This is a genomic window from Cryobacterium adonitolivorans (assembly GCF_004402695.1).
GTDB classification, from domain to species: domain Bacteria; phylum Actinomycetota; class Actinomycetes; order Actinomycetales; family Microbacteriaceae; genus Cryobacterium; species Cryobacterium adonitolivorans.
The window spans coordinates 113,069-163,548 of record NZ_SOFL01000012.1 but is presented as its reverse complement, the minus strand read 5'-3'; the positions used below and the strand labels follow the sequence as shown (position 1 = coordinate 163,548).

The 50,480-nt window shown below is 68.5% G+C and carries 52 protein-coding genes, 1 tRNA gene and 1 riboswitch (1 of these 54 cut by a window edge); of the genes, 31 read left to right on the top strand and 22 right to left on the bottom strand.

The window, feature by feature from the left end; genetic code table 11:
* Positions 1–191 precede the first annotated feature (191 nt).
* Positions 192–1,628 carry an amino acid permease gene (locus E3O42_RS04965; protein WP_241984646.1) on the bottom strand — a complete coding sequence of 479 codons (1,437 nt, stop codon included), beginning with the start codon at positions 1,626–1,628 and terminating at the stop codon, positions 192–194.
* Positions 1,629–1,873: 245 nt separating this feature from the next.
* On the opposite strand from E3O42_RS04965, the gene E3O42_RS04960 reads away from it, so the two are divergent.
* The 8 genes from E3O42_RS04960 (at position 1,874) to E3O42_RS04925 (ending at position 10,706) form a co-directional block, all read left to right on the top strand.
* A complete protein-coding gene (locus tag E3O42_RS04960; protein ID WP_134452834.1) occupies positions 1,874–4,945 on the top strand; it encodes a Na+/H+ antiporter subunit A in 3,072 nt (1,023 codons plus the stop codon).
* A complete protein-coding gene (locus tag E3O42_RS04955; protein WP_134452832.1) occupies positions 4,942–5,445 on the top strand; it encodes a sodium:proton antiporter in 504 nt (167 codons plus the stop codon). The genes E3O42_RS04960 and E3O42_RS04955 overlap by 4 nt, the downstream gene beginning before the upstream one ends.
* Positions 5,442–7,001: a Na+/H+ antiporter subunit D gene (locus tag E3O42_RS04950; protein ID WP_134452830.1), complete on the top strand. Its 1,560-nt coding sequence runs from the start codon at positions 5,442–5,444 to the stop codon at positions 6,999–7,001. The genes E3O42_RS04955 and E3O42_RS04950 overlap by 4 nt, the downstream gene beginning before the upstream one ends.
* The gene (locus E3O42_RS04945; RefSeq protein WP_166787896.1) at positions 6,998–7,627 is read left to right on the top strand and encodes a Na+/H+ antiporter subunit E; all 630 of its coding nucleotides are present in this window, start codon (positions 6,998–7,000) and stop codon (positions 7,625–7,627) included. The genes E3O42_RS04950 and E3O42_RS04945 overlap by 4 nt, the downstream gene beginning before the upstream one ends.
* The gene (locus E3O42_RS04940; RefSeq protein ID WP_134452827.1) at positions 7,624–7,896 is read left to right on the top strand and encodes an MrpF/PhaF family protein; all 273 of its coding nucleotides are present in this window, start codon (positions 7,624–7,626) and stop codon (positions 7,894–7,896) included. Before E3O42_RS04945 ends, E3O42_RS04940 begins: the two co-directional genes overlap by 4 nt.
* A complete protein-coding gene (mnhG, locus tag E3O42_RS04935; protein WP_134452826.1) occupies positions 7,893–8,231 on the top strand; it encodes a monovalent cation/H(+) antiporter subunit G in 339 nt (112 codons plus the stop codon). The genes E3O42_RS04940 and mnhG overlap by 4 nt, the downstream gene beginning before the upstream one ends.
* A gap of 5 nt (positions 8,232–8,236) precedes the next feature.
* Positions 8,237–8,326, top strand: a riboswitch (ZMP/ZTP riboswitch).
* 30 nt (positions 8,327–8,356) lie between these two features.
* Positions 8,357–9,655, top strand: coding sequence for a serine hydroxymethyltransferase (gene glyA, locus E3O42_RS04930; protein ID WP_134452824.1), 1,299 nt, complete (start codon positions 8,357–8,359; stop codon positions 9,653–9,655).
* Positions 9,656–9,821: 166 nt separating this feature from the next.
* On the top strand, positions 9,822–10,706 hold the full coding sequence (locus E3O42_RS04925) for a bifunctional methylenetetrahydrofolate dehydrogenase/methenyltetrahydrofolate cyclohydrolase (RefSeq protein WP_134452822.1): 885 nt from the start codon (positions 9,822–9,824) through the stop codon (positions 10,704–10,706).
* 151 nt (positions 10,707–10,857) lie between these two features.
* Here E3O42_RS04925 and E3O42_RS04920 read toward each other — a convergent pair whose 3' ends face one another.
* Entirely contained in the window at positions 10,858–11,391 is a 534-nt protein-coding gene (locus E3O42_RS04920; protein WP_134452821.1) for a gamma carbonic anhydrase family protein, read from the bottom strand.
* A gap of 154 nt (positions 11,392–11,545) precedes the next feature.
* Between E3O42_RS04920 and E3O42_RS04915 the strand changes: the two genes are divergently transcribed.
* The gene (locus tag E3O42_RS04915; protein WP_134452820.1) at positions 11,546–12,028 is read left to right on the top strand and encodes a YbaK/EbsC family protein; all 483 of its coding nucleotides are present in this window, start codon (positions 11,546–11,548) and stop codon (positions 12,026–12,028) included.
* A gap of 10 nt (positions 12,029–12,038) precedes the next feature.
* On the opposite strand, the gene E3O42_RS04910 is transcribed toward E3O42_RS04915, so the two are convergent.
* The 3 genes from E3O42_RS04910 to galT form a co-directional block, all read right to left on the bottom strand.
* On the bottom strand, positions 12,039–12,644 hold the full coding sequence (locus E3O42_RS04910; RefSeq protein ID WP_134452818.1) for a hypothetical protein: 606 nt from the start codon (positions 12,642–12,644) through the stop codon (positions 12,039–12,041).
* Positions 12,645–12,778: 134 nt separating this feature from the next.
* Entirely contained in the window at positions 12,779–13,942 is a 1,164-nt protein-coding gene (gene galK / locus E3O42_RS04905; protein WP_420897864.1) for a galactokinase, read from the bottom strand.
* The gene (galT, locus tag E3O42_RS04900) at positions 13,939–15,153 is read right to left on the bottom strand and encodes a galactose-1-phosphate uridylyltransferase (protein WP_134452816.1); all 1,215 of its coding nucleotides are present in this window, start codon (positions 15,151–15,153) and stop codon (positions 13,939–13,941) included. The genes galK and galT overlap by 4 nt, the downstream gene beginning before the upstream one ends.
* An 85-nt stretch (positions 15,154–15,238) precedes the next feature.
* Between galT and E3O42_RS04895 the strand changes: the two genes are divergently transcribed.
* The 5 genes from E3O42_RS04895 to E3O42_RS04875 all read left to right on the top strand — a co-directional run bounded on the left by E3O42_RS04895 (position 15,239) and on the right by E3O42_RS04875 (position 20,201).
* Positions 15,239–16,066, top strand: a complete 828-nt coding sequence (locus E3O42_RS04895) for a DeoR/GlpR family DNA-binding transcription regulator (RefSeq protein WP_134452815.1) — start codon at positions 15,239–15,241, stop codon at positions 16,064–16,066.
* 14 nt (positions 16,067–16,080) lie between these two features.
* On the top strand, positions 16,081–17,046 hold the full coding sequence (locus E3O42_RS04890; protein WP_134452813.1) for an aldose 1-epimerase family protein: 966 nt from the start codon (positions 16,081–16,083) through the stop codon (positions 17,044–17,046).
* A gap of 70 nt (positions 17,047–17,116) precedes the next feature.
* Positions 17,117–18,433: a DUF445 domain-containing protein gene (locus E3O42_RS04885; RefSeq protein ID WP_134452811.1), complete on the top strand. Its 1,317-nt coding sequence runs from the start codon at positions 17,117–17,119 to the stop codon at positions 18,431–18,433.
* A gap of 82 nt (positions 18,434–18,515) precedes the next feature.
* Positions 18,516–19,109, top strand: coding sequence for a hypothetical protein (locus E3O42_RS04880; RefSeq protein ID WP_134452809.1), 594 nt, complete (start codon positions 18,516–18,518; stop codon positions 19,107–19,109).
* Between the two features lie 84 nt (positions 19,110–19,193).
* A complete protein-coding gene (locus tag E3O42_RS04875; protein ID WP_134452808.1) occupies positions 19,194–20,201 on the top strand; it encodes a serine hydrolase domain-containing protein in 1,008 nt (335 codons plus the stop codon).
* Between the two features lie 25 nt (positions 20,202–20,226).
* Here the strand turns inward: E3O42_RS04875 and E3O42_RS04870 are convergent, their stop codons facing one another.
* Positions 20,227–20,463, bottom strand: a complete 237-nt coding sequence (locus E3O42_RS04870) for a hypothetical protein (RefSeq protein WP_134452806.1) — start codon at positions 20,461–20,463, stop codon at positions 20,227–20,229.
* Between the two features lie 62 nt (positions 20,464–20,525).
* On the opposite strand from E3O42_RS04870, the gene E3O42_RS04865 reads away from it, so the two are divergent.
* Both E3O42_RS04865 and E3O42_RS04860 read left to right on the top strand, forming a co-directional pair.
* On the top strand, positions 20,526–21,032 hold the full coding sequence (locus tag E3O42_RS04865) for a MarR family winged helix-turn-helix transcriptional regulator (protein WP_134452805.1): 507 nt from the start codon (positions 20,526–20,528) through the stop codon (positions 21,030–21,032).
* Between the two features lie 168 nt (positions 21,033–21,200).
* Complete coding sequence (locus tag E3O42_RS04860; RefSeq protein WP_134452803.1) at positions 21,201–21,533, top strand: cupin domain-containing protein; 333 nt, start codon at positions 21,201–21,203, stop codon at positions 21,531–21,533.
* Positions 21,534–22,177: 644 nt separating this feature from the next.
* Here E3O42_RS04860 and E3O42_RS04855 read toward each other — a convergent pair.
* Both E3O42_RS04855 and E3O42_RS04850 read right to left on the bottom strand, forming a co-directional pair.
* Positions 22,178–22,453, bottom strand: coding sequence for a DUF6457 domain-containing protein (locus tag E3O42_RS04855; protein ID WP_134452802.1), 276 nt, complete (start codon positions 22,451–22,453; stop codon positions 22,178–22,180).
* Between the two features lie 4 nt (positions 22,454–22,457).
* Positions 22,458–23,303 carry a HesA/MoeB/ThiF family protein gene (locus E3O42_RS04850; RefSeq protein WP_166787895.1) on the bottom strand — a complete coding sequence of 282 codons (846 nt, stop codon included), beginning with the start codon at positions 23,301–23,303 and terminating at the stop codon, positions 22,458–22,460.
* A gap of 160 nt (positions 23,304–23,463) precedes the next feature.
* Between E3O42_RS04850 and fdhD the strand changes: the two genes are divergently transcribed.
* Positions 23,464–24,312 carry a formate dehydrogenase accessory sulfurtransferase FdhD gene (gene fdhD, locus E3O42_RS04845; RefSeq protein ID WP_134452798.1) on the top strand — a complete coding sequence of 283 codons (849 nt, stop codon included), beginning with the start codon at positions 23,464–23,466 and terminating at the stop codon, positions 24,310–24,312.
* Between the two features lie 3 nt (positions 24,313–24,315).
* On the opposite strand, the gene E3O42_RS04840 is transcribed toward fdhD, so the two are convergent.
* Together E3O42_RS04840 and E3O42_RS04835 are read right to left on the bottom strand one after the other, a co-directional pair.
* Positions 24,316–26,628 carry an FdhF/YdeP family oxidoreductase gene (locus tag E3O42_RS04840; protein WP_134452797.1) on the bottom strand — a complete coding sequence of 771 codons (2,313 nt, stop codon included), beginning with the start codon at positions 26,626–26,628 and terminating at the stop codon, positions 24,316–24,318.
* 81 nt (positions 26,629–26,709) lie between these two features.
* On the bottom strand, positions 26,710–27,132 hold the full coding sequence (locus tag E3O42_RS04835; protein WP_166787894.1) for a DapH/DapD/GlmU-related protein: 423 nt from the start codon (positions 27,130–27,132) through the stop codon (positions 26,710–26,712).
* 167 nt (positions 27,133–27,299) lie between these two features.
* Here E3O42_RS04835 and E3O42_RS04830 point away from each other — a divergent pair, with 167 nt between their 5' ends.
* Positions 27,300–27,587, top strand: a complete 288-nt coding sequence (locus E3O42_RS04830; RefSeq protein WP_194092312.1) for an NINE protein — start codon at positions 27,300–27,302, stop codon at positions 27,585–27,587.
* A gap of 102 nt (positions 27,588–27,689) precedes the next feature.
* Positions 27,690–27,977, top strand: coding sequence for a hypothetical protein (locus E3O42_RS04825; protein WP_134452791.1), 288 nt, complete (start codon positions 27,690–27,692; stop codon positions 27,975–27,977).
* Positions 27,978–27,984: 7 nt separating this feature from the next.
* Here E3O42_RS04825 and E3O42_RS04820 read toward each other — a convergent pair.
* A tRNA-Lys gene (locus E3O42_RS04820) sits at positions 27,985–28,057 on the bottom strand.
* Between the two features lie 144 nt (positions 28,058–28,201).
* On the opposite strand from E3O42_RS04820, the gene E3O42_RS04815 reads away from it, so the two are divergent.
* The 4 genes from E3O42_RS04815 to E3O42_RS04800 all read left to right on the top strand — a co-directional run bounded on the left by E3O42_RS04815 (position 28,202) and on the right by E3O42_RS04800 (position 31,932).
* Positions 28,202–28,831: a DNA-directed RNA polymerase subunit beta gene (locus E3O42_RS04815; protein WP_134452790.1), complete on the top strand. Its 630-nt coding sequence runs from the start codon at positions 28,202–28,204 to the stop codon at positions 28,829–28,831.
* Between the two features lie 282 nt (positions 28,832–29,113).
* Positions 29,114–29,695, top strand: coding sequence for a sigma-70 family RNA polymerase sigma factor (locus E3O42_RS04810; protein ID WP_241984643.1), 582 nt, complete (start codon positions 29,114–29,116; stop codon positions 29,693–29,695).
* Positions 29,692–30,654 (top strand): anti-sigma factor, encoded by a 963-nt coding sequence (locus E3O42_RS04805; protein WP_134452786.1) that lies wholly within the window; start codon positions 29,692–29,694, stop codon positions 30,652–30,654. Before E3O42_RS04810 ends, E3O42_RS04805 begins: the two co-directional genes overlap by 4 nt.
* 387 nt (positions 30,655–31,041) lie before the next feature.
* On the top strand, positions 31,042–31,932 hold the full coding sequence (locus tag E3O42_RS04800; RefSeq protein WP_134452784.1) for an aminodeoxychorismate lyase: 891 nt from the start codon (positions 31,042–31,044) through the stop codon (positions 31,930–31,932).
* A 109-nt stretch (positions 31,933–32,041) separates the two neighbouring features.
* On the opposite strand, the gene pstB is transcribed toward E3O42_RS04800, so the two are convergent.
* The 8 genes from pstB to E3O42_RS04760 all read right to left on the bottom strand — a co-directional run bounded on the left by pstB (position 32,042) and on the right by E3O42_RS04760 (position 41,430).
* Entirely contained in the window at positions 32,042–32,821 is a 780-nt protein-coding gene (gene pstB / locus E3O42_RS04795; RefSeq protein ID WP_134452782.1) for a phosphate ABC transporter ATP-binding protein PstB, read from the bottom strand.
* Positions 32,822–32,867: 46 nt separating this feature from the next.
* Positions 32,868–33,956, bottom strand: coding sequence for a phosphate ABC transporter permease PstA (pstA, locus tag E3O42_RS04790; RefSeq protein ID WP_134452780.1), 1,089 nt, complete (start codon positions 33,954–33,956; stop codon positions 32,868–32,870).
* A complete protein-coding gene (pstC, locus tag E3O42_RS04785) occupies positions 33,956–34,900 on the bottom strand; it encodes a phosphate ABC transporter permease subunit PstC (RefSeq protein WP_134452778.1) in 945 nt (314 codons plus the stop codon). The genes pstA and pstC overlap by 1 nt, the downstream gene beginning before the upstream one ends.
* Before the next feature lie 152 nt (positions 34,901–35,052).
* A complete protein-coding gene (gene pstS / locus E3O42_RS04780) occupies positions 35,053–36,147 on the bottom strand; it encodes a phosphate ABC transporter substrate-binding protein PstS (RefSeq protein ID WP_134452776.1) in 1,095 nt (364 codons plus the stop codon).
* Positions 36,148–36,673: 526 nt separating this feature from the next.
* Positions 36,674–37,615, bottom strand: coding sequence for an NUDIX hydrolase (locus E3O42_RS04775; RefSeq protein ID WP_134452774.1), 942 nt, complete (start codon positions 37,613–37,615; stop codon positions 36,674–36,676).
* A complete protein-coding gene (locus E3O42_RS04770) occupies positions 37,612–39,786 on the bottom strand; it encodes an RNA degradosome polyphosphate kinase (RefSeq protein ID WP_134452772.1) in 2,175 nt (724 codons plus the stop codon). The genes E3O42_RS04775 and E3O42_RS04770 overlap by 4 nt, the downstream gene beginning before the upstream one ends.
* A 56-nt stretch (positions 39,787–39,842) precedes the next feature.
* Positions 39,843–40,763 (bottom strand): mycothiol synthase, encoded by a 921-nt coding sequence (gene mshD, locus E3O42_RS04765; RefSeq protein ID WP_420897863.1) that lies wholly within the window; start codon positions 40,761–40,763, stop codon positions 39,843–39,845.
* Complete coding sequence (locus tag E3O42_RS04760; RefSeq protein ID WP_134452768.1) at positions 40,738–41,430, bottom strand: winged helix-turn-helix transcriptional regulator; 693 nt, start codon at positions 41,428–41,430, stop codon at positions 40,738–40,740. The genes mshD and E3O42_RS04760 overlap by 26 nt, the downstream gene beginning before the upstream one ends.
* Positions 41,431–41,530: 100 nt before the next feature.
* Between E3O42_RS04760 and E3O42_RS04755 the strand changes: the two genes are divergently transcribed.
* Both E3O42_RS04755 and E3O42_RS04750 read left to right on the top strand, forming a co-directional pair.
* A complete protein-coding gene (locus E3O42_RS04755) occupies positions 41,531–41,767 on the top strand; it encodes a hypothetical protein (RefSeq protein ID WP_134452767.1) in 237 nt (78 codons plus the stop codon).
* A gap of 171 nt (positions 41,768–41,938) precedes the next feature.
* Positions 41,939–42,577, top strand: coding sequence for a nitrobindin family protein (locus E3O42_RS04750; RefSeq protein ID WP_134452766.1), 639 nt, complete (start codon positions 41,939–41,941; stop codon positions 42,575–42,577).
* Here E3O42_RS04750 and E3O42_RS04745 read toward each other — a convergent pair.
* Complete coding sequence (locus tag E3O42_RS04745; RefSeq protein WP_134452765.1) at positions 42,561–43,223, bottom strand: Pr6Pr family membrane protein; 663 nt, start codon at positions 43,221–43,223, stop codon at positions 42,561–42,563. The two genes, E3O42_RS04750 and E3O42_RS04745, sit on opposite strands and share 17 nt — an antisense overlap.
* Before the next feature lie 157 nt (positions 43,224–43,380).
* Here E3O42_RS04745 and ygfZ point away from each other — a divergent pair, with 157 nt between their 5' ends.
* Together ygfZ and E3O42_RS04735 are read left to right on the top strand one after the other, a co-directional pair.
* The gene (ygfZ, locus tag E3O42_RS04740) at positions 43,381–44,565 is read left to right on the top strand and encodes a CAF17-like 4Fe-4S cluster assembly/insertion protein YgfZ (RefSeq protein WP_134452764.1); all 1,185 of its coding nucleotides are present in this window, start codon (positions 43,381–43,383) and stop codon (positions 44,563–44,565) included.
* Between the two features lie 76 nt (positions 44,566–44,641).
* Positions 44,642–45,391 (top strand): phosphoglyceromutase, encoded by a 750-nt coding sequence (locus E3O42_RS04735; protein ID WP_134452763.1) that lies wholly within the window; start codon positions 44,642–44,644, stop codon positions 45,389–45,391.
* A 120-nt stretch (positions 45,392–45,511) separates the two neighbouring features.
* On the opposite strand, the gene phoU is transcribed toward E3O42_RS04735, so the two are convergent.
* A complete protein-coding gene (gene phoU, locus E3O42_RS04730; protein WP_134452762.1) occupies positions 45,512–46,174 on the bottom strand; it encodes a phosphate signaling complex protein PhoU in 663 nt (220 codons plus the stop codon).
* A 183-nt stretch (positions 46,175–46,357) separates the two neighbouring features.
* Between phoU and E3O42_RS04725 the strand changes: the two genes are divergently transcribed.
* Both E3O42_RS04725 and E3O42_RS04720 read left to right on the top strand, forming a co-directional pair.
* Positions 46,358–47,512: a sensor histidine kinase gene (locus E3O42_RS04725; RefSeq protein WP_134452761.1), complete on the top strand. Its 1,155-nt coding sequence runs from the start codon at positions 46,358–46,360 to the stop codon at positions 47,510–47,512.
* Positions 47,509–48,189 carry a response regulator transcription factor gene (locus E3O42_RS04720; protein ID WP_134452760.1) on the top strand — a complete coding sequence of 227 codons (681 nt, stop codon included), beginning with the start codon at positions 47,509–47,511 and terminating at the stop codon, positions 48,187–48,189. The genes E3O42_RS04725 and E3O42_RS04720 overlap by 4 nt, the downstream gene beginning before the upstream one ends.
* 75 nt (positions 48,190–48,264) lie before the next feature.
* Here E3O42_RS04720 and E3O42_RS17915 read toward each other — a convergent pair whose 3' ends face one another.
* Positions 48,265–48,807, bottom strand: coding sequence for a hypothetical protein (locus E3O42_RS17915; protein WP_166787893.1), 543 nt, complete (start codon positions 48,805–48,807; stop codon positions 48,265–48,267).
* A 192-nt stretch (positions 48,808–48,999) separates the two neighbouring features.
* Here E3O42_RS17915 and E3O42_RS04710 point away from each other — a divergent pair, with 192 nt between their 5' ends.
* Together E3O42_RS04710 and ispD are read left to right on the top strand one after the other, a co-directional pair.
* Positions 49,000–49,482, top strand: coding sequence for a CarD family transcriptional regulator (locus tag E3O42_RS04710; RefSeq protein ID WP_088457054.1), 483 nt, complete (start codon positions 49,000–49,002; stop codon positions 49,480–49,482).
* Between the two features lie 118 nt (positions 49,483–49,600).
* Positions 49,601–50,480 carry the 5' portion of a 2-C-methyl-D-erythritol 4-phosphate cytidylyltransferase gene (gene ispD, locus E3O42_RS04705; RefSeq protein WP_134452758.1) on the top strand. The gene runs 362 nt beyond the window's last position, so only the first 880 of its 1,242 coding nucleotides appear in the window; the start codon lies at positions 49,601–49,603; its stop codon lies off the right edge, out of view.

Below are 50,480 nucleotides of genomic sequence, written 5' to 3'. Positions count from 1 at the left end.
CCGCCCCCGAAAACGACTCGACGCAGCCACGCCCCGCGAAGCCCTGAACCAGCTACTCTCAGACCAACAAGACGGCAGTGTTGCATCGACCGGTTGAATCCACCCCCGGCGTACCGGGCGCAATTGTCCGCACGGGCAACGGTTGACGCCTCGAAGCACCACAGTGCGTGCGCGGCGGGCCGCTCGCGCGTCTAGCGTTTGGCGGCGGGCAGCGGCGGCCGGGAGGCCGCGATCTCGAGGATGCGGCCGCGGCAGGCGAACCAGCCCAGGACCAGCGCCGGGATGATCAGGCCGAGCGAGCTGATGGTGAGAGTGCCGACCGGCCAGTCGAAGGCCATCAGCACGAGCACGGTCGCGAGGAACGCCAGGGTGAGGTACCCGGTAAACGGGGCGCCGGGCATCCGGAACGCCGGCCGGGTGAGGATGCCGGCCTTCGCCCAGGCCTGCAGCCGCATCTGGCAGAGCACGATCATGCCCCATGCGCTGATGATGCCGATCGCGGCCATGTTCAGCACGATCTCGAACGCCTCGTCAGGCACGAGCGCGTTGAGTCCGACACCGAGCAGGGTGACGACACCGGTGAGCAGGATGCCGCCGAACGGCACCCCGTTGCGGCTCACCTTGTCAGCGAACCGCGGCGCCGACCCGGCCAGCGACATCGACCGCAGGATGCGTCCGGTGGAATACAGGCCGGCGTTAAGCGACGAGAGCGCCGCGGTGAGCACAACGAGGTTCATGATCACGTCGACGCCTTCGACGCCGATCGAGCCGAAGAAGGTGACGAACGGGCTCACGCCGGCCTCATATGCCGTGTACGGCAACAACAGCGAGAGCAGCAGGACCGACCCGACATAGAAGACCGCGATGCGCACGATGACGGTGTTGATCGCCTTGGGCATCACCTTCTCGGGGTTCTCGGTCTCGCCCGCGGCCGTGCCGATCAGCTCGATCGAGGCGTACGCGAACACGACGCCCTGCACCACGAGCACGGAGGCGAGCAGGCCGTTGGGCAGCCAGCCGCCGTTTTCGGCGATGAGCGAGAAGCCCACTGTGGCTCCCTCCACCGGGGTGCCGAAGATGACCATCCAGGTGCCCACCAGCAGGAACGCGACGATGGCGACGACCTTGATCAGAGCGAACCAGAATTCCAGCTCACCGAACACCTTCACCGAGAGCAGGTTGAGGCCCATCACCACGGCGAGGGCGAGCAGGGCGAACAGCCACTGCGGCACGTCGCCGAAGGGTGCCCAGTACTTGCCGAAGAAGTTCATGTACAGCGCCACCGCGGTGACGTCCACGATCGCGGTCATCACCCAGTTCAGCCAGTACAGCCAGCCGGTCACGAACGCGGTCTTCTCGCCGAAGAACTCCCGGGCGTAGGACACGAAGGAGCCGGAGGTGGGCCGGTGCAGCACCAGTTCGCCGAGCGCGCGAAGGATGAGGAACGCGAAGAAACCGCAGATGGCGTACACGAACACCAGGGCGGGACCCGCGCTGGCGAGCCGGCCGCCCGCGCCGAGGAACAGGCCGGTGCCGATGGCGCCGCCGATGGCGATCATCTGCACGTGCCTGGCCTTGAGGCCCTTGTGCAGGCCCTCATCCTCGTGCACGCTCAGGGCGTCGTCGATGTGCTCGAGCGGGGTTTCCTCGTGCCCGGAGCGATGTGGGGTTGCGTTGGTGCGTGCGGGGGAGTTCTCGGGCCGGTCAGGCCCGGTGGTGCGAGTGGTCACGTGGAGCATCCGATCCGGGGGGTTGCGGTAACACTAGCCGACGGATGCTCAGCGGTAAGGGTCGAAAGACCCCCTCATATACACTGGGTAGCGACACTCTGACCGTAGAGACGACACTCGTTTACAGAGAGCCGGGAGGTCCCGTGGCGACAATCCTCCTGGCCTTCCTGCTCGTTTCCGTTCTCACTCCCGCGCTCACCCGACTGATCGGGCTGCGCGTTTTCTATGTCGTGGCCATCCTGCCCGCCGTGGCATTTTGCTACACCCTCACCCAGACCAGCGTGATCACCGCCGGCGGCGCCGTCACCGAGAGCCTGCCCTGGATCCCGCAGCTGGGGATCAGCCTGTCCTTCCGGGTGGATGCGCTCGCCTGGCTGCTCGCCCTCGTCGTCACCGGTGTCGGCGCCCTGGTGCTCATCTACTGCGCCCGCTACTTCGACGCCGACGAGCCCAGCCTGGGCCGCTTCGCCGCGCTGCTGCTCGCCTTCGCCGGCACCATGTACGGGCTCGTCACCGCCGACGACATCCTGGTGATGTTCATGTTCTGGGAGATCACCAGCGTGCTCTCCTACCTGCTGATCGGGCACTACACGACCAAACGGGAGAGCCGTGGTGCCGCCCTGCAGGCGCTGCTGGTGACCACCTTCGGCGGCCTGGTGATGCTCATCGGCGTCGTGATGATCTCCGTCGACGCGGGCACCACCTCCCTGGCCGCCATCGTCGCGAACCCCACCGGCACCCCCGTCGCGATCTGGGCGGTGCTGCTGATCCTGGTCGGTGCCCTGTCGAAGTCGGCTCTGATCCCGTTCCACTTCTGGCTGCCCGCCGCGATGGCCGCGCCGACCCCGGTGAGCGCGTACCTGCACGCTGCCGCGATGGTGAAGGCCGGCATCTACCTCACCGCCCGGTTCGCGCCCGGCTATGCCGAATCTCCGGGCTGGCTGCCGGTGCTGGTCACCATCGGTATCTGGACCATGCTCGTCGGCGCCTGGCGGGCTCTGCGCCAGCACGACATCAAGCTGATGCTGGCCTACGGCACCGTCAGCCAGCTCGGCTTCCTGATGGTCGTCGTCGGCTTCGGCACCCGCGACGCGGCACTCGCGGGGGCGACGCTGCTGCTCGCCCATGCGCTGTACAAGGCCACCCTGTTCCTCGTTGTGGGCATCATCGACCATCGCGCCGGCACCCGCGACTGGCGCAAGCTCTCTGGGATCGGCCGCCGCGAACCGGCCCTCGCCGCCATCGCCCTGGTCGCCGTCGCGTCGATGGCCGGCCTGCCGCCGCTCCTCGGTTTCGTCGCCAAGGAGTCTGTGTTCACCGCGTTCCTCGAGGCCGGCCTGGCCGGCGACGGCTGGGGCTGGATCGCCCTGGTCGGCACCGCGATCGGTTCGGTGCTCACCGTCGCGTACAGCGCCAAGTTCTTCTGGGGCGCGTTCGGCACCCGCCTGGCGGTCGGCGACATCCCCCTGCACGCCAGCCGGTGGGACTTTGCCCTGGCTCCCGGCATCCTCTCGGTCGCCACCGTGCTGCTCGGCCCGTTCGTGATGCTGCTCGACCCGATGCTGGCGGCCTACGCCGACACCGTCCCCGGTGGTGGCGACTACCACCTGGCGCTCTGGCACGGGTTCGAACCTGCCCTGTTGCTCAGCACGATCGTGGTGCTGCTGGGCATGGTCGTCTTCGCCCAGCGCAAGCGGGTAGCCCGCTGGCAGGCCGCCGTGCCCGCCTGGGTGGACGCCGGCCACGGCTACGGCCACACCGTGCGATTCATCGACAAGATCGCCGCCCGCACCACCCACCTCGCCCAGAAGGGCGGCCTGCCGCAGTACCTGGCCACCATCCTCGTGGTGTTCGTGCTGGCGCTGGGCGCGGCATCCTTCGTCAACCGCACCTGGCCCGACGCCATCGTGCTCTGGGACTACCCGGCGCAGGTGATCATCGGCGTGGTCATGATCATCGCCACCGTGATGGCCGCCAGGGTCGGACAGCGGATGACCTCGGTGCTGCTGGCCGGCATCACCGGATACGGCCTGGTCGCCCTGTTCGCCTTCCACGGAGCCCCGGACCTGGCGCTCACCCAGGCGCTCGTCGAATCGATCACCCTCGTGGTGTTCGTGCTCGTGCTGCGCCGACTGCCCAGCCGCATCGCCCAGCACAACCGGCCGATGCACCGTCGCCGCCGGGCGATCATCGGCGCCCTCGTCGCCCTCGTGATGGGCACCATCACGGTCATCTCCCTCGGCGCCCGCCAGGCGCAGACCATCGCCGCGGAATTGCCCCGGCTGGCCGTCGAGGAGGGCCACGGCAACAACATCGTCAACGTGATGCTCGTCGACATCCGTGCCTGGGACACCATGGGCGAGATCTCGGTGCTCATCGTGGTGGCCACCGGCGTCGCCAGCCTGCTGTTCGTCTCCGGCCGCAGCGCCGAGATGCCCAGGCTCCGCGAGTCCCGGAAGCGCCGCGAGCCGAAGAACCGCCGCCGCGTCGTGGCCGACCCGCACGCCAGCTCCGCCGGCCACGCCGTGACCCGCCAATCCTGGCTGCTCGGCGGCCGCACCCAGTCGGCCGAGAACCGGTCGATCATCATCGAGGTGCTGGTGCGACTGCTGTTCCACCCGGCCATCATCGTGTCGATCTACCTGCTCTTCGCCGGCCACAACCTGCCCGGCGGCGGCTTCGCCGGCGGCCTGCTGGCGGGCCTGGCCCTGGTGGCCAGGTACCTGGCCGGCGGCCGGTACGAACTGGGCGAAGCCGCCCCGATCGACCCGGGCAAGATCCTGGGGCTGGGAGTGGTGCTCGCCGTCGGCACGGCCGTTGGCTCGCTGTTCGTCACCGGGATCCCGCTGGAGTCGGCGTACTTCGAGGCCGACCTGCCGGCGCTCGGCCACCTCTCCTTCGGCACCTCCAGCATCTTCGACATCGGCGTGTACCTCGTGGTCATCGGTCTGGTCCTCGACATCCTCCGCAGCCTCGGCAGCGAGATAGACCGGCAAAGCGAACTCGTCAAACCCGGCGACGACGATGACGAAGACCATTCAGGCGTACCGCCGATCGGCAACGCCTCCAGTGACGCGGGGGATGCCATCGGCTTCGACGCGTCGTCGGAGTGGACCCCCGCCGAGGCGCCCGCGCCCGGTAACGGCCCGGACACGTCCCCGATCACCCAGCCGGCCGGCGTCTCCTCCATCGAGCCGGAAGGAGACCCGCGATGAGCGCCTCCCTGACCCTGGTGATCGTGATGGCGGTCATGTACGCCGCGGGCATCTACATCATGCTCGAGCGCAGCCTCACCCGCGTGCTGATCGGGTTCCTGCTCGTGGGCAATGCCACCAACCTGCTGATCTTCATCATGAGCGGCCGGCCAGGCAGCTCCCCGATCGTCACCGGCACGGCCCTCGACGACACCATGGCCGACCCGGTGCCGCAGGTGCTGATGCTCACCGCGATCGTGATCAACTTCGGCATCACAGCCCTGCTGCTCGCCCTGATCTACCGGTCCTGGTGGCTGGCCCAGCTCGGCGACGAGGGCGACAACCTGACCGACGAGCACGCCGCGGAGACCACCGAGGATTCCGAGGTCACCTTCCGCTCGTCCACTGACGACGAGGCCGCCGTGCAGGCGTCGCTGGACGCCAGCGAGGACGGCAGCGACGACGACAGCAGCGGAGCGGACAACACCGGCAACAGCGACCGGGAGGGCGGCACCCCATGAACATTCTCGTGCCCCTCGTGGTCGCCATCCCGCTGCTCGGTGCCGCGCTAACCCTCGCCCTCGGCCGCCGCTCGCGCTACCAGGTGATGGTGAGCGTGCTCTCGCTCACCGCGATCGTCGTGATCAGCGCCATCCTGCTGGTGCTCGTCGACCAGCACGGCCCAGCCGTGGTGCACGTGGGCGACTGGCAGGCGCCGTGGGGCATCGTGCTCGTTGTCGACAGGTTGTCGGCGATCATGCTCATCGTCTCGGCGCTGATGCTGCTGGGCGTGCTGCTCTTCGCCGTCGGGCAGGGCATCGTCGAGGGCGACCGGGAAACCCCGGTGTCGATCTTCCACCCCACCTATCTGGTCCTGGCGGCCGGGCTGTTCAACGCGTTCATCGCGGGCGACCTGTTCAACATGTACGTGGGCTTCGAAATGCTGCTCTCGGCCAGTTATGTGCTGCTCACCCTCGGCGGCACCGGTGCGCGCATCCGCGCCGGTGTGACCTACATCGTCGTCAGCTTGGTCTCCTCGATCCTGTTCCTCTCCGCCATCGCGCTGATCTACGGCGCGACCGGCACCGTCACCCTGGCGCTGCTGGCCGAACGCATCCCGGAGCTGCCCGGCGACGTACAGCTGATCCTCGGTCTGATGCTGCTCATCGCCTTCAGCGTCAAGGCGGCGGTGTTCCCGCTGTCGTTCTGGCTACCGGACTCCTACCCGACGGCGCCGGCCCCGGTCACGGCGGTGTTCGCCGGACTGCTCACCAAGGTCGGCGTCTACGCGATCCTGCGCACCCAGACGCTGCTCTTCCCCGACAACCGGCTGCAGGTGCCGCTGATGATCGTGGCGCTGCTCACCATGGTCATCGGCATACTCGGCGCGCTGGCCCAGGCCGATATCAAGCGACTGCTCTCCTTCACCCTGGTCAGCCACATCGGCTACATGATCTTCGGCATCGCGATCGGCACCGAAGCGGCGATCGCGGCCACCATCTACTACGTCGTGCACCACATCATGATCCAGACGACTCTGTTCCTGTGCGCCGGGCTCATCGAGCGCATCGGCGGCACCACCTCCCTGGCCAGGCTCGGCGGGATGCTCAAGGCCGCCCCGTTCGTCGCCATCCTGTTCTTCATCGGAGCGATGAACCTCGGCGGCATCCCGCCGTTCTCCGGCTTCCTCGGCAAGGTGGCCCTGTTCGACGCGGGGGTGCAGGTCGGCGGGGGCCTGAACTACCTGCTGCTCGCCGGCGGTGCGGCGACGTCGCTGCTGACCCTGTACGCGCTGGCCCGGGCCTGGAACATGGCGTTCTGGCGGCCGCGTCGCGACGTGGAGAACTACGACTCCGCCATGCTCAACGCCCTGCAGGACGACCCGCACGACGAGGGCACCGTCCTGACCAAGACCACATCGCCGCTGATGACCGCGGCCACCGCCACCATGCTCGCGCTCACGGTGTGCCTCACGGTCTTCGCCGGCCCCGCCTTCGACCTCGCCGCCCGCGCCGCCGCGAACATCGACGAGCCGTCGACCTACATCGACGCCGTCTTCCCCGGAGGTGCCCCGTGAGTGCGCGCCGGGAGCGCCGCGCCGCCGTCCTGAATCAATTACCGTTGTTCCTCGGCCTGGTGCTGCTCTGGGCGCTGCTGTGGGGCAAGTTCTCCTTGCTGAACCTGCTCACCGGGGTGATCTTCGCCGCGGTCGTGTCCATCGTGTTCTACCTGCCGGCGGTGCAACTGAGCGGCCGGGTCAACCTCTGGCGCAGCGCCTGGCTCTTCGGCACGCTTCTCTTCGACATCGTGCGCGCCTCCATCGACGTGTCCTGGCTCGCCCTGGGCCCCCGGTACACCCCGAGAAACGCCATCGTGGCAGTGCACCTGCGCACCCGCAGCGACCTCATCCTCACCTGGACCGCCGTGGCCACCTCCATCGTGCCGGGGTCGATCGTGGTCGACATCGAACGGGTCGACTCCACCCTGTACCTGCACGTGATCAACATGCGCGACGTGGCGGCGACCGAAAAATTCCGGTCCCGGGTGCTGGCCACCGAACGGCGTATCGTGCTGGCATTCGGCTCGGCCGAAGACGTGGAGCGGGTGTCCAGGGTGCGCGCCGAAGAAGACGCGCGCGGCGGCCTCGGCCAGGCAGCCGGGCCACACGCCCCCGCCGACCCCCAGAACGGAGCCCAGGGATGACCCCCATGGATATCGTCGCCGTCGTCGCCGGACTCATGTTCGGCGCCGGCGCCCTCGCCGCCGTCTACCGCATCATCCGCGGGCCCTCTGTGCTCGACCGGGTGATCGCCTCGGACGTCCTGGTGGCCACCATCATCTGCGCGCTCGGCGCCGAGATGGCATTCAACCGGCACTCCGACAACCTGCCGGTGCTGCTGGTGTTGGCGCTGTTCGCCGTGCTCGGCTCGCTCAGCGTCGCCCGGTTCCTGCCCGGCCGGAACCGCGCATGACCGCCGTGTGGAGCGACGTGGTCACCGCCGTCCTGGTGCTGCTCGCCGCCCTGATGTGCCTCGCGGCCGGCGTCGGCCTGCTGCGCTTCCCCGATGTGCTCACCCGGCTGCACTCCGCCACCAAGCCGCAGATCCTCGGCCTCATGGCGGTCACCCTGGACATCGCGGTAACGAATTTCAGCGTCGGCACTCTCACCCTGGTGGTCGCCATTGTGGTCTTCCAGGCGCTCACCGCGCCGATGGCGGCGCACCTCGTGGCCCGCGCCGCGTACCAGACCGACCATCTGCGCCCCGATTTGCTTGTCGTCGACGAGCTGCGGGACGCACGCGGATGATAGTATTGCCGGGTCGCGACTGGCGTAGCACGAAAGATGGGTCACCATCGGGGAGCGACTGACACGGTTAGTGACCGCACGCCTGGGCCACGACACATCCATCGATAGTCTCAAGGAGTTTCCCCGTGTCCGATACTGTGCTTACCAGTTCTGTACCCTCCACCTTCAACGAGCCCCTCGAGGTCGTCGACCCCGAGATCGCCGCGATCCTCGAGCAAGAACTCGGTCGCCAGCGCGACTACCTCGAGATGATCGCCAGCGAGAACTTCGTGCCCCGCGCCATCCTGCAGTCGCAGGGCTCGGTGCTCACCAACAAGTACGCCGAGGGCTACCCGGGCCGCCGCTACTACGGCGGTTGCGAGTACGTCGACGTGGCCGAGCAGCTCGCCATCGACCGGGCCAAGAGCCTCTTCGGCGCCGAGTACGCGAACGTGCAGCCGCACTCCGGCGCCACCGCCAACGCCGCGGTGCTCTCCGCGATCGCCACCCCCGGCGACACCATTCTGGGCCTGGAGCTGGCGCACGGCGGCCACCTCACCCACGGCATGAAGCTCAACTTCTCCGGCAAGCTCTACAACCCGGTCGCGTACGGCGTCGACCCGGAGACCTTCCGCGTCGACATGGACGTGGTGCGCGACAAGGCCCTCGAGCACAAGCCACAGGTCATCATCGCCGGCTGGTCGGCCTACCCCCGGCAGCTCGACTTCGCCGCCTTCCGCGCCATCGCCGACGAGGTGGGCGCCAAGCTCTGGGTCGACATGGCCCACTTCGCCGGCCTCGTCGCGGCCGGCTTGCACCCGTCCCCGGTGCCCTACGCCGACGTCGTCTCCAGCACCGTGCACAAGACCCTCGCCGGCCCCCGCTCGGGCTTCATCCTCTCCCGCGACACCGCGCTGGCGAAGAAGCTCAACTCCAACGTGTTCCCCGGCCAGCAGGGCGGACCGCTCATGCACGTGATCGCCGCCAAGGCCACCGCGTTCAAGCTCGCCGCGCTGCCCGAGTTCAAGGAACGCCAGGAGCGCACCCTCCGCGGCGCCCGGATCCTCGCCGACCGGCTCACCGCCGATGACTCCCGCGCCGCGGGCATCGACGTGCTCACCGGTGGCACCGACGTGCACCTGGTGCTCGCCGACCTGCGCAACTCGGAGATCAACGGTCAGCAGGCCGAAGACGCGCTGCACGAGGTGGGCATCACCGTCAACCGCAACTCGGTGCCGTTCGACCCGCGCCCGCCGATGGTCACCTCCGGCCTCCGCATCGGCACGCCCGCCCTGGCCACCCGTGGTTTCGGCGACGCCGAGTTCACCGTCGTGTCCGACGTCATCGCCCAGGCGCTCCTGCCCGGAGCCGACATCCAGGCTCTCCGCTCCCGGGTGAAGGGCCTCACCGACGCGTTCCCGCTGTACCCCGGCCTCTCTCAGTAGGCCTGTCGGGTCGTGACGGATGTGGCACTCGCGTGAGCGCATCCGTCACCGCCCGCACCCGGCACCGCTTTCGCCGCCCGCGTCTGGGCGCGGCGCGGCGGGTGCCCGATTGGCGCGGGGCTTCGTACCGAAGCGCGCGCAGCATCACCAATAGATCGGATTTCGCATGACCGCACTCACCCTCGACGGCGTCGCCACCGCGACCCAGGTCAAGCAAGAACTCACCGAGCGCGTGCGCGCGCTGGCCGCCCAGGGCATCGTGCCCGGGCTCGGCACCCTACTCGTCGGCGACGACCCGGGCTCGCGCTCCTACGTGGCCGGTAAGCACCGTGACTGCGCCGAGGTGGGCATCGAGTCGATCCGTGTCGACCTGCCCGGCTCGGCCACCTCGGCCGATGTGCGCGCAGCGATCAAGGACCTCAACGCCGCCCGTGAGGTCACCGGCTACATCATCCAGCTGCCCCTGCCGGTGGGTCACAACGAGAACGCCATGCTCGAGCTGATGGATCCGGCCAAGGACGCCGACGGCCTGCACCCCACCAACCTGGGACGCCTGGTGCTCGGCATCGAGGGTGAGCTCAGCTCGCCGCTGCCCTGCACCCCGGCGGGCATCGTGGAGCTGCTGCGCCGCTACGACGTGCCGATCGCGGGCAAAAACGTGGTCGTCATCGGCCGCGGCCTCACAGTGGGCCGCCCGCTGGGCCTGCTGTTCACCCGCAAGGGCCTGGACGCCACCGTCACCCTCACCCACTCCCGCACCGTCGACCTGGCCGCCGAGGTGCGCCGTGCCGACATCGTCGTGGCCGCCGTCGGCGTGCCCCACCTGGTGCAGGCCGACTGGATCAAGCCCGGCGCGGCCGTGCTCGACGTGGGCATCACCCGGGTCGAGAACCCCGAGACCGGCAAGGGCATCCTCACCGGAGACGTGCACCCCGACGTCGCCACGGTGGCCGGTTACCTTTCGCCCAACCCCCGCGGCGTGGGACCGATGACTCGCGCGATGCTGCTGGCCAACGTGGTCAAGGCCTCCGAGCGCCTGCTCAAGCCCTAGCCGCTCCCGCGAACCGTGAGTTAAGCCCCAGAATCCCGAGGATTCTGGGGCTTTTCTCTCAGCTCGCGAGGATGCTCTCACGGGCGCGCCCCGCCCCATCCGCGAACTGTGAGTTAAGCCCCAGGATCTCGAGGATTTAGGTGCTTTTCTCTCAGGTCGCGAGGCGATGTAGGGCCGCGTGGCCCAGGTATGCCTCGGCGTTGTGGCGGATGCCCTCGATCTCCCCGGGCGTGAGCTCACGACGTACCTTGCCCGGCACGCCCGCCACGAGGGAGCCCGGCGGCACGATGGTGCCCTCCAGCACCACGCAGCCCGCGGCCACGAGCGACCCGGCGCCGATGACGGCGCCGTTCAGCACCGTTGCGGCCATGCCGATCAGGGCACCGTCTTCCACCGTGCAGCCGTGCAGCACCGCCCCGTGGCCCACCGACACGTCACGGCCCACGATCAGCGGGTAGCCGCCGTCGACGTGGCAGGACACGTTGTCCTGCAGGTTCGAGCCGACGCCGATGCGGATGGGTTCGGCCTCGGCGCGCAGCACCGCGTTGTACCAGACGCTGGCGTGCTCGGCCAGGCTCACGTTGCCCACCAGCACGGCGCCCGCGGCGACGAACGCGCTCTCGGCCACGTGCGGCCCCGGACGGTCGGGCAGGGTGATGAGGCGGGCGGCGCGGTCGGCGGTCATGGCTCCACCCTAGTAATCCGACGCCATGTCGCGCCGGAACTGAGGCAAAAGTGAGTTTATAGGGACGGGATTGCCCACAACGTCCTTTTTCTCCGGCCTATGTCCTTCTAACCGTTAGACCACGTGGGCGCATGGTGCGGCCTAGGATTCTGAAATGGTGAACACCGCGCATCCCGCTGTCGACCGAGTCCGCCTCGCGCTCAAAGCTCAGGGCGTCGACCCCGAGATCCGCTGGTTCGACGATGCGGCCACGACCGCGGTGGCGGCCGCGGCCGCCCTCGGCATCGAGGTGGGCGCCATCGCGAATTCGCTGGTCTTCACCCTCGACGGTGCCCCGCTGCTGGTGCTCACCTCGGGAGCGCACCGGGTGGACACGGCCTGGCTGGGGGAGCGGCTCGGCGGAACCATCGGGCGGGCCGCCAAGGACCTCGTGAAGGAGGCGACCGGGCAGGTGATCGGCGGAGTCGCGCCCCTCGGTCATCCGTCGCCCATTCGCACCCTGGTTGACGAGGACCTCGCCGGCTATCCCGTGGTCTGGGCAGCGGCGGGGCACGCGCACACGGACTTCCCCACGACCTTCGCTGAGCTGCTGCGCCTCACCGGCGGCACCGCGACCCCGGTCACTCCGCCCTTGTGAGCGCCACCGGCTATTCAGTTTGGGGGTCCCGAGCCTGATAGGCGGCAGGTGTTGCCGGTAGCCCCTCCGCCGACGTGTGCCTGGATGCGATGAGCTTGTCGATTTGCCGTTCCGCGTACTCGATGGCTTCGCGTTGTACCGGAGTCATCCTCGCCACCTCCCGTGCCCACGATTGCTCGCGTCGTTCGCGCTTGAGCTCGTGCCGTGCCGTGTAGATTGCACTGCGGAGATCCCGTCGGATGCTGCTGGAGTCGTAGTTCCGAAGCACCTCATACGCGACGTACCCGGCGAGAGCATCGATCAGGTCGAGCTGCACGCGTCGGAGCAGCAGGTCGGGCGCGAGGTGCGGCGGGGTGATGAACCCCGTCAGGGCGACGAAAAGCACCTCGGCCTCAAGCGAACGGCAGGCGGCGCCGCTCGGCTCGAATTCCTGCTCCGCGGCGAGCAGCGTGCGCTCGTCATCAGTGAGGTAGCGTTCGGCCTCGGTCTCAAGAAAGGCTCGCAGGTCGTTTTCGACCTGCAGAGTGCGTCTGCGCTTGACGCCGGTGCTGAGGCCCAAGGCCTCGCCAAAGACTGTCGAGATTACTTCGTCGATTTTCGGGAGTCGCTCGTCCATGCGGAAAGTGTCTGCCGCACCACTGACATTCGTGGCTGCCCGACACTCCTTCGCAAACATCCCGCCTTCGTTGTCGAAACGAAGGCGGGAAGTCTGCAAGCGAGCGCGTCACCGCGCGCGCGGCGGGGCTGGCCTCAGGGCAGGCGGGCGGCCCCGGCCGCGGCGCGCACCACGAACATGTCCGGGGCCGTGTAGCCCGCCGACGCGAAGGCGTTTGCCACGGCCTGCTGTACCGCGGGGATGAGTGCGTGCGGGGTGAGCGCGATCGCCGAGCCGCCGAAGCCGCCGCCGGTCATGCGGGCGCCGAGGGCGCCGGCGGCCCGGGCCGACTCCACCGCGAGGTCGAGCTCGGCCACCGAGATCTCGAAGTCGTCGCGCATCGAGGTGTGCGAGGCATCCAGCAGAGAACCGATGGCAGAGGGGCCGTCTTCGCGCAACACCCGCACGGTGTCGATCACTCGCTGGTTCTCGGTGATGATGTGCCGCACCCGGCGGAAGGTCTCCTCGTCGAGCACCGAGGCGGCCCGCGGCAGGTCGTCCACGGTGAGGTCGCGCAGCGACCCGACTCCCATCAGGGCGGCGCCCTTTTCGCAGGAGGCACGCCGGTCGGCGTAACCGCCGGTGGCGTGCGCGTGGGTGACCTTCGTGTCGATCACCAGCAGTTCGAGGCCGGCGTCGTCGAAGCCGAGCGGGACGACCTCGGACTCGAAGCTGCGGCAGTCCAGGAACACCGCGGCGTCGGTCTGGCCGAGCAACGACGCGGACTGGTCGAGGATGCCGGTGGGTGCGCCCACGACCCGGTTCTCGGCGAGCTGGCCCACTCGCACGAGCACCCGCTTGTCGAAGCCGAGGTTCCAGACCTCGTCGAGCGCTACGGCGGTGGCGCACTCGATGGCCGCCGAGGAGGACAGCCCGGCGCCGATCGGCACATCGGAGTCGATGAAGGCGTCAAAACCGGTCACGGCCGACAGGTCGGCGCCGTGTTCGCCGAGGGCCCAGGCCACGCCCAGCGGATACGCCGACCATCCCGACACGGTCTCGGGGGAGAGCTCGTCGAGGGAGATCTCGACGACCTCGTCGGTGAAGGAGCTGGCGACCCGCAGAATCCGGTCGGAGCGCGGCGCGAGGGCCACCACAGCGCGGCGGTTGATCGCGAACGGGAACACGAAACCGTCGTTGTAGTCGGTGTGCTCGCCGATCAGGTTGACCCGGCCGGGGCCGAACCAGAGGCCGTCGGCGGCGCGGTCGAACCTGGCGCGGAAGCCGCTGAGAATGCTCTGCGTCTGGTGGTCGGTCACGAGTGGGCCTTTCCGGTGGTGCTTTCGGTGGATTCTGCTGCCGCGACGGCGTCTGCTGCTGCATCGGCGGCGTCCGAGCGCGCGATCGCGGCGCGGATGTTGTCGGCCGCCTGCTCGGGCGTGACGTCGCCGATCCAGGCGCCCATGGCGGCCTCCGAGCCGGCCAGGAACTTCAGTTTGTCTTCGGCGCGGCGCGGGCTGGTGAGCTGCAGCATCAGCCTGATCTCGTCGCGGTGCACGTTCACCGGCGCTTGGTGCCAGGCGCCGATGTACGGGGTGGGCGTGGTGTACAGCTGGTCGATGCCGCGCAGCAGTCGGCGGTACAGCACCGCGAGCTCGTCGCGCTCGGCCAGGGTGGTGCCGGCAAAGTCGGCCACCTGCCGGTGCGGCAGCATGTGCACCTCGACGGGCCAGCGGGCCGCGAACGGCACGAACGCGGTCCAGTGCTCGCCCTGCAGGATGACCCGGTCGCCGGCCTGCTCGCTCGCCAGGATGTCGGCGAACAGGGTGGGCCCGTAGCTCTCGATCGAGTCGATCAGTCGTTGCGTGCGCGGGGTCACGTACGGGTAGGAGTAGATCTGGCCGTGCGGGTGGTGCAGCGTGACGCCGATGGCCTCGCCGCGGTTTTCGAACGGGAACACCTGCTCGATGCCGGGCATCTGCGAGAGTGCGTGGGTGCGCTCGGCCCAGGCCTCGATCACCGTGCGGGCGCGGGTGACCGAGAGGCTGCCGAACGAGCCCTCGGTGGCGGGGCTGAAGCAGACGACCTCGCAGCGGCCGACCGAGGTGCGGATGCGCCCCAGCCCGATTGTGCGCAGGTCGTCCAGGCCGGTGGGCGCGTCGTCGTCGGTGAGCAGCGGCCCGAACGAGGGCGACTTGTTCTCGAACACGGCCACGTCGTAGTTGCTGGGCACCTCGGAGGGGTTCTCCGGGGTGGACGGCGCGAGCGGGTCCAGGTGCGCCGGCGGCAGGAACACCCGGTTCTGCCGGGCCGCGGCGATGGAGACCCACTCGCCGCTGAGCGGGTCCTGGCGCATGCTCGCGTTCGCCGGACGCGGACCGAGGTCGCGCAGGTCGGGCGCCCGGTCGGGCGACAGGGTGGTGTCGGGGTCATCGAAGTAGATGAGGTCCCGGCCGTCGGCCAGGGTGTGCGGGTGACGCGCGATGCCGGCGTCGGCGACGAAATCTGGGGCGTTGTTGAGGGGAGTCATGGCGGACTCAACGCTAGCCGATTTGCGTAACTGAAACCAGTACTTGCGTATTGAAAAGCGAGGCAAAATAAGTGAAGATTGCGATATGGCCTCAGCGGAACATCCGACCGACCGGGACGCGTTGCCCGCGCACCAGCGCCGGGAACAGATCCAACGGCTCGTCGACGAACGCGGCTTCGTGCGGGTGAGCGAGCTCAGCGACACCTTCGGCGTCTCCGGCGTCACCGCCCGCGCCGACCTCGACCAGCTGGAGAGCGCCGGCACGCTCACACGCATCCACGGCGGCGCGGTGCCGGCCGGGGTCTCCACCACCAGCCGCCCCGACCGGGAGTTCTCCTTCGAGGAGGCCCTCGCCTCCTCGGTCATCCCCAAGCAGCAGATCGGCGAGCTCGCGGCGTCGCTGGTCTCCAGCGGCCAGAGCGTGATCCTCGACGTTGGCACGACCACCCTCGCGATCGCGCGGGCGCTCGTGGCCCGCACGGAGCTCACCGACATTGTCGTGATCACCAACGGGCTGAGCATCGCCCTGGCCCTGGAGCCCGCCATCCCGCGCTTCACGGTGATCGTCACCGGCGGGTCGCTGCGCCCGATGCAGCACTCGCTCGTCGACCCCCTCGCCGCAACCGTGCTCAGCCAGGTGCACGCCGACCTTGCCTTCATCGGCTGCAACGGAGTGGACGCCGACGGCGGCGTCACCAACATCAACCTGCCGGAGGCCGGCGTGAAGACCATGATGCTGGCCGCATCGGCGCGCGCGATCATCGTGGCGGACGGTGCCAAACTGGGCCAGGTGCACCTGGGCCGGATCGGCCCGCTCGCCGCCTTCGACACCCTGGTGACGGATGCGGCCGCCGACCCGCTCACCCTGGCCCCGCTCCGCAAGGCCGGCCTCGCCGTGCTCCAACCACTCTGATTCGAAAGACCACCATGTCGCTCGCCGCCGCCACCGGAACCCAATACGCGCTCACCCTGCAGACCCTGCAAGGCCCGGCGACCGCGACCATCACCGAGGTGGCCGCGGGCATTCGCGAATATGCGGTGAACGGCATAGACCTGGTGGAGGGCTTCGCGGCGGAGTCCGTGCCGCCGCTGGGCGCCGGCACCGTGTTGGTGCCCTGGCCTAACCGCATCCGCGACGCGATCTGGACCCAGCACGGCGTGCGACACCTGCTGACCGTCACCGAGCCGGCCCAGATGAACGCCATCCACGGTCTGCTCGTCGTTACGGCCTACCGGCTGGTGGCGCAGAGCGACACCGAGGTGACCCTCGCCGCCACGGTCTTCCCGCAGGCCGGCTACCCGTACCAGCTCGACACCACCGTGACCTATGCGCTCACGGTCGACGGGCTGGCCGTCACGCACCGCATCCGCAATGTCGGCGGCGAGACCGCCCCGGTGGCGCTGGGCACCCACCCGTACCTCAAGATCGGCGACGTGCCCACCGATGAGCTCGTGTTGCGCCTGAATGCGACCAGCCACATCGACGTCGACCACCGGCTCAACCCCATCGGCGTGAGCCCCGTCGACGGCACGTCGTTCGACCTGCGCGTCGGCGCCCGGGTGGCCGACCTGCACCTCGACGACGGCTTCGGCGGCGTGGTCGTGCAAGACGGCCGCGGTGAGCACTCCCTCACCGCCCCCGACGGCCGTCGGGTCACCCTGTGGGGCGATGCCAACATGGCCTACGTTCAGGCGTTCACGCCGCGCAACTTTCCGGTACGTACCGACAACGGGCGCACCGGCGCCACCACCCAGCTCGGCCTGGCCGTCGCGATCGAACCGATGACCGCCCCGGCGGATGCCTTCAACTCCGGCCAGGGCCTGCGTTGGCTGGCCCCCGGCGAGGACTGGGTCGTTCGCTGGGGAATCACCCCGACGGGTTTCGTAGCCTGAGCATCCCGGCCTAGGGTGGCGGGAGCGCTGCGCACACCGCGCTCCCGGACCACGAGGAACGACCAGACCCATGGCAATACCCTCCCTGAGTACAACCGCCACCACCGCTCCCGGCAATCGAGCCCCGCTCAGCGCCACCGACGAGGCACGCCGGGTCGCTCTGGTGGGCATGAAGCGGCTGGCACTGGGCCTGCTCGTGGCCATGGCCGTGGTCTTCGCGGTGTCGTTCGCGCTGCAGGAGCGCTACCCCTGGCTCGAGTACGTGCGCGCCGCGGCCGAGGGCGGCATGGTGGGTGCCATCGCCGACTGGTTCGCCGTCACCGCCTTGTTCCGTTACCCGATGGGGCTGCGCATCCCGCACACCAACATCATCGCTAACCGCAAGGACGAGATCGGCGCCAGCCTCGGCGAATTCGTGGAGTCGAATTTCCTCTCCGACGCCGTGGTGCGCGGCAAGCTCGAGTCCATCGGCATCTCCCGCCGACTTGGCGCCTGGCTGGTGCATCCAGCCAACGCCGAGCGGCTCACCGACGAACTCGCTCACGCCGGCACCGGGCTGCTCGACCTTCTCAGCGACGACGACATCAAGGACCTTCTCGAGGGCGTCGCCCGAGAACACCTGCTCGAGCCGCGGTGGGCGCCGAGCCTCGGCCGGCTGGGCGAGAACCTGGTGGTCTCCGGCCGGCACCATGCCGCCGTGGACCTGCTGGTGGACAAGGCGGAGAGCTGGCTAGAGACCCACCCTGAGGCATTCGGCACCTCGGTGTCGACCCGGCTGCCCCGCTGGGTGCCCGGCTTCGTCGGCGAGATGGTCGACGACAAGGCCTATCGCGAGGTGCTCGGCTTCGTGGCGACGGTGCAGGCGGACCCCGGCCATCCCCTGCGCGAAGCCATCGACCGCTACCTGGCCGAGCTGATGGATGACCTGCAGCACGACGACACCATGATCGACCGGGTCGAGGTGCTCAAGCTCGAGCTGGTCGACAACGCCAAGCTGCGCGAGTTCGCCGGCGACGCATGGGAGTCCGTCAAGCAGTCGCTGCTGAGCGCCCTGGCCGATGCGGAGAGCGCCGTGCGCACTGGCATCACCTCGACCGTGCTGGATGTGGGCGGCCGGCTGGTGCGCGATGCGTCGCTGGGCGCCCGCATCGACCGCTGGCTGGCGGATGCGGCCGGTTACCTGCTGCAGAAATACCGGCACGAAATCGCCGGCGTGATCACCGAAACCGTGGAGCGCTGGGACCCGGCCGAGACCACCGAGAAGATCGAGTTGCAGGTGGGCAAGGACCTGCAGTTCATCCGCATAAACGGAACCGTTGTCGGTGCGCTGGCCGGGTTGCTGATCTTCGCCCTGGCGCAGGGGGCCGTGGTGCTGTTCGGTCTGTGACCACGTGGCACCGGGCGGATCCGGCCAATCCGGATGCCCCGACACCCTGACGGGGCGCACCGCGGTGAGCCATACTTAAGCGGTGGAGAACGGTTCGCACAACGCCGAGGGCACCGCCGCCCCTGGCCCGCCCACGCCCTCCACCGGCCGGATCGTCGACGAGGGCATGCTCATCGCCCTCTCCGCTGTGCGGATGGCCCTCAAGAACCGCTTCATCGTCGGCGCCCTCCGCGACCACAGGGACTACGACCCTGACCAGTACGCCGCCCTCGCCCGGCAGGAGCTGCACGAGGTGGCCCGGCAGAACGACGAGGACTCCACCCGGGTTGAACGCCTCGGCTCCTACCTCTCACGCACCACGGGCGCGGGCAAGAGTCGTGAGCTCGAAAACAAGCGCAGGGACGTCGTGCGCCTGGGCCGGCGACGCACCCTGCACGACCACGTCGCCGAACGGCTGCGCGAGATCTCCGACGACGACGAACAGGTCAGCGCGATCGTGCAGAAGGCCCGCGAGGATGCGCTCCAGGAGATCACTGAGGCGCTCGCGGCCCGGCTCCTGGCCCAGCGCGTCGACCCGCGCCAGCCCGGCTACGAGGCCGCCCGCGCCGCGCGGATGCGGGCCGTCGGGAAGGTCGACCTCGCCGCCCTCGCCAAGAAGACCCGGCACACCGACTGACCTTCTGGGCCGGGCCCGCCGCCGGGCGCCGGCGCCGGCACATCCGTCGGCGCGAAAGGCGTCGCCGTTCGCTACGCTCGAAGGGTGGATACCCAGGCAATTCAGACCTTTCTCGATGACAGCGATTTCTCCGGCGTGGTGCTGGTGCGTGACGGCGACCGCACCATCTTCGAGGCGGCCCGCGGGTTCGCCACCCCACGCTGGCAGGTGCCCAATACGCTCGACACCCGGTTCGACACCGCGTCGATCACCAAGCTCTTCACCAGCGTGGCCGTGCTGCAGCAGGTGGATGCCGGCCGGCTCGACCTCGAGGCGTCGATCCACGAGTACGTCAACCTGGCGGGCACGACCATCGGCACCGACGTCACGCTGTTGCACCTGCTCACGCACACCAGCGGCATCGCCGACGACGTCGACGAGGAGGCCGGCGAGGAGTACGACGCGTTCTGGGCACAGACACCCAGCTACTCGCTGATCCAGACCAGCGACTTCCTGCCGCTGTTCACGCAGAAGCCGCCGCTCGCGCCGCCCGGGGTGCAGTGTGAGGACTGCAACGTCGGCTACATCCTCGCCGGCCTCGCCGTGGAGAAGGCCTCCGGCCTGGGCTACCGCGAGTACGTGCACGAAGAGATCTTCGCCCGGTCGGGCATGACCGAGTCCGGCTTCTTCGACCGCCGCGACGCCGTGGAACGGGTCGCAGAGGGCTGGGACCGCCGCGACGACGGCAGCTGGATCTCGAACATCTACAGCTCCCCGGCGATCGGCTCGCCCGACAGCGGAGCGCACTCCACGGCCGGCGACCTGATGAACTTCCTCAACGCCGTGCGCGGTGGCCAGCTGCTCTCCAAGGAGTACACCGACGAGTTCTTCACCCCGCAGGTGGACTACGACGATGACGTGAAGTACGGCTTCGGCCTCGAGTTCGACCTCGACGACAACGGCAAGGTGCGCTCCTACTACAAGGACGGCGTCAACGCCGGCGCCAGCGGCATCCTGCGGCACTACCCCAAGACCGGCCTCGACGTGGTGGTGCTCAGCAACGCCGAGGAGGGCGCCTGGGACCTCGTGGTGGAGATCGACGCCCAGTTCTGACCATCTGCCGCGCGTCCGACCTGGATTACCTGACGGGTGCCGGGCAGCGCAGCTGGGTGCGCTCGCCGCTGCGGTCGATGTCGTGCTTGGTCATGGGCTCTCCGCAGAGCGGGCAGCGTGCCACCGGGCGCTCCTGCACGGGCACCTCGTCGTCGTACGGGCCTAACGGCGGTGGGCCGATGATCGGCAGCAGGCGACCGTTCAGCCACGCGGTGAAGCCGCCGGCATCCTTCATGGTCGGTTTGCGCTTTTTCGCCGTCATACTAATTAGTGTACTAACTAAACCGATTGATGGTCAGGCCACTAATGAAAAGGGACACACGGATGACGAACCAGCACGTTGCGTTGACCGAACCGAACGTGCTCGCCCTGGAGAACCAGGTCTGCTTCGCCCTCACCGTGGCGGCACGCACCACCGTGGCTCTGTACAAGCCGATCCTGGAACCGCTGGGCCTGACGCATCCGCAGTACCTGGTGATGCTGGCCCTGTGGGAGCAGCACCCGCGCACGCTCCGCAGCCTGGCCGAGGCGTTGCGGTTGGAGCCGGCCACCCTGTCGCCGCTGCTCAAGCGGCTGGAGGCGACCGGCCACATCCGCCGGGAGCGCTCGGCGTCCGACGAACGCGCGCTGCGGGTGACGCTCACCGAGCAGGGTCGTCAGTTGCGCCTCATCGCCGAGACCATCCCGGAACGGGTGGCCCGCACCCTGGAGATGTCGCCAGAGAGCCTGATCGCGCTGCGGGACACCCTCAACGAGGTCATCCGCGCCACGACCACCGCGGCGGCGACATCACCCCAGCCCGCGCTCGCGCCCGCGCCGCCATCCTCCTAGCCGAGCCCGCCCGTGGGTACTTCGTCGAGTTGCCCCGCTGCGGACGAGTTGCCCCGCTGCAGCTGGGCAACTCGTCCGCGGGGGAGCAACTCGGCGGACCTGGACGGCTGGCGAGCCGATTCGGCGAGCCCGAATGCAGGGCAGCTCTCGGAGTCGTACGCTGGCGGCATGCAGAAGATCTCGATCGACGCCCTCGCCCGGCAGCAACTCGCCGCAGCCACATCCGCTAGCAGCGGCCGGGCGGCCGACACCGTCTACGGCGGCCACGAGAAGGTGCTGCGCCAGACCGTCATCGGCATGGTCAAGGGCACCGTCCTGGCCGAGCACGAGAGCCCGGGTGACACTACCGTCTTCGTGGTGAGTGGGCGGGTGCGGCTGATTGTCGGCGCGGACTCCTGGCAGGCCCGCACCGGCGACCTGCTCATCGTGCCCGACGCCCGGCACAGCCTCGAAGCCGAAGAGGATGCCGCCATCCTGTTGACCGTCGCGAAGCGGCCCTGAGGGCTCACCGCGAAATACACCACTCTGGACGTGGTTGGTGGCTCCGGCTTCCCCCGCCAACGGAAAATGTCGAAGGACCGACCCTCGCGAAGGGCGATGAGCTGACCAGCTACTCCGACGGCGAGCTGAGCGGAGGAAACGGCCACCAATAACTGCCGAATGCGCTCAGGAAGACACTGCTCTAGCCTTCCTGGACGGGACCGGGCGTTCGTCCGAGATCGGGCGGACAGTGTATGCGGCCGCGGTGAGCGCCCCGCGGCATCCGTTGCCCCGACGTCGACCTCGGTGAGCGAAGATCGTGGACTGGTGGCTGATTGTAGGTGTGTGGCCGTCGGAGATGTCGTCAGGGCGCTCCTGGCATCGACCCCGCCCTGGGCCCAGCACACCCGTATGGCGTCTACGGCCTGGCCGCCATCACCGGATGGGTCTGCGTGGGCACCGACCACGACACCGGCGGCTACTCCCTCGGCGCGACGATCCCCGACCAGCAGGTGAAAGCGCTCGACTGGCCCGCCACGACGGGCTCGATCGGGCCGAGTTGCCCCGGTCCGGACGAGGTGCCCCGGTGCGCGGGGGCAGCTGGTCCGTACGGGGGCAACTCGCCGCGGATGCAGTGCGCGCGGAGCCGTGTCACGGCAAGCGGTTCAGACTTGCTTTGCGGGCCAACCCAGTGCGAGTTCGGTCGCGGCGGCGCTCGCCGCGGTGATGTCCTCGGCGCTGCCGCCGTTCTGCGCGGCAGCCAGCCCCACCAGGAACAGGCTCAACGGCGCGGCCGGCCGCGCCACATTGTGTGCCACGTCGCGGGCCACGTCGAGCAGCAGCCCGGTGGGCACCACCTCGGCGTCGAGGCCGAGCCGGGCCGCGAGGGCGGCCAGCCACTCGTCGAGGGCTTCGGGAGGAAGCGGGGTATTGGTGCTCATGGTCTCACTCCTCGGTGGCGGTGGCAGTGGCAGTCGCAACGGATGCGGCAACGGGCACGGGCTCCGCGCCGTCGGTCTCAATCCTGGCACCGGCAGGGGCCGGCTGGGCCACCGGCAACACGGTGGCGTCGAACCGGCCGGACTCGGCGTCGATGGTGAGCACCCGGCCGATCAGCGGCTCGCCGGTGCCGGTGATCAGGCGGATGGCCTCCGCCGCCAGGATCGCGCCGGCCTGGCCGCGCAACGCACCGAGCACGCCGGGGTCGGCGGGGACAGCGGCCGCGCCGGCCGCATCCGGGTCGGTGCCGTAGAAATCGCGCAACCGGGTGGAGCGCTGGCCGCTGCGTCGCGGCGGGCTCGACCAGAACACCGACAGCTCGGCGTTGCCGCGCGCCACGGAGCCCCAGACCAACGGCAGGCCGAGGGTGGCGCAGGTGTCGCCCACAAGGAACGGCTGTGGTGCCAGGTCGCTGCCGTCGATCACCAGGTCGTACCCGCCGAGGATGCGGGCCGCCGACTCGGCCGTGAGGTCCTCGTCGTGCGCCGTCACGGCGGTGTCGGGGGAGAGGGTCAGGATGGTGGTGGTCGCCAGCACCAGGGCGTCGACGTCCAGCGGGCCCACGTCGGCCAGCCCGATCGTGCCAACGCCGGCCGCGGCCAGCGTGCGCACGGCGGGGGCGCTGAGCCCCGAGGTGCCCAGCACCAGCGCCCGGGCGGCCGCGAGGCGGCGGTGCCCGAGCTCGTCGATCGGGGGCAGTCGAAGCTGGGGCAGGTTGCGCACCTGCTCCAGGCGCGCGGTTTCGGTGGGGCTGAGCGGGCCGGTGGGCTCGACGAGAGGGGGAAGTGCCATGACACAACGGTACGCGGCAATCGCCCCGGCCCCGCCCACGCCGCCCCGGTCATCCGCTCTCAGGCCGCCCTCCGACGCCACGCGCGGGAGGTTTAGGCTCGACGTAGGTTCTGATGGCGCCCCGCGGCGCCCGGCGGAAACACTCTCGAGGAGGGCACCCATGAGCAGAGTCACGGCACGGCGCAAGATCACCCGGCTCACGGTCGGCCAGCCGCCCATCCGCCGCGAAGACGTGCTCGCGGTCGAGGAGCCGCTCGAGATGCGGGTGAACGGCCGGTCGCTGGCCGTCACCATGCGCACCCCCGGCCATGACGTCGACCTGGCCGCCGGTTTCCTGGTCTCCGAGGGCATCATCACCGAGGCAGAGCATCTCGCCACCGCCCGCTACTGCGCCGGCGCCACCGCCGAGGGCGTGAACACCTACAACGTGCTCGACCTGCGCCTGGCCCCCGGCGTCGCCGCGCCCACCCCCAGCATGGAGCGCAACTTCCTCACCACCAGCTCCTGCGGCCTGTGCGGCAAGGAGAGCATCGACGCGGTGCGCACCAAGTCCACCTGGGACGTGCGGGCGGATGCGGTCCGCGTCGACGCCGAGATGCTCACCACCCTGCCCGAACGGCTCCGCGACGCGCAGGCGGTGTTCGAGAAGACCGGGGGTCTGCACGCGGCCGCCCTGTTCGACGGCAGCACGGGCGAGATGCTCGTGCTCCGCGAGGATGTGGGCCGGCACAACGCCGTCGACAAGGTGATCGGCTGGGCGGTCAAGGAGAACCTGCTCCCTTTGCGCGGAACAGTGCTGATGGTGTCCAGCCGGGCCAGCTTCGAACTCGCCCAGAAGGCCCTTATGGCCGGCATCCCGGTGCTCGCCGCGGTGTCGGCGCCGTCGTCGCTCTCCGCCGAGTTCGCGCACGAGGTGGGCCTGACGCTGGTCGGGTTCCTCCGCGGGGACTCGATGGTGATCTATGCCGGTGAGGACCGCATCGTTCAGTCTGCGCTCGCCGCGGTCTGAGCCTCAGCCCAGAACCGGCAGCTTCGCCTCGTGCGGGATGAACCGCACGCTCATGGCCTTGTAGCCGGGCGTGTTCGACTCCCGGGCCACGAGCTCCCGGTGCATCAGCTGGTTGGCCTCGGGGAAGTACGCCGCCGCGCAGCCGCGCGGGGTGGGGTACACCACGAGCCTGAACTTGTCAGCCCGGCGTTCCTGCCCGCCGAAGGTGCTGATCACGTCGACGAGGTCGCGGTCCGCAAAGCCCAGCTCGGTGACGTCGTCGGCGTGGATGAGGATCACCCGGCGGCCGTCCTTGATGCCGCGGTAGCGGTCATCCAGCCCGTAGAAGGTGGTGTTGTACTGGTCGTGGCTGCGCATGGTCTGCAGGATCAGGTGCCCGGGCGGCGGCGTGAGGTACTCCAGCGGGCTCACCGTGAAGCGGGCCCGGCCGATGTCGGTGGCGAAACTGCGGGAATCCCTGGGCGGGTTGGGCAGCACGAATCCGTTCTTGTCGCGCAGCCGGCGGTTGAAGTCCTCGAAGCCCGGCAGCACCCGGGCGATGTGGTCGCGGATGACGTCGTAGTCCTCCGCCATCGCCTTCCAGTCCACCGGATGGTCGTCGCCGAGCGTGGCCCTGGCCATCCGCGCCACGATCACCGGTTCGGCCAGCAGATGCTCGGACACCGGGGCGAGCCGGCCCTGGGTGGAGTGCACCATCGACATCGAGTCCTCCACCGACAGAACCTGCCGGCCCGATGGATGCTTGTCATCGGTGTCGGTGCGGCCGAGCGTGGGCAGGATCAGCGAGGTGACCCCGTGCATCACGTGCGACCGGTTGGGCTTGGTCGACACGTGCACGGTCAGGCCCACCCGCTGCATGGCGGCCTCGAGCAGGTCGGTGTCGCTGCAGGCGAGCGCGAAGTTGCCGCCCATCGACACGAACACGTCCACGTCGTCGTTCTCGAACGCCTCGACGGTGTTCACCGAGTCGAGCCCGTGCTCGCGCGGTGAGATGATGCCGAACTCGGCGTCGAGCGCGGCGAGCATGGCCTCCTTGGGCTTCTCCCACACGCCCATGGTGCGGTCGCCCTGCACGTTGGAGTGCCCGCGAACCGGGCAGGCGCCGGCGCCGGGCTTGCCGAAGTTGCCCTGCAACAGCAGCAGGTTGATGATCTCCTTGAGCGTGTTCACCGAGTGCGGCTGCTGGGTCAGGCCCAGCGCCCAGCAGATGATGGTGGCCTTCGAGGCGGCCAGCATCTTCGCGACGACGCTGATCTGAAGGCGGGAGAGCCCGGTGGCCGTCTCCGTTTCGACCCAGTCGATGTCGGCGCGCGCGGCCCGATAGGCGTCGATGCCGTCTGTGTTCGCGTCGATGAATTCCTGGTCCACGACGGAGCCGGGCACCCGGGCCTCCTCCTCGAGGAGCAGGTGGCCGAGCGCCTGAAACAGGGCCAGGTCGCCGCCGACCTTGATCTGCAGGTATTCGTCGGCCAGCGGCACCCCGTGGCCGATGAGTCCGGTGGGGGTCTGCGGGTCCTTGAAGTTGAACAGCCCGGCCTCCGGCAGCGGGTTCACGGCGACGACCTTGCCGCCGTTGGCCTTGCAGTCGGCCAGCGCCGACAGCATCCGCGGGTGGTTGGTGCCCGGGTTCTGGCCCACCACCAGGATCAGCTCGGCCACGTGGATGTCCTGGAGCGAAACGGTGCCCTTGCCAATGCCGATCGTCGGGTTCAGCGCCGACCCGGAGGATTCGTGGCACATGTTCGAGCAGTCCGGCAGGTTGTTGGTGCCGATCGACCTAGCGAACAGCTGGTACAGGAACGCGGTCTCGTTGGCGGTGCGACCGGAGGTGTAGAACACGGTGCGGTCGGGCGTGGTGGCGCGGATCTTCTCGCCGATCAGCGCGAAGGCGTCTTCCCAGGCGATGGGGGAATAGTGCGTGTCGCCGGGGCGCACCACCACGGGCTGGGAGATGCGGCCCTGGTTGCCCAGCCAGTACTCGGTCTTGTCGGCCAGGTCGGCGAGGGAGTGCTTGGCCCAGAATTCCGGCCCGACGGTGCGCAGGGTGTTTTCCTCGGCCACGGCCTTGGCGCCGTTCTCGCAGAATTCGGCGGTCTTGCGGTGCCCGGTCGACTCCGGCCAGGCGCAGCCGGGGCAGTCGGTGCCGTTTCGCTGGTTGAGCCGCAGCAGGGCCCGCGCGGTGCGGCCCACGCCGGCCTGCGCGATGCCGCGGTCCAGCGCCACCACCACCGCCTCGAGGCCGGCAGCCGCCGTCTTGGGGGTGCCGACGACGAGGTCGTCTTCGTTGATGTCCTTGACCGGTGCGCGACGTGTCATGGGTCCATCCTGCTCCTGTCGGAGTCGGATGCTTACCGGTTCGCGCGAGCGTTTTTCAGTTTTACCAGCCCAAACGGATGCTCAGGCGGCCAACCCGTGCGAGCGGCGGCCGTCCGCGCCCACGTTGCCGGTGGCCACATCCGTGCCGTCGGGCACCCGGGTGTCCCGGTCCAGGCGCACGCCGGCGGCGATGCGCACGTTGCGGCCGATGCGCACATGGCTGCCGAGGTGTGCGCCGCTTGAGACGAGACTGCCTTCGCCGATGTGCACGTTCTGGCCGATGAACACCTTGTCGCCGATGGCGACGTCATGGTCGATCCAGCTGCCCGGTCCGACCCACGACTCGCGGCCCACCTGCGCGCCGGATTCGATGTAGGCGGACTCGGAGATGAACGCGCTCGGTTGCACGCTCGACTTGCCCGACACCCATCCGTTGCCATTGGGGTGCCGGCGATACTTCTCGATCACGCCGGTCTCGACCTCCACGTCGATGTTCTTGCGCACTTGGGCTCCTTTCGTGACGCGCGGTATGTGCGCCGCCCTGGGCCGAAGCGCCGATTAGGCGCCCGCGGCGGGACTTCAGCACACCAGAATGCGCGTCTACAGCGGGAGAAACACCGCATACTCGCAGGACATTCCGGGTGCCTGCTCAGCCCCAGCAAATTAACGGCTTGACCGGTCGTACCGGTTCCCTTCGGCCCGGGCGAAACCGGGATGTCGGGACCGCATACCTGTTCGCGCTGCTGCTCGGAGGTTTCGGGGCGCACCACTTTTACTTGGGCAACATCGGGCGCGGTATCGCGTTACTGCTGCTCTGGTGGATCGGGTGGTTGAGCCTGGTCATCGTCATCGGCGGGTTCATGCTGACGGGCGCCGTGATCTGGTACATCGTGGACATGTGCACCCTACCCAGTCAGGTGCGCGCCAAGAACGCCACGCCTGCAGACCTGTACCGCTAAGGCACGACCGAACGGGCGTGCGGGCTGTGTGCAGGCGGCGCAACGGTTCTATGCTGCCGGTATCAATTGATTGGGGCTGGCATGTCGATCGAGTCAGGTGTCTTGACTGCCGAACAGCGCACCGAGCTGCTCAACCACGAGGTCGCCCGATTCGCGGCGGAGGGGTGGACGGTCAGCAGCGTGGCCGGCAACCAGGCCGTGCTGCAGCGCACCAAGCGGATCCGGTTCTGGCTGAACGTGTTCCTGACGTTCTTCACCTGGGGTCTGTGGCTGTTCGTCGTGCTGCTGAGCATCCTCAACCGCAAGGTCGAGTCGCTGATCTTGACCATCGACCACTACGGCAAGGTCGACCGGCAGTTTCCCGCCTCGCGGAAACTCTGCTGGCGATAAGAAAAAGTGGGCCCCGTCGGGCTCGAACCGACGACCCAAGGATTAAAAGTCCTTTGCTCTACCAACTGAGCTAGAGGCCCGCGGTTAATAACTTAGCGTGGATTGCGGGACGGTTTTTGTGACTAGCGTGGACGCATCCGCCAGAGAAGTCGGCCCGATACCATTCGGGACCCAAACCGGCGACGTTCCCGTCGCCGCCAGCCGAGAAAGCCAGGAGGAGAGCGATGGCCGACGATTTCCACAAGCCCACCCAGTTCTCGGGCGCCAAGTTCGAGTCGATGATGGGAGGCGAAGACCCGGCGCAGATCAGTCGGATCGCCCACGAGACCGCGCAGGCGCTGATCGCCCGGGTGCGCGACAGCCCCGACCCCGAGGTGGTGGACCGCCTGGTGGCGTACACCGACGAGCACGGTATCGACGCCGTGGCGGAGCTGTGGTCGCGGGCCACGCCGCGCAGCCTGCCGGGCGCGCTCTGGCGGATCTACCTGGTGCGGCTGCTGATCCGGCAGGATGCCGATGGCACGGCGTTCCTGTATCAGCGCGGCATCGACGTGGCCGTCACCATCGACCCCCTTGTCGCGGGCGCGGCGGTGCCGACGGGTCCGGCCGAGATTATCCTGCTCGCCGACGAGATCCTCCGGGGCGTGTTCATGGGCGACTTCGCCGTTGCCCTGGATCGGGCGGCTGCCTTCTGCCGGGTGATCGGCGCCGGCTGTGCGAGTGTGGCCGATGACCTGGACAGCACCGAACCGCATCGCTCCTCCGAGCTGACCACCCGCGCCCTGCGGTTCTCCACCACCGCGCAGGAGTTCGCGTCCTGCGCCCGGCTGTGGCGCAGCGACTCCCTCGAATAGTCTTCCCGGGCATCCCGGAATGAACTCTCAGCCGATCTCGTTTACACTTGATGCTGGCCGGACCGTAGTAACCCCGGGCTCCAATATTCGCCGTCTAGAACGGCCTCACGCCGAGAGGCGTTCTGCGGTCCGGCCTTCACTCTGTCCGGCCATCCGGGCCGGCGGTCGCCGTCGCCTGGTTGGTAACGGGCCGACAACATTTTCCGCACGAGACCAATCCATCGGGGACTCGGTACCGAACCCTCATCATGGAAGGGGACTGAACCTGACATGCTGGATCTCATGACTGCTGAGTTCAACTTCGACGCCTCGTCGACAGCGCCTTCGAAAGAAGAGCTGCTCGCTCGGGTAGCCGAAGGAGACCAATCGGCTTTCGGTGAGCTTTACGACCAGATTGCTCCGCGGGTGCTTGGCCTTGTCAAGCGCGTGCTGATCGATCACGCACAGTCGGAGGAAGTGACCCAGGAGATTTTCCTGGAGATCTGGCAGACGGCGTCGCGGTACGAGTCACAGCGTGGCGGGGCCTCGACCTGGATCATGACCATGGCGCACCGACGTGCGATCGACCGGATTCGGTCGTCGCAGGCCGGCCGCGACCGGGACACCAAAATCGGCATCCGCGACCTCGCGGTGCCGTATGACCACGTCGCCGAAACCGTCGAGGTGAAAATCGAGCATGAGAGGGTTGCGAAGGCGATGTCCAGACTGACCGAACTGCAGCGACAGGCCGTGAGCCTGTCGTACTTCAGCGGATACAGTCACCGTGAGGTCGCCGACCACCTTCACATCCCGCTCGGCACCGTGAAGACTCGGCTTCGTGACGGGTTAATTCGTCTGCGAGATGAACTGGGGGTGGGCTCATGAGCGGCACCGACAAGCCCGACAACGACCTGGCCGGCAACGGTTCCACCGACAACCCGGCCGACCTGGCCGGCGCGTACGCCCTGCACGCGCTCAGCGCCGACGAGGCCGCCGAATACGAGCGGTACCTCACCTGGTCGGAGGAGGCCCGCGTCGAGGCCGCCGAACTCAGCGACACCGCCGTGGCCCTCAGCCTGTCGGTGGCCCCCGTGCAGCCCTCCAGCGGCCTGAAGGCAAGCCTGATGGCACAGCTGGCCACGACCCCGCAGCTTGCCCCGCTCACGACCGCGGCCGACTCGGTGAAACCCGCCGGCTCCGCTGCTCCGACGGATGCGCCGCCCGCGGCCACCCCGTTCGGGTCCGCCTCCTCGCGCGTCGCCGAGGCCGCTCCGGCGTCCTCTGACGACAAAGGCTCAGCAGCTGGCCAGGGCTCAGCCGGTGAGAAGGGTTCCGCGGGCAACCAGGGATCCGCCGCCGAGCGAGCCCAGCGCCGGTGGTTCCAGCGACCCGCCGGGTACCTCGTCGCGGCCGCGGCCGCGGCCGCGCTCTTCGTCGGCGGCACCTTCGCCGGCCAGGCGCTCTACGGCGATCCCAGCCAGGACTTCGCGCAGGTGCAGGCGGCCAGCCTCGCCGAGATCAATGCGGCCCCCGACAGCCAGCGCGCGTCAACCCAGACCCTCGAGGGCCAGGACGCCACCCTCGTCTGGTCCGGTGAGCTCGGGCTGTCCGCGATTATCGTCGACGACCTGCCCGCCCTCGGCGACGACCAGGACTACCAGCTCTGGTACATCGGCTCCTCCGGGCCCGTCTCGGCCGGCACCTTCGACTCCGACGGCTCCGGCACCGCCTGGCGGGTGCTCGACGGCACCATGTCCGCCGGCGATGCCGTCGGCGTCACCGTGGAACCCGCGGGCGGCTCCGAGCAGCCCACCACCGACCCGATCGTGGCCATCCAAAGCTAGCCGCCCGCGGTCGCGCAGCACGTGGCCCGCATCCCGACTGGCCACTTGAGGCCCGTGTGGCCCGCCTTGATGGGCCCCACCTGCCTTCTCGCCTGCGTAGCGGTCGGCGAGGTGACACCTGAGGTCCCTTCTGGTGCCAGCTATGGGACCCAACTGCCCACTCACCCGCGCACCCCGGCCCCAGTGAGCGAGTGGCCACTTGAGGCCCGTGTGGCCCGCCTTGACGGGCCCCACCTGCCCTCTGGTGCGCGTGCCAGGCGGCGAGGTGACGTTTGGGGCCGCCTCTGGCTGTTTCAACCGGCCCGAACTGTCAACTCGGATGCCGCATCCGCCGCACCCGGAACACGCGACGGCCGCGCGCCGGGCGCGGGTGGGTAGGCTCGAGACATGACCCTGCCCTTCACGCTGCTCATCGACCCGGAGCCGGCCGACTCCAGCCGCACCGACTTCGTCGACACGTTCCACGAGATCGACTCCGGCGCGCCGGCGCTGCGGGTCGCCGAGCTGAGCACCCAGCGCGGTGACGGCATCTTCGAGACCCTCAGCGTGGTCAACGGGCACCCTCAGGAGGTCGAGCCGCACATCAGCCGGCTCATCAACTCCGCCCAGATCTGCGACCTTCCGGTGCCCAATCCCGCCCAGTGGCGCGCTGCGATCGCGTACGCGGTGGCCCGGATCCCCGGGGAGGGCGAGCTGGCACTCAAGTTCGTGCTCAGCCGCGGCGTCGAGCACGGACCCGCACCCACCGCCTGGCTGCACGCCACCCGGGCGGCCGACTTCGCCGCGGTGCGCGAGAACGGCATCAGGGTGATCACCCTCGACCGCGGCTACCCGCGCGGCGTCGCCGAGCAGGCACCCTGGCTGCTGATGGGCGCCAAGACCCTCAGCTATGCCATCAACATGGCCGCCCTGCGCGAGGCCAAGCGCCGCGGTGCCGACGACACCATCTTCCTCACCCACGACGGCTACGTCATGGAGGGCCCCACCTCGAGCGTGATCCTGCGCCTCGACGGCCGCTACGTGACGCCGGCGCCGAGCGGCGCCATCCTGCACGGCACCACCCAGCAGAGCGTGTTCGAGTACCTCACCGCGCACGGGGAGAGTGTTGAGTATCGCGACGTCACGGTCGACGAACTGCGGGCGGCGGATGCGGCGTGGCTGGTCTCCAGCGTGCGTCTCGCGGTGGCCGTGACCGCCCTGGACGGCGTGGAGTACCCGCACGACACCGAGCTAACCCGGGCCCTGAACGCGTCCCTGTTGGCCCGTATCGGCGCATAGCTTCGCGTGAGCGCCTAGCAACGACCTGGGAGCGGCGAAGACGTACGCACACAAACGCCCGGCAGACCTTGTGGGCTGCCGGGCGTTCTTTGTGCGGGGGAGTGCGGGGTTAGCCGAAGCGGCCGGAGACGTAGTCCTCGGTGGCCTGCACGGTGGGGTTGGAGAACATCGTGGTGGTGTCGTCGTATTCGATGAGCTTGCCCGGCTTGCCGGTGCCCGCGATGTTGAAGAACGCGGTGCGGTCGGAGACCCGGGAGGCCTGTTGCATGTTGTGCGTGACGATGACGATCGTGTAGTCGGTCTTCATCTCCTCGATGAGGTCCTCGATAGCCAGCGTGGAGATTGGGTCGAGGGCGGAGCAGGGCTCGTCCATCAGGATCACGTCGGGCTGCACGGCGATGGCGCGGGCGATGCAGAGACGCTGCTGCTGTCCACCGGAGAGGCTCGAGCCGGGCTTGTCCAGACGGTCCTTCACCTCGTTCCAGAGGTTCGCGCCGCGCAGCGACCGCTCGGTGAGCTCGTCGGCGTCGCTCTTGGGCAGCCGGCGGTTGTTCAGCTTGACGCCGGCGAGCACGTTGTCGCCGATCGACATTGTCGGGAACGGGTTGGGCCGCTGGAACACCATGCCCACCTGGCGGCGCACGAGGACCGGGTCGACGCCGGGTCCGTAGAGGTTGTTGCCATCGATGAGCACTTCACCGTCGACGCGGGCGCCGGGGATGACCTCGTGCATGCGGTTGAGGGTGCGCAGGAAGGTGGACTTGCCGCAGCCGCTGGGGCCGATCAGCGCGGTCACCGTGCGCGGTTCAATGGTCAGCGACACGCCCTCGACGGCGAGGAATTTGCTGTAGTAGACGTCGAGGTCGTTGACTTCAATGCGCTTGGACATGTGTTCCTTCGAATCTATTAAAGCTGGAGTCTGGGCGGCGGCGGGGTCAGCGGCCGAGTTTGGGGGAGAAGGTGCGGGCGACGAGCCGGGCGACGAGGTTGAGCAGCATAACGATCACGATCAGGGTGAGCGCCCCGGCCCAGGCCCGGTCGATGTAGGCCTGCGAGTCGGCGCCCTGGCTGGCGTACTGGTTGTACACGAACACCGGCAGGGTCATCATCCGCTCGCTGAACAGGTCGTAGTTCATGCTGGAGGTGAAGCCGGCGACGATCAGCAGCGGCGCGGTCTCGCCGATCACGCGGGAGATCGAGATCATCACACCCGTCACGATGCCGGCCAGCGAGGTCGGCAGCACCACCTTCACGATGGTCAGCCACTTGGGCACGCCGAGCGCGTAGGCGGCCTCACGCAGTTCGTTGGGCACCAGCTTGAGCATTTCCTCGCTGGAGCGCACCACGACCGGGATCATCAGCACCGACAGGGCCACGGACCCGCCGAAGCCGAAGCGGATGCCCGGGTCGTTGAACAGCAGCGAGAACAGGGCGTAGGCGAACAGGCCGGCCACGATCGAGGGGATGCCGGTCATCACGTCGACAAAGAAGGTGATGCCGCGAGCGAGCCGGCCGCGGCCGTACTCGGTGAGGTAGATCGCCGTGAGCAGCCCGATCGGGACCGAGATGAGGGTGGCCAGCCCGGTGACGAACAGTGTGCCGATGATGGCGTGCAGGGCCCCGCCGCCGGCGCCGACGACGTTGCGCTGGGACTCGGTGAAGAAGGTGGGGGTGAGGAACGCGGGCAGGCCGTTGACGATCGTCGTGCCGACCAGAGAGATCAGCGGAATCATCGCCACCACGAACGCGATGGCGACCAGGGCGGTGACCAGGCGGTCCTTGGCCCGGCGGATGCCCTCGACAAAGTAGGAGAACAGGTACAGGGCGATGCAGTAGAGCACGGTGCCGAAGAACAGCGTGCCGGCCCAGTTGAAGCTCTCCGAGGCGCCGGAAAGGAAGATCACCGTGAAGAACGCGCCCACGACCAGCCAGCTGGCGGCGAGCACCATCAAAGGGGCGTTCTTGGGCAGTTTGCCGGCGGTGAGGGAGTTGGTGACGGGAGAGGAGATGGTCACGGTGCTCATCAATTCGCTCCAGAGAAGGCCTTGCGGCGGTTGATGATCACGCGGGCGATCATGTTGACGATCAGCGTGATGACGAAGAGCACGAGGCCGGTGGCGAGCAGGATGTTGACCCCGACACCGTGTGCCTCGGGGAAGTTCAGCGCGATGTTCGCGGCGATGGTGTTCGAGTTTTGCGAGGTGAGCAGCTGGAAGATCACTTCGGGGTTGGGGGAGAGCACCATTGCCACGGCCATGGTCTCGCCGAGCGCGCGGCCCAGGCCCAGCATCGAGGCGGAGATGATGCCGGCGCGGCCGAACGGCAGCACGGCCATGGTGATCATTTCCCAGCGGGTGGCGCCGAGGGCCAGCGATGCCTCCTCGTAGAGCACCGGGGTCTGCAGAAAGATCTCCCGGCAGATGGCGGTGATGATCGGCAGCACCATCACGGCGAGCACGATGGCCACGGTGAGGATGGTGCGGCCGGTGCCGGAGACGGGGCCGGCGAACAGCGGGAACCAGCCGAACCACTCGACGAGGCTGGCGTAGAACGGCTGCACCATCGGGGCGAGCACCCCGATGCCCCAGAGGCCGAAGACCACCGACGGCACGGCTGCGAGCAGGTCGACCAGGTAGCCCAGGCCTTGCGCGAGTTTGCGCGGCGCGTAGTGCGAGATGAAGAGGGCCACGGCGATGGCGATGGGAACGGCCATCAGGAGGGCCAGGAACGCCGACCAGGCCGTGCCGAAGGCTAGCGGCGCCACGTAGGACCAGAAGTTGCTGAAGTCGCCCTTGAACGCGTCGGCGGGCGCCACGAAGGCGGGGATGCTCTGCACGAAGAGGAACAGTGCCACGGCGGCCAGTACGGCAAGGATCAGGCTACCGGCCACCACCGTTGCGGTGGAGAATATGCGGTCGCCCGGTCGTTCCTTGGCCTTGATCGCAATACGGTCAACTGCGGTCGTCATTCCGAGCGTCTCCCTGAAGGGGTGAGGTGTTTCCGGTAAGGATGGATCTTGCGCCGGACCCCAAGCCTCAGTGTGCCCGACAGGGCGACCGCGTGCAACGCGGGCGCCCTGCCGGGCAGTGTTACTGAAGCCGGAAGCTCAGCGGTTTTGAGTTACTTGATGGTCTCGAGGACCGCGGCGACCTTGGCCTGCAGGTCGGTCGACAGCGGGGCCGCGCCGGCGGATGCCGCAGCCTCAACCTGGCCGTCTTCGCTGGCCATGTAGCTGACGTACTCCTTGACCAGGGCGCCCTGTTCGGCGTCCGCGTACTCGGTGCAGACCAGTGCGTAGCTCACCAGAACGAGCGGGTAGTGCGACGCGTCGGTGGTGAGGCGGTCCAGCTTGATGGCCAGGTCGTTGTCGGCGCGGCCTTCGACGAGCGGCGAACCGTCGACGACTGCTGCGGCGGCCTCGGCCGTGTACTCGACGAACTCGTCGCCGACCTGGATCTTGGCGACACCGAGGTCACCGGCGCGCGAGGCGTCGGCGTAGCCGATGGTGCCGGTGCCGTTGGTGACGGCGTCGACGACACCGGAGGTGCCCTGGGCGCCCTCACCGGTCTGGTACGGGAACGGGTCGGCCGGCTTCTCGGTCCACACGTCGGGTGCGGCCTGGAAGAGGTAGTCGGCGAAGTTCTTGGTGGTGCCGGAGTCGTCCGAACGGTGCACGGCGGTGATCGCGGTGGCGGGCAGGTCGGCGTCGGCGTTCAGCGCGACGATGGCCGGGTCGTTCCAGGTGGTGATGGCGCCGGTGAAGATCTTCGCGAGCGTGTCGGCATCCAGGTTGAGGTCGGTGACGCCCTCAACGTTGAAGATGACGGCGATCGGGGAGATGTAGACCGGCAGGTCAACGGCCGTGCTGTCGGGGGCGCAGGCGGCGAACGTGCCTGCCAGCTCCTCGTCGTTCAGGTAGGAGTCGGAACCGGCGAAATCGGTGCCGCCGGCGATGAAGGTCTCGCGACCTGCGCCGGAGCCCGACGGGTCGTAGTTGATGGTGACGTCCGGGTTGGCCGTCTGGAAGGCGGAGATCCACGCTTCCTGGGCTGAGCCCTGCGAGGAGGCGCCCGCGGCGTTGATGGTACCGGAGAGGGTGCTCGCGGCGGCGTCGTCGGTGGCCGTGCTGCCGGCTTCGTTCGAGGCGCAGGATGAGAGAACGATTGCTGCGGCAATTGCAATGACCGCGGGTCGGCCATAACGCTTGAGATTCACAAGGATCCTTTTCAGGTCGAATACAGGGAATGCGATCACAGGAGAATCCTGCGAACTTCAGGCCGGTGCTGGCCCTCGGTAGACGCTAATCCCTGTGGTTAACGACACTCCCCCCCATTGGTGAACGGGAGGTAAACGACATCCGTCTAGTCGGGCTCGCGTCGGCGGCCGTGGCGGTGAGGCGGCGCTAGACGCGGGGCGGTGAGCACAACTCCTGCAGAATGCCTCAACCGGGGGTTCCCTCCCGCGTGTTTCCGTCATTCGCTGCACGCGTTCGGAGAAATTGCAGGAGTTATGCTCCGGCCAGCGCCGAGAACCGATGCCGAGCGCTGAACGTGCCGTCCGGCCGCGCAAGGTCCGTGCGAACCCGGCAGGTGGGCGCCCGGCCGGGCGGCGAGGTGCACAACTCCTGCAGAATTCTGCGACCGCGGGTCCCGCCAGCGTGTTTCCGGCATCCGCTGCCCGCGTTCTGAGAAATTGCAGGAGTTATGCCACCAGCCAGCGCAGGGAGGACGGGGTGTGCGTACTAGAGGGTCGGCGGGTGGCTTTCGATGGCCAGGATGCCCGCGCTCGGGTTGTCGGTGGAGAGGTGCACGACCGAGAACCCGCTGGGCGCCAGCGCCGCGGCGTTGCCGAGCTGCTGGGTCACCGGGGAGCCCGTGGCCAGGGCGATCTCCCGCAGGATGTCGGGCAGCACCGGTCCGTGACTGCAGAGCACGGCGGTCTTGCGGGCCCGGACGCGTTTGCCCACGTTGTGGCGCACATCGGAGGTGCCCTGCTCCCAGGCGTCCTGGCTGATCAGGTCGGTGCGCTTGAACGGCACCCCGGTCGCAGCAGAGAGCGGCGCCACGGTGGTGACGCAGCGGGTGGCGCTGCTGGTGAAGATGCGCTGCGGCGCCCAGGCGCTCACCGTCCCGACCAGGGCGGCGGCCTGGGTCACTCCGCGCTCGTTGAGCGGGCGGGTGGCGTCCGGGCCCGACCAGTCGTGCGGCGGGGTGGCCTTGGCGTGGCGCAGCGCGATGATCGCGAAGGTACTCGTGATGCCCTGGGTCACCAGGCGGGCGAACGCGTCGATGATCTCCACGTCCGGGGCGTAACTGAGGTAGGTCCTGGCCTTCTTGATGGTCACCCATTCCAGGGCGGCGACCTCGCCGTTGGGCACGAAGGTGGAGCGCAGGATGTGCTCTGGCAGCACCTCGGCGGCCCAGTAATGCACGATCTTGGCCTTGCCGTTGGGCATCGGGTACTCGGACACGCCCAGTGGCACGCCCAGCGCGATGGCCAGCCCGGTCTCTTCCTCGATCTCCCGCACGGCCGTGACCGGCAGCGTCTCGCCGGGGTCGACCTTGCCCTTGGGGATGGTGATGTCGCCGTGCACGGTGCGGTGGATCAGCAACACGTGCATCCGGCCGTCGATGAGGCGCCAGCAGACGGCCCCGGCCGCGTATACGGCGCCGGGGCCGCTCATCGGCGGCTTACCGGTCGCTTGCGCTGGCCGATCTGCTGCATCAACCTGTTCTGCATGTCGTCCAGCGGCTTGCCGTCGGCGTCCTGGTGGTGGCGGGTCCACTCGCCGTTTTCGTCGAGCCACCACGACGTGGTGCGCTCGTCCATGGCCCGGGTGAACAGGGCGTCGACCTCGGCCAGGTGCCGCGGGTCGACCAGGCGCACCAGCGCCTCCACCCGGCGGTCGAGGTTGCGGTGCATCATGTCGGCGCTGCCGATGAACACCTGGGTCTCGCCCAGGGTGTGGAAGCAGAAGATCCGCGAGTGCTCGAGGTAGCGGCCCAGGATCGAACGCACCCGGATGTTCTCGCTCATGCCGAGAACGCCGGGCTTGAGGCTGCAGATACCGCGCACCCACACGTCAACGGGCACACCGGCCTGGCTGGCCCGGTAGAGCGCGTCGATGATGTCCTCGTCCACCATCGAGTTCACCTTGATGCGGATGCCGGCGGGCTTGCCGGCCAGCGCGTTCTCGGTTTCATCGGCGATGCGCTTGAGCAGGGCCTTGCGCAGGTGCAGGGGAGCCACGAGCAGACGCTTGAACTTCTTCTCGATGGCGTAGCCGGAGAGTTCGTTGAACAGCCGGGTCAGGTCCTTGCCGACCTGGTCATCCGCGGTGAGCAGCCCCATGTCTTCGTAGATGCGGCTGGTCTTGGGGTTGTAGTTGCCGGTGCCGATGTGGCTGTAGTGCCGCAGCACGCCCTTCTCGTAGCGCACCACGAGGGCGAGCTTGCAGTGGGTCTTCAGGCCCACGAGGCCGTAGACCACGTGCACGCCGGCTTTTTCCAGCTTGCGGGCCCAGGAGATGTTGGCCTGCTCGTCGAAGCGGGCCTTGATCTCCACCAAGGCGAGAACCTGCTTGCCCGATTCCGCGGCGGCGATCAGGGCCTCAACGATCGGGCTGTCGCCGGAGGTGCGGTACAGGGTTTGCTTGATGGCCAGCACGTTCGGGTCTGCGGCGGCCTGCTCGAGGAAGGCCTGAACGCTGGTCGCGAACGATTCGTACGGGTGGTGCAGCAGGATGTCGCCTCGGCCGATGGCCCGGAAGATGTCGGGTTCGTCGTTGGGCTCGCCGGTGAGCAGCTGCGCGGCGGTGGTGGGCACGTGCTTGACGTAGTGCAGGTCGGGCCGGTCGATACGCAGGTCGAAGAGACCGCCGAGGTCCAGGGGAGCGGGCAGCCGGTACACCTCCTGCTCGGTCACGTCGAGTTCACGCACGAGCAGGCCCAGGGTTACCTCGTCCATGTCCTCGGTGACCTCGAGGCGGATGGGCGGGCCGAACCGGCGGCGCAGCAGCTCCTTCTCGAGGGCCTTGATCAGGTTCTCGGTGTCGTCTTCCTCGATGACGACGTCCTCGTTGCGGGTGACCCGGAACACGTGGTGTTCGAGGATGTCCATGCCGGGGAAGAGGTCTTCGAGGTGATTGGCGATGAGGTCCTCGAGGGTGATGAAGCGCACCTTGTCGACGGACTCGGTGCGGTCCACCCGCACGAAGCGCGGCAGCATGGAGGGCACCTTGAGGCGCGCGAACTCCTGCTTGCCGGTCTTGGAGCTGTGCAGCCGCACGGCCAGGTTCAGCGACAGGCCGGAGATGTAGGGGAACGGGTGCGCGGGGTCAACGGCCAACGGCATCAGTACCGGGAAGATCTGGTTGGAGAAGTAGCCGCGCAGCGAACGGCGGTCCACGTCGCTCAGGCTGTCCCAGGTGACGATGTCCACACCGTGTTCGGCCAGCGCCGGGCGCACCAGTTCCTGGAACGCGTGAGCGTGCCGGTCCTGCAGCACGTGGGCGGCCTGGGAGATGTCGGTGAGCACGTCCTGCGGGGCCCGTCCGACGTTGGTGGGCACGGCCAGGCCGGTGAGGATGCGGCGCTTGAGGCCGGCGACGCGCACCATGAAGAACTCGTCAAGGTTGCTCGCGAAGATGGCCAGGAAGTTCGCCCGTTCGAGGACCGGCAGGGCCGGGTCCTCGGCGAGTTCGAGTACCCGCTGGTTGAAGGCCAGCCAGCTCAGCTCGCGGTCGAGGTAACGCTCGCTCGGAAGTGCCGGATCGTTTTTGCCGATCTGGGGGTCGAAATCGTCGTCGAGTTCGCTCTCGAGCCCTGAGGTGCCTGGGATGTTGTCGCCGTCCATCTGTCCATCTTGACACCCGGCGCAGAGCGGGCGCGACGTTCGCGGTGAACGGAACGTTAACGAGGCCAGCGGTGATACTGCACATCCACCGTTCGGTCGGTGAATCCAAGGCCGCGGTACAGGCGAACGGGCCCGGTGCTCTCGGCCTCCACATACAGTTCCACCGTCGTGCACCCGCGCTGGCGGAGGCGACTGAGGCCCGCCACCATGAGGGCGCGGCCGAGGCCGGCGCCGGCGGCATCCGGGTGCACGCCGAGCACGTAGATCTCGCCGACCGTGGAGCCCGGTTCGATCTTGATCCAGTTGTAACCGAGGATGCGCCCGGCCGGTGCGTTCTCCGCTCCGGTTTCCCGCGCCAGCAGCAGGTCGCCGGCGTCGAACCAGGGCTCGGCCTGCCGGACGGCCAGGTCGGACTCGGTGACGGCGCCCTGCTCGGGATGGGTGGCGAAGACCAGCGCGTTCAGGCTCACCCAGTCGGCGTTGTCGCCGGGTTCGTCGGCGGTGGCCGGCCGGAAGCCGGTGATGGCGACACCGTCGGGAAGCGCCGGGGAGGCCTCAGCGTCGGCGTCGGTGAGCGGCCGGTCCAGATGCAGCAGGGTGCGCACGGCGCTGAAGCCGAACCTGTCGGCCAGGGCGCGGGCGCCGGGGAGGTCGCCATGTGCCCAGGCGGTGAGGTCGCCGGACATGCCACCCTCATCCTCGAACAGGCGGCGGAGCGCCGCGGTGCCGTGGCCGCGGCGGCGGTAGCGCGGATGCACGACGAGGGCAATCTGGCCGTCCCCGAAGATCGCGGCGCCGACAGCGTCTTCGCCCTCGAGCAGCAGCTGCGGGCTGCGCCGCCCCGACCGGGCATCGAGCATGGCCTGTTCGTTGAAGGGGCGGTAGCCGTCCGTGTGCGCCGCGGCGTCGGCCACGTCGTGGAAGCGCGCCGCGAAGGCGGCGTCGGACAGGTCAGGCGCCGACAGAGTGAGGGACACGGTCGCCATCTTCCTCGTACACATTGAACCTGTATCCGACGTTGCGCACGGTGCCGATCAGGGATTCCTGGTCGCCGAGCTTGGCGCGCAGGCGCCGCACGTGCACGTCGACGGTGCGGGTGCCGCCGAAGTAGTCGTAGCCCCACACCTCGCTGAGCAGCTGCTCACGGGTGAACACCCGAGAGGGATGCGCGGCGAGGAAGCGGAGCAGCTCGAACTCCTTATAGGTAAGGTCGAGCGGTTTGCCGTGCACCTTGGCGGAGTAGCTGGCCTCGTCGATGACGACACCGGCGGCGCGGATGGTGGGGGAGGGGGAATTGTGCGGGGTGCGGCCGGCGGCGAGCCGGATGCGTGCGTCGACCTCGGCGGGACCGGCGGTGTCGAGCACCACGTCATCCACGCCCCAGTCCGGGCTGACCGCGGTGAGGCCGCCCTCGGTGATCACCAGGAGCAGCGGCACGCTGCTTCCCGTTGTGCGCAGAATCTGGCAGAGCGACTTGGCGGCCATCAGATTGGACCGGGCGTCAACCAGGATCAGGTCGGAATCGGGCGCTGTGATGAGCTGGTCCGGCTGGGCCGGAATGAATCGTGTGCTGTGGGACAGCAACGCCAGGGCTGGAAGAACGTCATCATTCAGGGCCGAGGTCAGGATCAACAGCTGCGCCACGCAGGTCCTCCAAGTATCGTGCGGCCCATACTAGCGTGACACGGAATGGGACTCTGGCGTGCACAATGGGACAGTGAGCTGGAAGCGTTTGAGTGTAGTGATGATTTGGCTGGTCGCCGTCGTATGTGCGGTACTGACCGGCGTCCTTGTCGCCCCGGCGGGCCGGCTCGTTTGGATCAGCCTGGCCCTGGCCGGCTGCACCATCCTCACCCTCGCCGCCCAGCTGTCCACCGGGCAGAAGGAGGGCTACGTGCACCGGGTCACGCTCAGCCTGGTCGGCGCCGTGCTGGTCCTCGGTGCTGCTACAGGGATATTCGCCCTGGTCGGCCTCGTATAACTCTTCGGCTCACCTGGCGGCTTCCGGCCGGTCAGCGGCTAGAGTTGGGGCATGTCAACGCTCGCACTCGAAATCCTGTTCCTGGGCCTCCTCGCGCTGGCCAGCCTGTCGATCGCCTGGGTCTCCGGCATCGTGCTGTTCAAGCTGTTCCGGGGCCAGCGGTAACCGAACGTGTACGAACTTCCGGTCGGCCTGCCGTCCGAACTCGTTCCTTTGTCGTGGTTGATCGGCGTCTGGGAGGGGTCGGGGATCCTCGACTACACCGTCGACGGCGAGAAGGTCACCCGCGAGTTCGGGCACCGGATCAGCTTCAGCCATGACGGCCTGCCGCACCTGAACTACAGCTCATACACCTGGCTCGAGCCGGAGCCGGCCGCTCCGGAAGCCGAGGGCCCCGCCGCCCCGCCCGGCCGGCCCGTTCCGTTGATGACCGAGACCGGCTACTGGCGGCTCAGCCGCCCCCAACAGCCCGGCGACCCTGGACCAGGGCTGCTGCCCGGTGCCGGGCCGGCACCGTTCCAGACCGCGGAGGCCGTGGAGACCCTGCGGAACGCCGACGGTGGATTCGACGTCGAGGTGGCCCTCGTGCATCCGGGCGGAGTCGCCGAACTGTACCTCGGCCAGGTCAAGGGCCCGCGCATTGACCTGTCAACGGATGCCGTGCTGCGCACCAGCGGGTCGAAGCCCTACGCGGCCGCGACCCGGCTGTACGGCCTCGTCGACAGCCACCTGCTGTGGGCGTGGGACATCGCCGCGCTTGGCCAGGACCTGCGCACGCACGCGTCCGGTCGGCTCAGCCGCGCCGCGTAGCCTGCTCCGCAGGACGCGACCCGACGGGCCCGACCGCGACCGGCCGGAGCCTGCTGAGGCCGAACACCGCCGCTCCGGCGACAATGACGGTCACGGCGATCAGCAGCACGTAACCGAAGACCGAGCCGTACCCGGTGGCCGGGTTGAGGAACGGGTACGGCACCCAGCCGTCCGTCGCGCCGCGAACAAGCACCACGGCGCACCAGAGCACCGGGTAGATCAGCACCACCCAGAGCCGTCGCCACGGTTGGGGGCCCCGGTCGGCGAACAACACCCAGTCGAGCAGGCAGTAGAGGGGAAACACCACGTGCAGCACCGTGTTGGCCCAGGGCAGCTCGACGCCGCCGGCCAGGCCGGTGAGGAGGGTGTTGTAGACCAAGCCCACGACGATCATGTATCCGGTGGTCGCCGCCCGCGCCAGCGTCAGCCAGCCGGGCACAGGGCGGCCGAGCAGGCACAGCACAGCGGTCAGGAGGAGCGCCGCGGCCGCGAGCAGGTTGCTCTGGATCGTGAAGAATCCGAAGAAGTTGAACGGGTTGATCGTGGTGCGCGCGGCCGTGGACAGGAACGTGGCGGTGACCGCGACGAGGGTGAACCCCGCGGCGAGCAGGCGAAGCACCACGACTGAGAGGGCGGGGACGGTCATTGGCGACTCCTTGCCTGGGCGGGCGGCCGCCGGGTGGGAATACGGGGTGCTGGTCAGGCCGTTGGGCTAGCATATGGGCCGGAGTTCCCCGTTGTCGACACCGCCCCAGTCGGCCGCGTGCCGGCAGTCGCCAGGGGATTTCATAAAGGAGAGCCCGATGACCAACCCCGTTGAACCGATCGTTCCCGCCGTCGGGTCGCCGCTGCTCGAACTCGACGGTGCCGTGCAGGCCGACGGCATCGACGCCGGCGTTGCCGCGCACTACGGCAGCCCGAACAACGAACAACGCCGACTGCTGGCCGGAGGGGCCATCGTCGACCTGTCGCACCGCGGGGTGCTCTCCATCGCCGGTCCCGACCGGCTCACGTGGCTGAACTCGATGTCCAGCCAGGAACTACGCGGCCTCACCCCCGGCCAGTCCACCGAGACGCTGCTGCTCGACCCGGCCGGCCACCTCGAATACGCCATAGCGCTGATTGACGACGGTGTTGAAAGCTGGCTGCTCGTCGAGGAGGCCGAACTACCTGGCTTGCACGCCTGGCTCGACCGGATGCGCTTCACCCTGCGCGTGCAGGTCGTTGACCATACCCTCGCTTACGCCACCATCGGCAGCATGGCCGCGGACCCGGCGGCGCTCGCGCTGACCCCGGCGAGCCCGAACGGGGTACCGCTGGTCTGGCACGACCCGTGGTCAGAGGTGGCGCCGGGCGGCTGGCAGTACGCCGCCGACACCGCCCACCCCGGCGCAGCCTGGCACTGGAATGAGGTTTTGATCCCGAGGGCGGCGTTGCCCGCACTGCGTGACGCCGTCGCGGCCGGCGCCGTCCAGGCCTCGGGGCTCCTGGCCCTGGAGGCGCTGCGAATCGCCGCCTGGCGCCCCCGCGGTGCCCTGGACGCCGACGAGCGCACCATCCCGCACGAACTGGACTGGTTGCGCACCGCCGTGCACCTGAACAAAGGGTGCTATCGCGGTCAGGAGACCGTCGCGAAGGTACATAACCTCGGCCACCCGCCGCGCCGGCTGGTGCTGCTGCATCTGGACGGCTCCGACTCGGTGCTGCCTGTGCACGGCGACGAGGTGCAGGGTGACCGGTTCGTCGCCAACGAGGAACCCGAGCGCCGCACCGTGGGCAGCATCACCTCCAGCGCCATCCACTACGAGCTCGGACCGATCGCGCTCGCCGTGGTCAAGCGCACGGTGCCGGGCACGGTGACCCTGCACGTGCTCTCCCAAGGCATCTCGATCACCGCCAGCCAGGAGGTCATCGTGCCGGAGTCGGCCGGGTCCGTCGCGGAGATCCCGCGGTTGCCGCGGCTGGGCGTGCGGGTTCCCCGCGGCTGAACGCGGGGCATCCGGCGGGACTTTCGTCACGCCCACGGGTGCGGCGTGCCCGCGTGCGCCTCGCTAGAGTTGGAGCATGTCTGCTCCCTATACCCTCATCCTCCTCCGCCACGGCAACAGCACCTGGAACCAGCAAAACCTCTTCACCGGTTGGGTGGATGTGCGTCTGAGCGACCAGGGCCGGGCCGAGGCGCTGCGCGCCGGCGAGCTGCTGGCCGAGTCCGGCCTGCTGCCGGACATCCTGCACACCTCCGTGCTCACCCGCGCGATCCAGACCGCGAACATCGCCCTCGAAGAGGCCGACCGCCTCTGGATCGACGTCAAGCGTTCGTGGCGCCTCAACGAGCGCCACTACGGCGCGCTGCAGGGCCTGGACAAGGCCGAGACCCTCGCCACCTACGGTCCCGAGCAGTTCCAGACCTGGCGTCGTTCGTTCGACGTGCCGCCGCCCCTGCTCGACGACTCCTCCGAGTGGTCCCAGGCCAACGACGCCCGCTACGCGGACCTCGGTGACGACCTGCCCCGCACCGAAAGCCTCAAGGACGTCATCGCGCGGATGCTGCCGTACTGGGAGTCCGACATCGCCGCCGACCTCCGCACCGGCAAGACCGTGCTCGTCACCGCGCACGGCAACTCGCTGCGCGCCCTGGTCAAGCACCTCGACGGTGTCTCCGACGCCGACATCGCCGACCTGAACATCCCCACCGGTATCCCGCTGGTCTACCGCCTCGACGAAGACCTCAAGCCGATCGGTGCCGGCGAGTACCTCGACCCCGCTGCCGCCGCTGCCGGCGCCGCCGCCGTCGCGGCCCAGGGCAAGAAGTAACCCACCGCTTCAGGTTCCACCAGAAAGGCCCCCGTCACGTGACGGGGGCCTTTCTGTTCGTTGATCGGGCGTGTCGTTCGTTGATCGAGCGTGTCGTTCGCTGATCGAGCTTGTCGAGATCTACGCCTCGACCGGCGCGTGCTGGTGCCAGTCGCCGGTGCCCAGGTACTGCACCTTCTTGGCGATCGACACCGCGTGGTCGGCGAACCGCTCGTGGTACCGGCTGGCGAGGGTGGCGTCGACGGTGTCGGCGGCCTGGCCCTTCCAGGTTTCGCCGAGCACGGCGTCGAACACGCTCAGGTGCAGTGCGTCCACCTTGTCGTCTTCGTTGCGGATGGCCTCGGCCAGCTGCATGTCTTCGGTGGTGAGCAGCTCGGCGAGCATTTTCGCGATCTTCACGTCGAGAGCGCCCATCTCGGCGAATGTCGGGCGCAGGCTCTTGGGGATCACCTTGTCGGGGAACCGGTACCTGGCCAGCTGTGAGATGTGCGTTGACATGTCGCCCATCCGCTCGAGGGAGGCGCTGATCCGCAACGCGCTCACGACGATGCGCAGGTCACGGGCTACCGGCTGCTGACGGGCGAGGATGGTGATGGCCAGCTCATCGAGTTGCACGGTGAGCTCGTCGATCTTGTCGTCGTCGGCAATGACCTCTTCGGCCAGCGCCACATCGGACTTGTTGAAAGCCTCGGTGGCCTTCTCGATGGAGATGGCCACGAGGCGCGCGATCTCGGCGAGGCGGTCCTGCACCTCGGCGAGCTCTTGCTGAAATACTTCACGCATGTTGTCTGTGGTCCTTCCTGGTCGCGCCAAAGCGCGCGAACGCATGGGACCCGCCTGGCCCCCGACCAATACTGACGAACGCGGGTTAACGGCAGGTGCCGTGCGACTGAATAATAACCAAAGTAGCGTGTGTCCACCCTTGCCGTCGCGATTGAACCGTGCCAGAGTCACTAATCTGGTCAAATGGAATCGACCTGGCTTGTGTTGCTGTCTCTGGCACTGGGCCTCACCGTCGGTGCCGGGTTCGTGACCCTGCTGTATGTCGCGGAGCGGCACGGCAAACGGGCCGCCGACGTGGTCAATCCGGCGGTCCCGGACGGCATCGACCAGGTGCTCGACGCCCTCGAGAGCGCCGGAGTGGTCCTGGACCCGTCGAACAACGTCATCAAGTCCTCGCCGGGGGCGCTGAGCATGGGCCTGGTGGTGAACCAGCAGCTCGCACATCTCGAGCTGCTGGACCTGGCCCGCGGTGTACGCCGCACCGGTGAGGCCGTCTCGGAGGAGCTGGTGCTCTCCCGCGGCCCGTTCGGCGACGCGAGCATGCACCTGCGGGTGCGGCTGGCCAGGCTGGGCTCCCGTTACGTGCTGCTGCTGGCCGAGGACCGCACAGAGGCGTTCAGGCTCGACGAAGTGCGCCGTGACTTCGTCGCCAACATCAGCCACGAACTGAAAACACCGATCGCCGCCGTCGGGCTGCTCGCCGAGGCACTCGGCCACGCGGCCGACGAGCCCGTGCAGGTGCGGCGTTTCGCAGACCGTCTCACCACGGAGGCCGAACGGCTGGCCCGGCTCACTCAGGAGATCATCGAACTCTCCAGGCTGCAGGCCCAGGACGCCCTCCGCGAGCCGGAGCTGCTCGACATCGACGGCATCGTGGCCGCAGGCATCGACCAGAATCGGGTCGTGGCGGATGCGGACCGCATCACCATCGCGGTGGGCAAGAAGTCCCGCGCCATGGTCCACGGCGACGAAAGACTGCTCGTGATGGCCGTGCACAACCTGGTCGCCAACGCCGTGCACTACTCGGCGCCGGGCTCCAGGGTCGGTGTGGGAGCGCGCGTGTCCGACGGCGTGATCCAGATCACCGTCACCGACCAGGGCGTCGGCATCCCGGAGGGCGACCTGGACCGGATCTTCGAAAGGTTCTTCCGCGTCGACCAGGCCAGGTCCCGCAACACCGGCGGCACCGGTCTCGGCCTGGCCATCGTCAAGCACGTCGTGCAGATCCATGGCGGCGACATCCGGGTCTGGTCACAGCCCGGCCATGGTTCGACCTTCACCATTCGCCTGCCAGAGGCGACCCACCCCGCACCAGCGGCGACAGGAGACACACCATGACCCGAATCCTTCTTGTTGAAGACGAGCAGGCGCTGAGCGAGCCGTTGAGCTTCCTGCTCGAACGGGAGGGCTACGAGGTGACGGTGGCGGAGGACGGCCCGAGCGCCCTGGTCGAATTCGACCGGGCCGGCGCCGACCTGGTGCTGCTGGACCTCATGTTGCCCGGCATCCCCGGCACCGAGGTGTGCCGGGAGATCCGCACCCGCTCCGCGGTGCCGATCATCATGCTCACCGCCAAGGACTCCGAGGTCGACATCGTCGTGGGACTCGAGCTGGGTGCGGACGACTACGTCACCAAGCCGTACTCGACCCGGGAACTGCTCGCGCGCATCCGTGCCGTGTCGCGCCGGCACACCGACCCGGCCGAAGAGGATGACGGGGTGCTCGCCGCCGGCACCGTGCGGATGGACATCGAACGGCACACCGTGTCGGTGTCCGGCACCGTGGTGAACATGCCGCTGAAGGAATTCGAGCTGCTCGAGTTCCTGCTGCGCAACGCCGGCCGGGTGCTCACCCGCGGGCAGCTGATCGACCGCGTCTGGGGCACCGACTATTTCGGCGACACCAAGACCCTCGACGTGCACATCAAACGCATCCGCTCACGCATCGAGGCGACCCCGTCCGAGCCCACGATGCTCGTCACCGTGCGCGGGCTGGGCTACCGCTTCGAGGCCTGACCCGCTCGCTCGCCCAGTGACGTGAAAATGCCCCTTGGCCTTTGGTCAAGGGGCATTTTGGTGCGGTTCGCGAGGTTATGGGGCCGGGGTGGCTTCCGGGGTCGCGGCGGGCGCCGGGATCTCGGCGGCAGGCGCCGTGGGGGTAACCGTGGGAACCGGAGGCGCGGTGGGCACCAGGGTGGAGTACTCCGCGAGGGTGCCGTCGAGTACGGGAACGAGAATCTCGATGCCGGTGAGGTCGCCGTACTGGAAGTACACCGGGAACAGCGAACCCGCCGAAGCGTTGAGGTTTTCGATGGAGACACTCTCCCCACCGGGGATCCCGATCTCGGTGGTCGCGTTCGCGTCGATCGTCACGGTCCTGTCGACCTTCTCGTCGACACCCTCGAACTGCACGAGCAGCTCGATGTCTTCGTCGGCGCTGTTCACCACGTGCACGACGAGGTTGGCGTTCTCACCGTCCTCGGTGATCAGCATCGCGTTGCGGATCGCCAGGTCGCCCAGGTCCTCGCTGACACCGTCGCTGGCGTCGTACTGGATGGTCGTCGCCTGAGGGGCGAACAGATTGCATCCGCTGGTGCCCAACAGGATGCCGGCCGCCACTACGACGGTTGCCATGGTTCGCGCTCTCACAAGACCTCCACAAGAGTTCAGCGTTCAGCCCAAGTGGCGTGAACGCTGCAGATTTGGCTCGAGTTTACCTTACGGAATCGTGCCGGACAGGGCGCGCCCTGATGAGCCGCCAATATCCCCTCAAAAGGGTGCCGGGGAGGGGTGGTATCATAGACGTTGCTGAAGGGATATCAATACATGTTATTTGAAGTCGGCGAAACGGTCGTTTATCCCCACCACGGCGCTGCGACGATCACCGAGGTGAAAACTCGCATCATCAAGGGTGAAGAAAAACTGTATTTGAAGCTCAACGTCACTCAGGGGGATCTCACCATCGAGGTGCCGGCTGAGAACGTCGATCTTGTCGGTGTGCGCGACGTGATCGGTCAGGACGGCCTCGACCGGGTCTTCGAAGTCCTGCGGGCTCCGTTTACTGAGGAACCCACCAACTGGTCACGCCGGTACAAGGCCAACCTGGAGAAACTCGCCAGCGGCGATGTCATCAAGGTGTCCGAGGTCGTGCGCGACCTCTGGCGCCGGGATCAGGACCGCGGCCTGTCGGCCGGGGAGAAGCGGATGCTCGCGAAGGCGCGGCAGATCCTCATCTCCGAACTGGCCCTGGCCGAGAAGACCGACGAGGACCAGGCGTCAACGGTGCTCGACGAGGTGCTCGCCTCGTAGTATTACCTGTTCGTACGACAGGCGGCGCCCCGCGGTGCCGCCTTTCGCACGTCCAGCCCAGCCTCACCCCGCCCGTTTCCGCCCAGCGTCACCACGCCCCACCAGATAGCCTCCAGACATGACTGAATTTCCGGTTGCCGCCGTCGCGGTCATCGTCGTCGCCGCCGGCAGCGGCAGCCGGCTCGGCCGGGACCAGCCCAAGGCGTTCGTGCCGCTTGGTGACCGCAGCATCCTCGAGCACGCCCTCACCGGAGTGTTCGGCCTGAACGAACCGGCCCAGGTCATCGTGGTGGCCCCCGACGCCCAGCTGACCGACGCCAGGGCCATCGCCGCCCGTGTCGCCGGTTCCGCCGCCGGGTACCTCGACGTCGTCGCCGGCGGGGACACCCGCCAGTCGTCCGTGGCCCGCGGGCTCGCCCACGTGCGCCCCGGAGTCACCGTCGTGCTCGTTCACGATGCCGCCAGGGCGCTCACCCCCTCCGTTCTGATCGACGCCGTGGTGGCCGCCGTGCGCGCCACCGGCCACGGCATCGTGCCCGGCCTGCCCGTGGTCGACACCATCAAGAACGTCGACGCGGCAGCCACCATCATGGGCACGGTCGACAGGTCACAACTCTCCGCCGTGCAGACCCCGCAGGGCTTTCCCCGCACCATGCTCGACGCCGCCTTCGCCTGGGCCGCCGGCCTGCCGGCCACGGATGCGCAGGATCTCACCGACGACGCGGCGCTGGTCGCCGCGGCCGGCAACGCCGTCACCGTCATCCCCGGCGACCCGCTGGCGTTCAAGGTCACCACGGCCTGGGACCTGCGCCGCGCCGAACTCCTGCTCGGCGACGCCGCGGGCGCACCGGTATCCGCCGACTCGCGGGTGGGCACCGGCCTGGACGTGCACGCCTTCGACGACACCAGCGAGCTATGGCTGGCCGGCCTGCACTGGCCGGGGGAGCGGGGTCTGTCCGGGCACAGCGACGGCGACGCCGCCGTGCACGCCATCTGCG

What these genes read in the sequence shown, in the direction of transcription:
- E3O42_RS04755 (WP_134452767.1), top strand. Translation starts at nt 41,531, where the DNA reads ATGATTTGGCTGGTCGCCGTCGTATGTGCGGTACTGACCGGCGTCCTT.
- E3O42_RS04890 (WP_134452813.1), top strand. Translation starts at nt 16,081, where the DNA reads ATGTCGCTCGCCGCCGCCACCGGAACCCAATACGCGCTCACCCTGCAG.
- E3O42_RS04950 (WP_134452830.1), top strand. Translation starts at nt 5,442, where the DNA reads ATGAACATTCTCGTGCCCCTCGTGGTCGCCATCCCGCTGCTCGGTGCC.
- E3O42_RS04775 (WP_134452774.1), bottom strand. Translation starts at nt 37,615, where the DNA reads ATGAGCGGCCCCGGCGCCGTATACGCGGCCGGGGCCGTCTGCTGGCGC.
- E3O42_RS04745 (WP_134452765.1), bottom strand. Translation starts at nt 43,223, where the DNA reads ATGACCGTCCCCGCCCTCTCAGTCGTGGTGCTTCGCCTGCTCGCCGCG.
- mnhG (WP_134452826.1), top strand. Translation starts at nt 7,893, where the DNA reads ATGACCGCCGTGTGGAGCGACGTGGTCACCGCCGTCCTGGTGCTGCTC.
- pstA (WP_134452780.1), bottom strand. Translation starts at nt 33,956, where the DNA reads ATGAGCACCGTGACCATCTCCTCTCCCGTCACCAACTCCCTCACCGCC.
- E3O42_RS04860 (WP_134452803.1), top strand. Translation starts at nt 21,201, where the DNA reads ATGCAGAAGATCTCGATCGACGCCCTCGCCCGGCAGCAACTCGCCGCA.
- pstC (WP_134452778.1), bottom strand. Translation starts at nt 34,900, where the DNA reads ATGACGACCGCAGTTGACCGTATTGCGATCAAGGCCAAGGAACGACCG.
- E3O42_RS04850 (WP_166787895.1), bottom strand. Translation starts at nt 23,303, where the DNA reads ATGGCACTTCCCCCTCTCGTCGAGCCCACCGGCCCGCTCAGCCCCACC.
- E3O42_RS04925 (WP_134452822.1), top strand. Translation starts at nt 9,822, where the DNA reads ATGACCGCACTCACCCTCGACGGCGTCGCCACCGCGACCCAGGTCAAG.
- E3O42_RS04735 (WP_134452763.1), top strand. Translation starts at nt 44,642, where the DNA reads ATGTCTGCTCCCTATACCCTCATCCTCCTCCGCCACGGCAACAGCACC.
- E3O42_RS04920 (WP_134452821.1), bottom strand. Translation starts at nt 11,391, where the DNA reads ATGACCGCCGACCGCGCCGCCCGCCTCATCACCCTGCCCGACCGTCCG.
- E3O42_RS04870 (WP_134452806.1), bottom strand. Translation starts at nt 20,463, where the DNA reads ATGACGGCGAAAAAGCGCAAACCGACCATGAAGGATGCCGGCGGCTTC.
- E3O42_RS04955 (WP_134452832.1), top strand. Translation starts at nt 4,942, where the DNA reads ATGAGCGCCTCCCTGACCCTGGTGATCGTGATGGCGGTCATGTACGCC.
- E3O42_RS04800 (WP_134452784.1), top strand. Translation starts at nt 31,042, where the DNA reads ATGACCCTGCCCTTCACGCTGCTCATCGACCCGGAGCCGGCCGACTCC.
- E3O42_RS04910 (WP_134452818.1), bottom strand. Translation starts at nt 12,644, where the DNA reads ATGGACGAGCGACTCCCGAAAATCGACGAAGTAATCTCGACAGTCTTT.
- galT (WP_134452816.1), bottom strand. Translation starts at nt 15,153, where the DNA reads ATGACTCCCCTCAACAACGCCCCAGATTTCGTCGCCGACGCCGGCATC.
- E3O42_RS17915 (WP_166787893.1), bottom strand. Translation starts at nt 48,807, where the DNA reads ATGGCAACCGTCGTAGTGGCGGCCGGCATCCTGTTGGGCACCAGCGGA.
- E3O42_RS04865 (WP_134452805.1), top strand. Translation starts at nt 20,526, where the DNA reads ATGACGAACCAGCACGTTGCGTTGACCGAACCGAACGTGCTCGCCCTG.
- phoU (WP_134452762.1), bottom strand. Translation starts at nt 46,174, where the DNA reads ATGCGTGAAGTATTTCAGCAAGAGCTCGCCGAGGTGCAGGACCGCCTC.
- E3O42_RS04940 (WP_134452827.1), top strand. Translation starts at nt 7,624, where the DNA reads ATGACCCCCATGGATATCGTCGCCGTCGTCGCCGGACTCATGTTCGGC.
- E3O42_RS04810 (WP_241984643.1), top strand. Translation starts at nt 29,114, where the DNA reads ATGACTGCTGAGTTCAACTTCGACGCCTCGTCGACAGCGCCTTCGAAA.
- E3O42_RS04770 (WP_134452772.1), bottom strand. Translation starts at nt 39,786, where the DNA reads ATGGACGGCGACAACATCCCAGGCACCTCAGGGCTCGAGAGCGAACTC.
- E3O42_RS04895 (WP_134452815.1), top strand. Translation starts at nt 15,239, where the DNA reads ATGGCCTCAGCGGAACATCCGACCGACCGGGACGCGTTGCCCGCGCAC.
- pstB (WP_134452782.1), bottom strand. Translation starts at nt 32,821, where the DNA reads ATGTCCAAGCGCATTGAAGTCAACGACCTCGACGTCTACTACAGCAAA.
- ygfZ (WP_134452764.1), top strand. Translation starts at nt 43,381, where the DNA reads ATGACCAACCCCGTTGAACCGATCGTTCCCGCCGTCGGGTCGCCGCTG.
- E3O42_RS04885 (WP_134452811.1), top strand. Translation starts at nt 17,117, where the DNA reads ATGGCAATACCCTCCCTGAGTACAACCGCCACCACCGCTCCCGGCAAT.
- E3O42_RS04815 (WP_134452790.1), top strand. Translation starts at nt 28,202, where the DNA reads ATGGCCGACGATTTCCACAAGCCCACCCAGTTCTCGGGCGCCAAGTTC.
- E3O42_RS04855 (WP_134452802.1), bottom strand. Translation starts at nt 22,453, where the DNA reads ATGAGCACCAATACCCCGCTTCCTCCCGAAGCCCTCGACGAGTGGCTG.
- E3O42_RS04710 (WP_088457054.1), top strand. Translation starts at nt 49,000, where the DNA reads ATGTTATTTGAAGTCGGCGAAACGGTCGTTTATCCCCACCACGGCGCT.
- E3O42_RS04840 (WP_134452797.1), bottom strand. Translation starts at nt 26,628, where the DNA reads ATGACACGTCGCGCACCGGTCAAGGACATCAACGAAGACGACCTCGTC.
- fdhD (WP_134452798.1), top strand. Translation starts at nt 23,464, where the DNA reads ATGAGCAGAGTCACGGCACGGCGCAAGATCACCCGGCTCACGGTCGGC.
- E3O42_RS04915 (WP_134452820.1), top strand. Translation starts at nt 11,546, where the DNA reads ATGGTGAACACCGCGCATCCCGCTGTCGACCGAGTCCGCCTCGCGCTC.
- E3O42_RS04725 (WP_134452761.1), top strand. Translation starts at nt 46,358, where the DNA reads ATGGAATCGACCTGGCTTGTGTTGCTGTCTCTGGCACTGGGCCTCACC.
- E3O42_RS04720 (WP_134452760.1), top strand. Translation starts at nt 47,509, where the DNA reads ATGACCCGAATCCTTCTTGTTGAAGACGAGCAGGCGCTGAGCGAGCCG.
- E3O42_RS04805 (WP_134452786.1), top strand. Translation starts at nt 29,692, where the DNA reads ATGAGCGGCACCGACAAGCCCGACAACGACCTGGCCGGCAACGGTTCC.